The following is a 55,595-nucleotide window of genomic DNA, read 5'->3' on the forward strand; positions in this document are numbered from 1 at the left end:
TGAGCGAGCGCATCGCTCCCTCGCCGAGGAGGAAGCTCAACAGCCAGTGGACGTCGAGGAGCACCGCGGGGTCGAGGACGGCGCGCCACGCCTCTCCGACCGTCATGGAGTACGCGCCGAAGCTCACCTGCACGAGCCCGCCGGCGACGACGACCGCCACGCTCGCGAGCGCGACCGTGACCAGCTTGGGATCGAACAGCCAGCCGATCCGACCGTCCTCGCGCCGTCGCGCCGCGCCGGCGGCGATCGACCCCTCGCCGCTCATCGCGCCCCCTCGGCGTACGCGGCGATCGCCTCGTCGTCCATCGCGTCGAGCAGCGACTCGGCGCCGTGCGCGTCGACGACGGCGCCGGGGTCGAGGTGGCTGACGAGCGCGCGCCGCCCCTCGGCCGCTCGCGTCTCGGCCTCGTCGGCGTCGACGTACGCCGACAGCGCCTCGTCGATCGCCGCCTCGCGGACCCGGGCGAACCGCTCCGAGCACGGATCGACGGGGGCGTCGGCGTGGCGCTCGTCGAACCGCTCGGCCCACCGCTCGCGGTCCGCCCACTCCTCGTCGCGCTCGGCCTCGCGCCGCACCCAGTCGACGCCCTCCGCCGCCGCGGGCCACCAGCCGTCCGCGACCCGCAGGTCCGTGATGACCCGCCGAGCGACGCGGGCCCCGCGCCCGGCCGCCGTGATCGCCTGCTGGGCGGCCTCGGAGGGCGAGGCGACGTAGAGCCCGTCGACCGGCGTCGTCCCGTCGGGGTCGGCGTACTCCCGGTCGAAGTGCTCGTGCGTCTCGCCGCCGCGGTCGTGGGTCTCGAACATCGCGTCGTCGTCGTCGAGCCCGCGGAGGTACTTGCCGTCGTACCGGGTCGCCGCCACCACGCGGCGGGCGGTGACCGGCTCGCCCTCCTGCGGAGTGACGCGGAAGCGCGGCTCCGTCGCGTCGCCGTCACGTCCCCCGACCGGTTCGACCGACTCGACGAGGTCGTCGACGAGGTCGGCGCCCGCGCGCTCGACGTGGTCGTGCAGGAGGTCGTAGAACGTCTCCACGTCGATCCCGGCGGGGAAGCCGAGGTAGTTCCCGAGGTGCGCGCAGCGCGCGATCGACGACCGACCGCGGTCGAAGACGGCGACGTCGAGCCCTTCCCGGGCGAGGAAGACGGTGGCCGAGCAGCCGGCGGGACCGCCGCCGACCACGACCGCGTCGCAGTCGACCTCCTGGGCCGTCTCGGGGGTCCCGACTATCTCGGCGGTCTCGGCGCGGTCGCCCCCGCCGCTCATTCCGCATCACCGGCGACGATCTCCGCCACGCGGTCGCGGTCGAAGAGCCGCTCGGACTCGGGAATGTCAGGGTAGCCGTCGCCGAGCTCGTAGGCCGGCCACTCGCCGAACCGCTCGGGGAACAGCTGCTTGGCGGTCATCTCGATCTGGAAGAGGTTCATGATCGGCCCCTGCACCGGGTCGCCCGAGGGGTAGAACCGGTCGTCCTCGATCGCGGAGAGCTCGCCGGCGACGGGGTGGTCGGCGAGCTCCTCGCGTGTCGCGGCCACGTCGTAGTAGGACTCGACCCCGTACTGATGGAGGACGACGTCGGGGTCGATCTCCAGCAGCTGCTCGTGGTCGTAGGCGGTCTCGTAGGTCACGTCGTCGGCGCCGAACGCGTCGGGCACGCCGAAGGGGCGCACGTGGGCGTTGGCGAACCCCGGCTCGTCGAGCCGCGAGGGGTAGTAGGTCCCGTCCATGTAGAGGAGCGTGCCGACCGTCGGGCGTTCCCCCTCCGGCGGGAGGTCGGCCCGCACCGTCTCGATCAGGTCGTCGCGGACCGACGAGAGCGCCTCGTAGCGCTCCTCCTCGCGGAACACGCCGGCGACGCGCTCGGTGATCTCCCAGAGGGTGTAGTACTCGTAGTCGCCGCGGTACGGCTCCGGGGGCTCGGCGTGCCGGCGGCTGTACACGTTGCCGAACCACGGTCCGACGTTGTCTCGGACCTCCGCCACGTCGTCCCGGTCCCACCCGTCGAAGGAGACGAACAGCGCGGGGTCCGCCAGGTGGAGGTCGGAGTCGAGCTCGTAGAGCAGCTCCCGGTCGACCGAGATCCCGCCGCCGGAGCCCGAGTTGAGCTGGGTGATTCCCTCTCGATCGAACTCGACGCCGTCGAGTTCGGCGTAGTAGGCGTCGAGCGTGCGTCCGCCGGCGTCCGCATCGAAGCCGAGCGAGTTCACCGCGTCGCCGTGGCCGAACGCGACCGCCATGTCCGCGTACAGGAGGCTGTAGACCATCACGTCCTCGGGGACCGAATCGAGGGTCACTTCGCCGACCGGCGCCATCTCGACGGTGTACGAGTCCGCGGACCCGTCGTCCGCCTCTCCCTCGTCGGAACCGTCCGACCCTGCGGTATCGGTCGATCCGTCGGCACCGTCGGGGCCGTCCGAGACGGAGTCGCCCGAGCCGCCGCCGAGACATCCCGCGAGCAGTCCCGCCCCCGCGACCGCGCCGCCGTACCCGATCAGGTCTCGACGCGTCGGCGTGGTTCGGTCCGCGTGCTTTCCCATATGGTTTAGGCCTCCCTAAAGCATTAAATCGCTTTCGAATCTTAGGGGAACCTAAATCGAGGAGATCGGCGGGCGCGCGTCTCCCCTGCTCCGATCCACGACCGATCGAATGAATATAAAATTAATGATAAGAGATCGGAATATCCGTTCTCTGGGGCACCTTCCTCCGTCACGTTGGAGTTTTAGGCCGTACGAAAAAGTGTATACATATTGATAACTTATAAGTAGGTAGAGGGCGTACGGAGTAGTATGAGCACGCAGAAGGAGACCCGACAGCGCGCCGGTACCGTCGAAGAGAACGCCCTCAGGCTCGATTCGGAGAAGGCGGAGCAGATCATCGAGGCGCTGAACGTCGACCTCGCGGACGCGTACGTCCTCTACCACCAGCTCCACAAACACCACTGGAACGTCGAGGGCGCCGAGTTCCTCGACGTTCACGTGTTCCTCCAAGAGGTGTACGAGGACGTCGAGGCGGCCGCCGACGAGCTCGCCGAACGGCTGCAGGCGCTCGGCGGCGTGCCGCACGCCGGCATGACGACCCTCTCGGAGAACGCCACCGTCGAGCCGGAAGACGAGGACGTCTACGACATCCGCACGTCGCTCGAGAACGACCTGGAGATGATGGGCGACATCATCGAGAGCTACCGGCAGCACATCGAGCTCGCGGAGGGGCTCGGCGACTACGCGACCGCGGAGATGCTCCGCGAGCAGCTGGAGGGCATCGAGGAGCACGCGCACCACATCGAACATTACCTCGAGGACGACACGCTCGTCGTCGAATCCGCGACGAACTGACGGAGAAACTCCGAAACCGCTAGCGAACGTCCGGCGCGGTCTGGTCGGTCCGACCCGGCAGCGCCACTTCGATCTCTAACTCCGGTTCGCCGACGCCCTCGTAGTCAATTTCGAGTTTCACGGGTTCGCCGAACGCGAACGGGAGCGCCCACTCCTCCGTCTCGATCCGGAGGTCGTCGCCGTCGCGGAGCCCCTCGCCGAGCGCGATCAGGAACTCGCCGGCCTCGCTGGCGTCGACGCGGTACTCCCGCTCGAAGTTCCGACCGGCGATCACCGTCCGGTCGTCGTCGGTCGACGCCGACTCGTCAGAGTGAGATTCGTCCGAAGGGGATTCGTCCGTCATCTCACCGAGTCACGTCGACGACGTGGTCGCTCGCGATCCACCCGTCCGTGTTCTCGGACTCCATGAACACGGATCGGCCGGGACACCCCTCACAGACGGTGACGGAGGGAGTCTGTTCGGATTCCGATTCGCGACGAGAGTCGATACGAGACCGAGCGCCTGCGGACATTGCGAGTCTTTAGGCAAACCTAAAACAAAAAGGATGCGGTCGACGGCGACGGTTGCGGAGGTCGCGGCCGGCGGCGTCGACTCCCACCGTCGCGGTCCCGGGTCACTCCGCGTGCGTCGGCGGGACGCCGAGGTCGTCGGGCGAGGCGTCGGTGTCGACGTCGAGGTCTTCGAACAGCAGGCGGGCCAGCCGTTCGGCGACCGCGGGACTGACCAGTCCGGCCATCTCCATCGCCTCGCGCTCGTACGCGTCGAGGTCGAGCACGTCGCGGAAGAACCACGACAGCGCGACGTACGTCTCGTGGAGATCCCCCGCGCGCGCTCGGCCGGCCTCGGTGAGCGTCGCCCCCTCGTACGGCTCGCGATCGACGAGCCCGTCGGACGCGAGCCGCTGGAGCATCTCCGTCGTCGCCGCCGGGGAGCGGTCGAGCATCCCGGCGATCCGACCGGGCGAGATCGGCGGCGACGCCCGGTGCTCCGCGATGTACAGCGCGAGGAGGTACCGGGCCGTCCGCGTGGACCCCGGTTCGCCGACGTGCGCCATGGTTTTAGGCTACCCTAAAAATATAAAGTGGTTACGGATCCAGAGCGCGTGTCAGTAACGCGACCGCTGTCGATATATAAAGAAACGAGATTGTACTAGAAACAGAAAGCTAACCAAACCGAACCGGAACGGAAAGCCATCGACGACTGCGGTGGTCCGTCTCGCTTTTCAAATTCCGAGATGATATCGCGCGAATGACCACTATACCGACCGTTTCCAGGTATAGTACCCCGGAACACAACGCCACAGCTTCAGTGCTCGTCCGACCACTGCCCACGTGTCCGGCCGAATACTTATCAGCGTCTGGTTCGTAGTGTGAAACGATCCATTTTATGTCAGATAAAAGGAACGAACCTGAGAAAACGCCTTCAACCACCGAAGCGGAGCAGCGGGAGGAAGGAGAAGTGGTGGCCAAGGGGTTCATCCGGGTGGCCGCGGTTTCGATCGTCGCGACCATTTTGGTCGTCGTCGGCCTCCTTCAGGCGACCGGCCTCGTCAGCCTCTTCCCGTTCGGGGAAGAGTGGACCGTCCAGTGGCTCGTCTTCGTTCTCCTCGGTGTGATACTCGTCTCGGTCGGGCTCTGGAGCTGGAAATCGGAGCCGAACTGACTCGATCGCTCGACGTCTCCCTCTGTGAAGCCCCGTTGCGAACGTCTCGGCCGGTACTACGGTTTGTGACAGAGCTCTCCCGTAGCGCTAGGGCTTCGATGAGATGTCGATTCGATATCGCGGTATGAGATTTATTCGACGCCGAACGCCCGAATCGTCTCGAACGAGCCGTCGGCGACGACGGCCGCGATGGCCTCCGTGTCGGCGTCGCGCGGCACTTCGTGGGGGTACTTCCGCCCGAAGTACCGGAGGAGATTCTCGACGTCACGTTCGAGGAACTCGCGGGCGTTCTCGTGGTCGACGGGGACCGCCTGCGGCCAGTCGAAGATCGTGATCCCGCTTTCCGCGACCGCGACGTTGTGCTCGGACATGTCCGCGTGGACCCATCCGAGGTCGTAGGCGGTGACCAGCTCGCGGAGGACCAGATCGAGGACGCCGATCGCCTGCTCGGGTTCGAGTTTCGCGCGCGCGAGCTCGACGCCGTCGAACTTGTCCATCACGATGGCGTGGCGGTTGTGATCGACCGGCCGCGGCACCGACACGTCGGGGTACAGCGCCTCCATCGCCTCGTACTCGCGCTCGGCCGCCTTGCGCGCGGTGTACAGCCACGAGACGTGGTCCCGGTCGGCGGTGTACTCGCGTTCGCGGTTCACCTCGCGGAAGTTGGTGTACCCCTCGCGGTGGTACTTCAAGGCGAGCGGCTTGAACGACTGGGCCTCGTAGACGTCTCCCTCCTTGCCGAACCCCAGGGGCGAGCCCACGCCGTCGATGGTCTCGCGCTCGGAGAAGGTGCGGAGCGCCAGGGCGTCGTACCCCTCGAAGGTGAGCTGGTACCCCTCGTACTGGATCGTCTTCCGTTCGATCAGCTCGCGGTCGAGACACCGGTCGATCCGGTAGTCGACCTCCTCGCGCGTCAGGTCGGCGTAGTCGGGGATCTTGTCCCGGCGGACCCACTCGGAGAAGCGCATCCCCTGCTCGACGCCCGAGAGGAGATAGAAGTCCTCGGGGTCGAGCTCGGCCATGTCGCCGGCGACGTTTCGAACCATACGCGCCCCTACTCCGGCGATTCCTAAAAGGGACGCGCGTTCGGTGAGCAGTAGATAAATCTCATTATGCGATATCAAATCGATCGAGAGGCGGTATCGGGCGGTCGCGACTCCCCGAACGCAACCGCTTTCGGCCGGGGCGTCGACGTGGGAGGTATGCACGCGGACGGAGCGCAGGCGGGAGGAGAGCGGCGAGCGCGGAGTACGGGTGGTCGGCGGTGACCGCGCCGGCGGGGGACTGGCGGCTGATCCGCGAGGAGTCGCGGCCGGGACCGATGCAGATGGCGCTCGACGAGGTCGCGGCGGAGACGGCGGCCGCCGGCGGCCCGGCCACCGTGCGGACGTACCGGTGGGAGCCGAGCTGTCTCACCCTCGGGTACCGACAGGACCCGGAGACGGTCGACTGGGCGTTCTGCGAGCGCGAGGGGATCGACGTGACCCGGCGCCAGACCGGCGGCGGCGGGATCTACCACGACGCGCGCGGCGACGTCGCATACTCGATCGCGGTCCCGGCCGCCGACGTGCCGGGCGAGCTGCTCGACTGCTATCACCTGCTTTGTGAGCCCGTCCTCGACGCGTTCGACCGGCTCGGGATCGACGCCGACTACGTCGAGGAGTCGATGCCGGAGCTGTACCACCCCGCCTGCTACCTGCGGGAACTGCATCCGGCACACGACGTGGTGGCGGGCGACTCCGGGGATCGCGGCGACTCCGGCGACACCGGCAGCCGCGGCGATCGTCGGAAGATCGCCGGCAACGCCCAGTACCGAAAGCGGGACGCCGTGATCCAGCACGGTTCGCTGACGTTCTCGGTCGAAGCGGAACGCCATCTCGGAACGTTCGCGGACTCACCGGTGACGCCGACCCAGTTCCGCGATCGGGTCGTCGGGATGGACGAGCTCGGCGATATCGATCGAGAGGACGCGGTGGCGGCGGTGGAGGCGGCGCTCGTCGCGTGGGTGGTGGGGGAGGGAAGCGGTCGCGGGGGCGACGGCGACCGCGAGGGGGGCGACGGAAGCGAGACGGTCGCCCTCGACCGCGACGGCTCGTGGACCGACGCGGAGCTTCGGCGGGCGAAGGAGCTCGTCGAGACCAAGTACCGGGACGAGGACTGGGTCCGAACGCGTCCCGGGAACGAGGGCGGGGGCGGAGACTGAGACGAGCGTCGTCGCGCGGAGCGATCGCGGACCGACGAGTCGCGACCGGTTTCGAAGGGGCTTTTTCCGGTGCTCGTGTGGAGAGGGTATGAGCCTCAAGGTCGGCGCTCACGTCTCTATCGCCGGCGGCGTGGACAACGCGGTCGCGAATCAGGTCGAAGTCGGCGGCAACTGCGGACAGATATTCACCCACTCCCCGCAGGTGTGGCAGGACCCGAACATCGGCGACGAGGAGGCCGAGCGGTTCCGCGAGGGCACCGCACGCGACCTGGAGGGGCCGTGGGTGATCCACACTTCGTACCTCGTCAACCTCTGTACGCCCAAAGAGGGGCTCCGCGAGAAGTCGCTCGACTCGATGCAGAAGGAGGTCAACGCGGCCGATCAGCTCGGCATTCCGTACGTCAACGTCCACCTCGGCGCGCATACGGGGGCGGGCGTCGAGGGCGGGCTCGACAACGCGGCGTCGGTGATCGACGAGCTCGACGTGCCCGACGGGGTCACGATCCTGATCGAGAGCGACGCGGGCGCGGGCACGAAGCTCGGCGGCGAGTTCGAACACCTCGCGGGCGTCATCGACCGCACGGAGACGGACATCGACGTCTGCGTCGACACCGCCCACGCGTTCGCGGCCGGTTACGACCTCTCGACGCCCGAGGCGGTCGATCAGACGATCGCGGAGTTCGACGACGTGGTCGGGTTAGAGCACCTGAGGTACGTCCACCTCAACGACTCGAAGCACGCCTGCGGCACCCACAAGGACGAGCACGCTCACATCGGCGAGGGCCTCATCGGCGAGGACGGGATGGAGCGGTTCCTCAACCACCCGGATCTCTCGGACGTGCCGCTGGCGCTGGAGACGCCGACCGAGGACGGGAAGAGCTTCGCGTGGAACATCGACCGCGTCCGCGAGCTGCGGGCGGACTGAGGCTCGGGCGAGGCAGAGCGACGCGGGCCGTCACGGGGAGAATCGGCGCGAATCCGTCGCCTCGCTTAAAAGTGTCCGACGCGCCTTTATATACTCGGAGCTTCGATCCACGGCTATGACCACCACGAAAGCGCTGCTCATCGGGCAGCGACGCCGGTTGGCCCTCACGATGGTCGGGGGGTTCGCCGGCCTCGTGGCGCTGGCGCTGGCGGTCGCGGTCATCGCCGACCTCGCGGACATCCGGATCGCGGCGACGGTGACCGATCGACTCATTCCGCTACTGGTGTTCTACGCCCCGGCGCCGATCGCGGCGGCCGGCGCGTACGCCCGCTGCGGCGGCCCGGCGTGTCTGACGGTTGGGGTCGTTCCGGCCCTCGTGTTCGCCGGCCTCGTGGTCGTCGGCACCGTGTTCGGCGTTCCCGGCGTCGGGGGCGGCGACGCGCCGCTCGGCGGGGTGACGATGTCGTTTGCGCTCGTCGGGCTGAGCGGGGCGTTCGTCGGCTACTGCGCCGGGGTCACCGCCGCGCTCCTCGCGGACCTCGCGGGGATGGGTGGGGATGACGACGGCGACGGCGGCAAAACGGACGACGCGGAGTGAGGCGACGACCGCTCCCGGACGACTGAGTTCCGTACGTTTATTCTCCCCTGCACCGAACGCGGGGGCGTGCGACGCTTCTCCGCGGAGTACCTCGAACACACCCGCCGCGGGATGTGGACCGACGGCCGGGCAGCCCTCGCTGACCTCGACCTGTCGAACCGCCGCCGCGTCCTCGACGTCGGCTGCGGCACCGGCGAGCTGACCCGCGTCCTCGACGCGGAGACGGGCCCCGACGCGACCGTGATCGGCGTCGACGCGGACCCGGACCTCCTGCGAGTCGCCCGCGAGGAGACCGGGCTGCCGTACGTCGTCGGCGACGCGACGCGGCTCCCTCTCCCCGACGACGCCGTCGATCTGGCGGTGTGTCAGGCCCTCCTCATCAACCTCCCCGACCCGGTCGTCGCGGTCCGGGAGTTCGCGCGGGTCTCCTCGGATCTGGTCGCCGCGATCGAGCCCGACAACGCCGACGTGACGGTCTCCTCGAGCGTCGCGAGCGAGGAGCGCTTAGAGCGGGAGGCGCGGGGGGCGTATCTCGAGGGGGTCGACACCGACGTGGCGCTCGGCGACCGCGTCCGCGAGGCGTTCGCGGCGGCGGGGATGGAAGACATTCGGACCCGTCGATACGTCCACGAGAAGCGGGTCGCGGCCCCGTACGCGGAACCGGCGCTGACCGCCGCGGCGCGGAAGGCCTCGGGCGCGGGGCTGGCCGACCACCGCGAGGAGCTTATCGCGGCGACCTCCGAACGGGAGTACGACGACCTGCGGCGGCGGTGGCGCGAGATGGGGAGAGAAGTGGTCGGCGAGATCGAGGCGGGCGAGTACGAGCGCGTCGAGCGCGTCCCCTTCGACGTGACCGTGGGACGGGTAATGTGAGTGATAAGCAAACGGCGACGTTGCGGTGAAGGCCGACATAGCCCCAGTCGCTCGCTTATAAATCGGCGACTGCGGATCGACGGCGACCACCGCCAAAGCCCCAGCCGTGGAGCGGACGCACGCTCGCTGCGCTCCTCAGTCGCTCGTTTCACTCGCTCCCTGCGGTGCTTACGTCACCTGCGTCCGCTCCACGGCTGCCCCTTTGAGTCCCGCCCCGACCGCAACCGTCCCGCGCCTCACGCCTCCCCAGCCTCGTCAGTCACCTCCGCTGCGCTCCGGCGACTGACTCCCTCGCGCGGTGCTCCTCGGCCGCGAAGCGGCCTCGGAGGCACGCGCCACTGCACCGCTCTTTATAAGCAATCATTGCTGTCGCCCGCGATCGGTTAAATACCGTATCTCCGCCACCGATCTGCGTTACGTACTCCCGCACCGACTCACACCATATCGCCGCGCACCGACGCCCCCTCCTGCTCGGCTCGCTGCCGCTTGAGCACGTCCGCGGCCTCGCGGGCCACGTCCTCGTCGGCGCCGAGCATGCCGAGCGCGGCGGGGAGCGTCGGCATCGCGAGCGAGGCCTCGCGCAGCCGGTCGAACGCCTCCTCGTCGCGGGTGCCGTCGACCCACAGACAGACCCCGCGGGGGTCGAGTACCTCCTCGTAGGCGTCGCGGGCGAGCGCGCCCTTCAGGCGCTGGCGCACGTTGTCCTCGAAGCTCGCGTTGCACACTTCGAGGTGGATCGGCTCCTCATCAGCAACGAGCTCGGCCGCGAGACACTTCTCGGGCGCGGCGTACCCGTTGTCGCTCGCGCGCACGCGGTCCGGGTGCGCCTCGGCCCACTCGGCGCGCACGGAGGTCCCGACCCCCTTGACGCCGTACTCGGACTCGAAGTCGGCGGCCGCCTCGCTGTCACCGCCCATGATCACGTCCTTCGTGAGGTAGACGTCGAGCCGCTCGACCGGGTCGAGCCCGAGCGCCACGTCGCCGAAGGCCCACACCTCGCGGACGGGGACCGGCATGGTCTCGCGTTCGACGCGGTCGACGAGGGTCTCCAGCCGGGCGACGGCCTGCTCGCGGTCCATTGCGAGCCCGTAGGCGAGTCGCGGGCAAACCGGTTTCGCTCGGGGGCGGGCGGGGAGAGCGGGGCGACCGGAGAGGGTCAGTCGTCGAGGAACGCCCGGAGAGTCAGTCGTCGAGGAACGCCCGGATCTCCTCGGGCGATCGCGCGTTGAGCACGTCCGCCGTTTCGGCCCAGCCGCGTCGGGCGGTGTGGACCCCGTACCGGGCGTTATCGAGCTCGCGGGGCGCGTGCGCGTCGGTGTCGACGGCGATCGTCGCGCCCGCGTCGATCGCGGCCCGGACCGTGTCGCCGTCGGCGTCGAGCCGGGCCGGGTTCGCGTTCACCTCGATCGCGGTGCCCGCGGCCGCGGCCGCCTCGACCACGGCCTCCACGTCGGGCGCGATACCGGGCCGGCTGTTGATGATCCGGCCGGTCGGGTGGCCGAGCACGTCGACGTGCGGGTGTTCGACCGCCCGGATCAGCCGCTCCGTGGCGGCGTCGGCGTCCTGCCCCAGCGCCGAGTGCGGCGAGGCGACGACGATGTCGAGGTCGGCGAGCGTCTCGTCGTCGGTGGTGATCGCTCCCTCGGCGTCGATGTTGGCCTCGACGCCGTGGAGGACGTCGACGCCGGCCGACGCCTCCGCAGCCGCCTCCGCGACCGCGTCGGCCTGCGCCGCGATCTCGGCCTCGTCGAGCCCGGTGTTACCGAAGATCCCCGGCCCGTCGGCGTGGTCGGTGACCGCGTGCACGTCGTACCCGCGCTCCGCGGCCGCCTCGATCATCTCGGCGATCGAGAACCCGCCGTCCGACCAGTCGGTGTGGGTGTGGAGATCGCCGCGGAGCTCCTCGGTCTCCACGAGGTCGGGGAGGTCGCCCGCCGCGGCAGCCGCGACCTCGCCGTTGTCCTCGCGGAGTTCGGGCGGTACGGGGTCCATGTCGAGCGCCTCGTAGACGCCGTCCTCGGTCTCGCCCGCGACGCGCTCGCCGACGCGCTGGCCCGCGTCGGGGTCGTCGACGCCGCTCACGTCGAACAGCCCGTACTCGTTGAGCTTCAGGTCCCGGTCGATCGCTCGGTTGCGGACCGCCACGTTGTGCGCGCGCGAGCCGGTGAAGTACTGGAGCGCGGCGCCGAACTCCTCGCCGTCCACGATCCGGAGGTCCACCCGGGTGCCGCTCGCGCGGACGCTGGCCTTCCCGGTGCCGGCCTCGATCGTCGCGTCGGCCTCGGGCCACTCCGTGAACGCCTCCACGATCGGCTCGCGCGCCTCGCTGGCGACGAGCAGATCGATATCGCCGATGGTGTCCTTCCAGCGTCGGATCGAGCCGCAGACCTCGACCGACGCGACCGCGTCGAGGTCGTCGAGGTAGGCGAGCGCGGCGTCCGCCACCGGCCGGGCGTCGCCGAGGCGGGTGCGCTTCCGCGCCTCGCGCGCGAACGGGATGTTGTCGAGGATGTTCTCCTCGGTCTTGGCGCCGAACCCCGAGACCTCCCGGATCTCGCCGGCCTCGGCCGCCGCCTCCAGTTCGTCGAGGGTGGTGATCCCGAGCGCCTCGTAGAGGCTGCCGACCGTCTTCGGGCCGACGCCCTCGACCGCGGTGAGCGCCTCGATTTCGGCGGGCAGCTCCGAGCGGAGTTCCTCCAGCTCCTCGATCTCGCCGGTCTCGAAGTACTCGACGATCTTCGCGGCGATCGCGTCGCCGACGCGGTCGATCTCGGCGACCGCGTCCTCTCCCTCCCCCGCGAGGTTCTCGATCGGCGCGGTGTGCTCGCGGACGTTCTCCGCGGCGCGGCGGTAGGCGGTCGGCTTGTACTCGACGCCGGTCGCTTCGAGCCGGTCGGCGAACTCCTCCAAGAGACCGGCGACCTCGTCGTTGCGGCTCATTACGTGGGGGTTCGGCCGGACGGTACTAATAAGCGGTTGACGACGGATCGATGGCGAACACCGCCAAAGCCCCAGCCGCGAGGACTCGCGCGGCTCGCTGCGCGCTTCGGTCGCTCGCGTTGCTCGCTCCCTGCAGTGCTTCCGTCGCCGTGCTTCGTCCTCGCGACTGCCCCTTTGAGTCCCGCCCCGCACAGCACCGCACCTCACGCCTCCCCAGCCTCGTCGCTGGCGGCTGTCGCCGCCAGCGACTCCCTCGCGCGGTGCTCCTCGCGCCCTTATCAGGGCGCTCGGAGGCACGCGCCACCGCGGTAGTATTTATAAATAGACGCGGTCAGTCTCGGCCTCGAACCGTTCGATGGACAAGACACTTGTCGGATCTCGCGAATATCCCGCCAATGCCCTCCCTGCTCGCCCCGCTCTCCAGACTCGTCGGTGGCCTCCTCGATCGCTCGCGCGCCGGCTTCCGCCGGCTCAAGCCGGGCGGTGGAGGCCTCGCAGTGGTCGTCGTCGTGTTGGTCACCCTCGCCACGGCCCTCGGGATCGTCGCGCTCGGCGCCGCCTTCGACGCGACGATCGACCGCGAGGTGACGGTCGACAACCCCGACCGCCCGCCGGAGACGACCTGCGAGACGTTCGGCGAAGAGGACGACTCGCTGTTCGCCGAGCGGTGCGACCGACCTGAGCGGATCGACGTGGACGTGGGCGAGGAGCTCCGGGACGCGTCGGGCGAGTACGTCGGCTACGCGGTGATCGGGGTGCCGATCTGGTGGGTGATATTCGCGCTCGCGCTCCACGGCGGGGCGCGCGTCGCGGGCGGCGCCGGCTCCCTCGGCGACTCGTTCGCGATCGCGGCGTGGGCGCTCGCGGCGGAGCTGGCACGGCTGGTCGCCGGGCTCGCCGCTATCTGGTACGCGCTCGCGACGACGACGGTCGACGGGACCACGATCGAGGCGATCGCGAACCAGATCGTCGCGGCGATCGCCGCGATGGAAGGGCCGCTCCTGGGCGCCTCGGCGGTCGTGATCGCGGTCCAGTGGGTCGTGGTCGTCGGCGGGCTGGAGGCGTATCACGACCTCGACCGAGCGGTCGCCGGCGCGGTCGCGGGCGTCCTCGCGCTGCTCGGGTTCCTGCTCGCGGCGGTGTGAGGGTCGGCGAGCGAAGGACCGGATTCGCTCCGACTTCGCGGGCGTCCGTCGATTCGGGAGTTTTTAACCCGGCCGGAGCCCCTCTCCCGACATGATCCTCTCGGACGCGGACATCCTCGACCGCCTCGCGGAGGGGGACCTCGTGGTCGAGCCGCTCGACGACGTCGACCAGCAGGTCCAGCCCGCGAGCGTCGACCTCCGGCTCGGCGAGCGATTCTTAGAGTTCCAGCGCACGAACATCCCCTGTATCCACCCGACCGAGGCCGACGAGGTCGGCGAGTACGTCACGGAGACGCGGGTCCCCGAGGGCGAGGAGTTCATCCTCCATCCGGGCGACTTCGTGCTCGGAACCACCACGGAGCGCGTCGAGATCCCGCCGGACCTGCTCGCGACCGTCCAGGGCCGGTCCTCGCTCGGGCGGCTCGCGATCGTCATCCACGCCACCGCGGGGATCGTCGATCCGGGGTACAAGGGACAGATCACGCTCGAACTGTCGAACCTCGGCACCGCTCCCGTCGCGCTCACCCCCGGGATGCGGGTCTCGCAGCTCATCTTCACGGAGCTCAAGTCGCCCGCGAACCGCCCGTACGGGACGGAACGCGGCTCGAAGTACCAGGACCAAGACGGCCCGCAGGCCTCCCGGATCGGCGCCGATCCGGAGTTCAAAGGCGACGGAGGCGAAGACGGCGGGGAGGGCGCCGAGTCCGGCGCCGCGGGGGGACGGCGATGAAGTTCGTCGAGGAGGTCGTCGTCGAGGAGTTCCTCCCGACGGTGCGCTCGATGCTGGCGGAGGACCTCCGCGACCGCGGCTTCACCCAGCGCGAGGTCGCCGACGCGCTCGGCATCTCCCAGTCGGCCGTCTCGAAGTACGCCCACGGCGACGTGGCCCGCCACGACCGGATCGTCGCCGACGAGCGCGTCCGCGAGCTCGTGGAACGCGTGGGCGAGGGGCTCGCGGCGGGGGAGATGACCCCGGTCGCGGCGCTCGTCGAGATCGAGGTGCTGATCCGCCGGCTGGAGGAGGGCGACCTGCTCGCGGACCTCCACGAGGAGGCGATGCCCGCGCTCGCCGACGCCGAGGTGGAGTTCTCGGTCCACGACCCGGACAGCGGGCTCCGCGAGCGCGAGCGCGTCCTCTCCTCTGTCCGTCGCGGGCTCCGCACCCTGACGAACGCCTCCGGCTTCGCCGGCCTCATCCCGGACGTCGGCGCCAATGTCGCCGAGTGCCTCGACAACGCGCGGACGATCGACGACGTGGCGGCCGTGCCCGGTCGCCTCGTCGACGTGAAGGGGCAGGCGATGGTGCCGGGCGAGCCCGAGTTCGGCGTGAGCGAGCACGTCGCGACGGTCCTGCTCGCCGCGCGCGAGGCGGGCGCGACCGCCCGCGGCGCCGTGAACGTCCGGTACGCGCCCGAGACTGTCGAGGCGCTCGCAGAGTCGCATCCGACCGTGGAGTTCGACCCGGAGCGCCCGACCCGGGAAGCGGTCGCCGACGCGGTCGCGGGCGTCGAGCGCTCGGGCGGCGACGAGACCCTCGTGCTCTACCAGACGGGCGCGGTCGGCGTCGAGCCCATCGTCTACGTGCTCGCGCCGACCGCGGCGGACGCGGCGCGGATCGTCCGCGGACTGCTGTGATCCGATCACCCGACGCCTTTTAGTCCGAACTCCTCGAACCGGCGCGCATGCCCAGGTGCGGGCGCTTCGATATGCGGATGCGCCTCTCCTAGCGGCGGGCGGACCCGTCGCGTCGCCGAGGGCCGGTAGCGCGGCCGGCGCCGACGCCGCGGCGAACCCCGTCGCCTCTCCGTAGCGCCCGGTCCGTCTTCCCGGTAGTCGCGTGCAAGCGATCGACGCTCGCGACGGCGCCCTCCGGCGACGGCCCCGAACCAGCGGGCTTTAGGCCCGTATCCACGACACTTCGATACACACCACATGAGCCACGACGACTTCCCCACCGACGACCCGGCGGTGGTGACCTGTGGACTGCCGTACGCAAACGGCGACCTCCACATCGGCCACCTCCGCACCTACGTCGGCGGCGACGTGTACCGGCGCGCGCTCGAACGGCTCGGGCAGGAGACCGCGTTCGTCTCCGGCTCGGACATGCACGGCACCCCCGTCGCGGTCAACGCCGAGCAGGAGGGGGTCTCCCCCGAGGAGTTCGCGCTCGACTGGCACGAGCAGTACGCCGCGACGTTCCCGAAGTTCAACGTCGAGTTCGACAACTACGGCCACACCCACGACGAGACGAACACGGAGCTGACACGGGAGTTCGTCCGGTCGTGGATCGAGGAGGACCTCGTCTACGAGAAGGAGATCCCCGTCGCGTGGGACACCGCGGAGGAGATCCCGCTCCCGGACCGCTACGTCGAAGGGACCTGCCCGTACTGCGGCGAGCACGCCCGCGGCGACGAGTGCGACGAGGGGTGCGGCCGCCACCTCGAGCCCGGCGAGATCGAGTCCCCCGTCTCCGCGATCACGGGTAACCCGGCGGAGTACCGCGACCGGACGCACAAGTTCCTCAACGTCTCGGAGTTCGCCGACTACCTCTCGGGGTTCCTCGACCGGCTCGAGGGGACGGCGAACGCCCAGAACCAGCCCCGCGAGTGGATCGAGGACGGCCTCCGAGACTGGTGTATCACCCGCGACATGGACTGGGGCGTCGACTACCCGGACGACGAGCGTTCGGACCTGGTCCTCTACGTCTGGGTCGACGCGCCGGTCGAGTACGTCGCCTCGACGAAGCAGTACTCCGACCGCGTCGGCGCGGACGTCTTCGACTGGGAGGCCGCCTGGAAGGCGACCGAAACCCCCGACGACCCGTCCGAGCCCGCGGCGGGCGGCGGCGAGCTGGTTCACGTCATCGGCCGCGACATCATCCAGCACCACACGATCTTCTGGCCCGCGATGCTCCGCGGGGCGGGGTACGCCGAGCCGCGCGCCGTGATGGCGTCCGGCTTCGTCACCCTCGGCGGCAAGGGGTTCTCCACGAGCCGCGACCGCGCGGTCTGGGCCGACGAGTACCTCGACGAGGGGTTCCACCCCGACCCGCTGCGCTACTACCTCGCGACCAACGGCGGGTTCCAGCAGGACGTGGACTTCTCGTGGGAGAAGTTCCGCGATCGCGTCAACACCGAGCTCGTGGGGACCGTCGGCAACTTCCTCTACCGCTCGCTCCTCTTCGCCCACCGCAACTACGACGACGCGCCGATCGCGGACGCGACGAGCGACGAGGTCGAGGAGGCGATCGAGGAGGCGATCGAGGCGTTCGAGGCCGCCGTCAACGACTACTCCGTGCGCGCGGTCGGCGACGCGGTCACGGACCTCGCCCGGCTCGGCAACGAGTACATCCAGCGCAGCGAGCCGTGGAAGCTCGTGGACGACGAGCCCGACGAGGCCGCGCAGGTCATCCACGACTGCGTCGCGATCGCGAAGGCGATCGCGGTCCTGTTCGAGCCGATCGCACCCGAGAAGACCGAGCGCCTCTGGGAGCAGCTCGGCGAGGACGGTTCCGTCCACGAGGTCACCGTCGAGGCGGCCCGCGAGGGGCCCGCCGGCGACCTCGCGGAGCCGACGGAGCTGTTCGCACAGATCGAAGACGAGCGCGTCGAGGCGTTAAACGAGAAGCTTGAGGCGCGCGTCGCGGAGGCAGAAGCGGAAGGCGACCACGCGGAGGACGGCGACGGAGAGAGCGGAGACGGCGAGAGCGACACCACCGACGAGAGCGACACCACCGACGAGAGCGACACCACCGACGAGAGCGACACCACCGACGAGAGCGACACCACCGACGACATGACCGACATCGAACCCCTCAGCGACGACCGCATCGGCTTCGACGACTTCCAGGAACTGGACATCCGGATCGGCCGGATCGAGGAGGCCGAGGGCATCGAGGGCGCCGACGACCTCCTGCGGCTCCGCGTCGACCTCGGCGCGGAGACCCGGACGATCGTCGCGGGGCTCAAGCGGCTCCACGACGTCGACGACCTGCCCGGAACGAAGGTCGTCGTGCTCGCGAACATGGAGAAGGCGGAGCTGTTCGGCGTCGAGTCGAACGGGATGGTGCTGGCCGCCGGCGAGGAGGCCGACCTCCTCACGACCTACGAGGACGCCGGGCCGGGGACGAAGGTGAAGTGAGGGCGTCGCGGTCCGCCGACCAGTCAGTTTCTCGGAGTTTTATAGTGTCGACCGGCCGATAGGCGCTCGCAATGTCCCTGCTTCCCCGCTGGTTCGAGGCACAGCCCTTCGAGAGACAGATCTTCGTCTTCGCGCTCGTCTTCGACCCGATCGGGTTCGCGGCCGGCTACCTGCTCGGCCCCGAGTTCGGCGTCGAGCCGCTGATGGGCGGCCTGTACGGGCTCGTCGCCGCGAGCCTCCCGCTGTCGCTGCTCGTGATGCGCGAGGCGAATCGGTAGGAAGCGGACGGATCTGGCGGCGAGGTCGCGCCGTTCAGGCGTCGAGCACCTCGATCAGGTTCCCCTCCGGGTCCCTGACGAACAGGATCGTCGTCCCGCTCTCGGTCGTCCGCGGCGGGCTCAGCGTCTCCACGTCGTCGGCGAGGTCGGCGTAGAACTCGTCGACGTCGTCGACGGACAGCCCGAGGTGAGTCGCTCCCCGACGGTTCAGTTCGGGGTCGGCGGTCGACTCGGCGGCGGGGTCGTACGCGACGAGTTCGATGCGGACGCCGTCGGCGTCGAGGTGCGCGAACTCGGCCGACGCGCCCTCGACGGCGACCGCCTCTGCGAAGGCGTCGCCGCCGACCGAGAACTCCGAGAGGAGGTCGAGGCCGAACGTCTCGGTGTAGAAGTCGACGGCGCGGTCGAGGTCGTCGACGGTGATCCCGACGTGGTGCGCGGTTGGATCGGACACGATCCGTGGATCGGCGGTCGGCGAGAAAACGGTGTCGGCCCCCGAATGTGAAGTGGACCGGTGTGGTTGACTCAGGATCGACGACGAACATCTCCAAAGCCCCAGCCGCGAGGCGGGCGTACACTCGTTGCGGTCCTCGTCGCTCGCGTTGCTCGCTCCTGCGGTCCTTACGTCGTCTACGCCCGCCTCGCGGCTGCCCCTTTGAGTCCCACCCGACCGCAACTGCACCGCAGCCTCACGCCTCCCCAGCCTCGTCGCTCGCTTGGGCTCCCTTCGGTCGCCCGGTCGCTCGCGACTCCCTCGCGCGTGCACCTCGCGCCCGGTGGGCGCTCGGAGGCACGCGCCACCGCATTCGTTTACGAATCGTCGCCGTCCTCGGAACCTCACCGATCGACGACGGCAGCATCCGGCCGCTTCCGTCCGTTTATACGCGTCACCGCGGAACTCACGGGCGATGAACCTCGGCCGGGTCCGTGAGTACGACGTGCTCGTTCTCACGGCCCTGATCTGGTTCCTCGGGAAGTTCGTCCGGTACGCGTTCCCTCCGCTGTTCGAGCCCCTGCAGGCGAGCTACGGGGTGAGTAATTCGGCGGTCGGCGCGGCGTTCTCGGGTTTCATGGCCGTTTACGCCCTCCTGCAGTTCCCGAGCGGAGCGGTCGCCGACCGCGTCGGCGCGGTCCGGGTGATCGCGGCGGGCGCGGCCGTGGCGGGCGTCGGCGCCCTCTCACTTATCGTCGACACCCCCTTCGCGGTGCTCGCGGGGGTGATGCTCGTGATCGGCGCTGGGACGGGCGCGCACAAGACGGTCGCGGTGCGGCTGCTCTCGCGGGTGTACCCGGTCCGGACCGGGCGCGCGCTCGGCGCTCACGACACCTTCGGCGCGCTCGGGGGAGTGGCCGCGCCCGCGGCGGTCACGCTCTTCGTCGCCGCGCCGCCCGCGCTCGCCGCAGTCCTCTCGCGGCTCCCGGGAGCGACCTGGCGGGGCCTGTTCGTCGGCACGGGCCTCGTCGCGCTCGCGCTGGCGGCGGTCTTCTCCCTCCGCGTTCCGGGTCGGCTCCCGACCGACGCCGACCGCGGCCCGGAGCGGACCGAGCCGGATCCGGGCGCGCGGGACTACCTCGCGCTGTTCGAGGACCGGCGGCTCGCGGGGTTCGCGCTCGCGACGATCGCCTTCTCGTTCGCGTACAACGGGACCGTCGCCTTCCTCCCCCTGTACCTCTCGGAGGCGGGCGGGCTGTCGTCTACCACCGCGAACCTGCTGTACTCCGCGCTGTTCGCGGTCACCTTCGTTCAGCTCGTCTCCGGCGACCTCTCGGACCGGCTCGGCCGGTTCCCGGTGATGGTCGCGGCGCTCGGGCTCGCGGCGGCGGCCCTCGTCGGCGTCGTCGCCCTCGCGGAGGCGGGGCCGGTCGTCCTCGGCGCCCTCGTCGTCGCGTTCGGGCTCGGGACCCACGGGTTCCGTCCCGTCCGCGGGGCGTACCTGATCGAGTCCCTTCCGGACCGGCTCGCCGGCGGGGGGCTCGGCGCGGTTCGCACCCTGCTGATGGCGGCCGGCGCGCTCGCCCCCGCGACCGTGGGCGCCGTCGCCGACGCCTCGGGGTTCCGGCCCGCGTTCGGGCTGCTCGCCGGGGCGCTCGCGCTCGCGGCGGGCGTGGCGACGTGGCTGTGGGTCACCGAGTAGCGGGGCGGGCCGAGTTGCGGCGGACGGACCCGACGGCGACCGAAACGACCATTCCCCGTCCGCGCGACCCTCGCGTATGCACGTCGTCGTCAACGCGGCCCAGAGCGTCGACGGGAAGCTCGCGACGCGGCGCCGGGAACAGCTCCGGATCTCGGGGGCGGAGGACTTCGACCGCGTCGACCGCGTCAGGGCGGCCGCGGACGCGGTGTTGGTCGGGGTCGGGACCGTCCTCGCGGACGACCCGCACCTCACGCTCGACGAGGAGGACCGCCGCGTCGAGCGCCTCCGGAACGGGCGCCCCGGCAACCCCGCCCGCGTCGTCGTCGACTCGACCGGGCGGACGCCGACCGACGCCCGGATCCTCGACGACGCGGCGACGACCTACCTGCTCGTCTCCCCGGCGACGCCCGACGACCGCCGCGAGGCCCTCCAGGCCGCCGGCGCCGAGGTCGTGGTCGTCGACAGCGAGGACGGGGACGACGACGGGGGCCACGTCGACGTCGCGGCGGGGCTCGACGCGCTGGCGGAGCGCGGGATCGACCGGCTGATGGTCGAGGGGGGCGGCGAGGTCATCTACTCGTGTTTCGACGCCGGGATCGTCGACGAGCTCCACGTCTACGTGGGATCGATGGTGATCGGCGGTCGGGACGCGCCGACGCTCGCCGACGGCGATGGGCTCACCGAGTCGTTCCCGCGGCTCGATCTGGTCGGCACCGAGCGGCTCGACGACGGGATCGTGCTCTCCTACGAGGTCGAGACGGGCTGATCCGTAGCGATCAGTGTGTGATCGATAATCACGGATCCGGGAGTATACGGCCCGTGCTACCGGGTTACACCCGAATCACCGAAGTCTTTATATGTCGGCCGGTGGTAGGATCCGGTACCAGAACGCCTCCGGCGCTGGTGGGATCGCACGCTGAAATGAACGGGAGCTCTTGTGAACGGCTCGACGCACGACGGCGAGCGCTCGCCATCCCCGGAGCGGTGATGGAGAGATAAAAAAATGGTAACGAAAGAAGAAGTCATCGAACAGTACGAGATCGAGGCGATGGACGAGGCGGACAACGTGGACCTTTCTGAGGACGACCTCGACAACGGGTCGAAGGGTCAGCTCATCAAACGCGCCGGGCAGCTGCGAGACCGACGCAACGAGCTGAACCAGATGGCCTCCGAGCGCGCCTCCAAGCGCGACGACCTCAACGCGAAGACGCGCGAGAAGGTCGACGAGGCCCAGGAACACCGCGAGAAGCGCGACGAGCTCAACGAGCAGGTCCAGGAGCACAAGGACAAGCGCAACGAGCTCAACGCCGAGGCCAACGAGCTGTTCGACGAGGTCGAGGAGCTCAAATCGGACATGGAGCTCGGCTCCGGCAAGTCCATCGAGGAGCTCAAAGAGGAGATCGAGGACCTGGAGTTCCGTCAGCAGACGGAGGTCCTCGACGCCGAGGACGAGCGCGAGCTCATCGAGAAGATCGACGAGAAGCGCGAGAAGCTCGCCGAGAAGAAGGAGAAGGTCGACGACACCAGCGAGCTCGACGACCTCGTCGAGGAGGCCGAGGAGGTCCGATCCGAGGCGTCCCAGCACCACCAGAAGGTGACGGAGCTCGCCGACAAGGCCCAGGAGCACCACAACCAGATGATCGAGGCCTACCGCGAGGCCGACGACATCCGTGACGAGGCCGACGAGATGCACGAGCTGTTCGTCGAGGCCCAGGAGGCCGCCGACCAGCACCACGAGGACTTCGTGCGCGTCCAGAAGCGCCTGCGCGAGCTCGACAAGGAAGAGGAGGAGGAGCGCAAGGACGAGCGCGCCGAGAAGCGCGAGGAGGAGAAGGAGGAGGCCGAGGAGATCTACCAGAAGTTCAAGGAGGGCGAGACGCTCGACACCGAGGACCTGATGAAGCTCCAGAAGACCGGCCTGCTGTAGTTCGGTCCGATCGACGTTTCTGCGGTTCTTTCGCGAGAGATCCAGCCGTCGGCTTCGCGATCGCGCGGGGGCGGTCGAAGCGAGTCCGCGGGGTCGCCTCGGCGTCCCGGAGCCGCCGCCCGAGTTCGTCGCGACCGGCCGGCGATCCACCGAGTGGGTCCGCTTCGGCGATCTCGGCCCCTGCGGACCGGTCCCTCACCCGAAGAACCGCTCGTAAGCGGAATCGAAGTCGGCGTCCGCTTCGGTCGCGTCCTCCCACGCGGTGAGCCCGCGTTCCGTGGCCGTCCCGTCGATGGAGTTGTCGAGGAAGAACGCGACGAGCCCCCCGACGGCCATTCCCGTCGATCCGATGACGTAGACGGTGTTCGCGACGACGTCGGGACCCAGGAGGGGTCCGACGAGGAAGCTGTCGGCCAGCCCCTGTTGAAGGGCGCTCGCGCTTCCGACGCTCCGCATGTACTCCGGGACGGCCAGCCCGGAGAACAGCGAGATGCCGATGATGAAGACGTTTCGCGACGAGTCGAGGTCGACGTATTTGAGATTCGAGAGGCCGACGCCGATGATCTGGCCGAACATCGCGACGTAGAGGCCGCCGATGATCGGACCGGGGATCGTGGCGACGAGCTGGCCGAAGTAGCCGACGAAGCCGACGAGGATCATGAGCGCGGCGCCGAGCTGGACGACGTAGCGCGAGGCCACGCCGGTGAGGCCGATGGCGCCGATGTTCTCGGAGTAGGAGGTCGATCCGCCGGTACCCATCACCCCCGAGAAGACGTTCATGAGTCCCTCCATGCCGATGCCGTGGCTCATGCGCTCGCTGCTGGGCGCCCCCATCCCGGAGAGGCGGGCGACGGCGTGGTAATCGCCGATGGACTCGACGATCGAGGCGGCGACGCCGGCGAGCATCCCGATGGCGAACGCCGGCGTCACGCTCGGGACGCCCCACTGGAGCGGATAGATGGGATAGACCGGGTCGGCCGCGGCGACGCTCGCCAGGTCGACGTAGCCGGGGGCGCCCGGTCCGAAGACCCCGAGCACCGAGAGGGCCGCGGCGATCACCCACGCGACGACGATGCCGAGCAGGACCGGGAACAGTCGGAAGATCGCGTGCGCGTCTCCGAGGTACTGCGAGAACCAAACGATGGCGACCAGCGTCACACCGAGGAGCCACCAGTTCTGATCGGCCGTCGCGATGTCGGGGGAGTTGAACAGCGACAGGCCGATGAGCGCGATGACAGGTGCGATGACGACCGGTGAGAGGTATCTTCGCAGCCGACCGACGAGTCCCAGATAGCCGATCGAGACCTCGGCGAGCGCGGCGACGATGATCGCGCCTTGAAGCTGTAGGAGCGCCGCCCGCCAGGCGACGATACCCTCCGGCGGATTCGCCGTGACGACGCCGATGACCGCCAGCGCGGGCGCGAGCATCGAGAACGGCGCTCCCTGCACGATCGGATATCGGTTTCCGAACGTCGTCTGCGCGAGGGTCGCGATTCCCGACACGACGAAGAACGTGCCGACGAAGCGGGGAATGACCGCGTCGGGCATTCCCATCGCGCCGGCGAGGAGGAGGGGGACGGCGATGTTCGCGCCCACCATCGTGAGGTAGTGCTGGGCGCCGAGCAGGAGCGACTTCCCGAGCGGGGGTTTATCATTGATACCGTACTCGACGAACGCGTTTTCATCCTCGCTCTCTGCCATCCTTGTGACCCCGTCAGTACAAGGCTACAAAAATTCCGCTATGGAGCGCGGAGGGCCACCGTCCGCGACGCGCTGACGGCGTCGCGAAAGCGGGCCTGCGACGGCGCCTGCGACAGGGTGCGCGCCGCGACAGCACTTATAAACGGCCACACGCGTAATCGGAGGCATGGAAGGTAACCCTCGCTCGAACGGGAAGAATCTCCTCGCGGCCGCCGTACTCGGCGCGACGGCGACGATGGCTGGCAAGCGGCTCGCCGCCAGGCTCACCCGCGGCCGGTTCGGGGACACGGACGAGTACAACGCGGCGAAGGTGACGGTCTCGGGGCCGATTACCCGCGACACCGGCCGTCCCTCCCCGCTCAGGGGACCGGGCGGGACGACCGCCGACGACGTGGTCGAGCAGATCGAGGCGGCCGACGAGGACGAGGACGTGGAGGCGCTCGTCGTCGAGCTCAACACTCCCGGCGGCGAGGTGCTCCCGAGCGACGACATCCGGCGCGCGGCGGCGGAGTTCGACGGCCCCACGCTGGCGTACGCCACCGACACCTGCGCGTCGGGCGGCTACTGGATCGCGAGCGGCTGCGACGAGCTGTGGGCGCGCGACGCGAGCCTCGTCGGCTCGATCGGCGTCGTCGGCTCCCGGCCGAACGCGGCCGGGCTCGCCGACAAGCTCGGCATCTCCTACGAGCAGTTCACCGCCGGCGAGTACAAGGACGCGGGCGTTCCCCTCCGAGAGATCGAGGAGGACGAACGCGAGTACCTCCAGGGGATCATCGACGGCTACTACGAGCAGTTCGTCGAGACGGTCAGCGAGGGCCGGGACATGGACCCGGAGGCGATCCGGGAGACCGAGGCGCGGGTCTATCTCGGCAGCGACGCCGCGGAGATCGGGCTCGTCGACGAGCTCGGCACCGAAGACGACGTGAAGGACCGGCTCGAAGCGCTGATCGACGCCGAGCCGGAAATCCGCGATTTCAAGCCCGAGCGCGGGATCGCGGAGCGGCTCGGCATCGGCGCGGAGCGCGTCGCGTTCGCGGCCGGGAACGGCGTCGCGAGCATGTTCGCGAGCGAGGGCGGCGAGGTCGACGTCGAGCTTCGGTAGGCCGTCGCGGTCGGCGGTCCCCGTCCGGGGCGCGCCGATCCCCCGGCGACGGGGAGCTTTTTATCCGGGCGGATCGAGAGTCGGAACGTGACGACGCTGGTCATCTGCATCGACCGCTCGGGGGCGATCGGGCGGGCCACCAACGTCCCGATGCCGGTCGCCGGCTGGGAGGCGGTCCGCTCGCTCGTCACGGACGCCGGGCTGAGCGACCCGGAGGACGCCAGCGTCAACTGCCTGCTCGAGTCGCTGCGGGTCGCCCGCGACCTCCGCGACGAGCGCGAGGAGGCGGTCGTCGCGGTCGTGTCGGCCGAGAGCGACAGCGCGGTCGGCGCCGACCGCTCGATCGCCGCCCAGCTGGACGACCTCGTGGACCGGTACGACCCCCGGGCCGCGATCGTGGTCGTCGACTCCGCGGAAGACGAGCAGGTGCTCCCGATCGTCGAGTCGCGGATTCCGGTCGACTCCGTCGACCGCGTGGTGGTCCGGCAGGCCCGCGACATCGAGTCGACCTACTACCTGCTGAAGCAGTTCCTCGCCGACGAGCAGCTCCGGTCGACGATCCTCGTCCCGTTCGGCGTTTCGCTGCTTTTGTTGCCCGCGCTGTTCTACTGGTTCTCTCCCGCGGAGGCGGTCGCGGGCGTCGCCGGGCTGCTCGGCGCCGCACTCTTATACAAGGGACTCGCGATCGACCGATTCGTCGCGGGGATGCCGGAGCGGGTCCGCGAGGCGCTGTACGCCGGGCAGGTGTCGATCGTGACCTACGTCGTCGCCGGGGGGCTCGCGCTGGTCGGCGGCTTCTTCGGGGTGCTCTCCGCGTCGGAGCTGGGCGAGACCCCGGCGCTCGTGGGAGCTGTCGAGTTCGTCTACGCCGCGGTCCCGTGGTTCGCGGTCGCGGGCGTGACCGCGGCGGTCGGGCGGCTGCTCGACGAGCTGATCCGCGACGAGGGGATCCGGACGCCGTACCTCAACCTCCCCTTCGTCATCGCCGCGGTCGCCCTCGTCGTCCGCGGGTTCGCCGGCTACTTCCTCGCGCAGGAGGCGATCATCGACCCGTTCGAGCTGGGCGGCGTCGCCGTCGGCCCGGTCCAGCAGCTCGCGGCGTTCATCGTCGGCGGCATCGTGGTCTCGCTCGTCGGCGTCAAGCTCGCGAGCGACGTGGGCACGGAGACGCTGGAAGACGTGATCGACGCGGACCGGGAGACGGACGGGAAGTGAGGGCAGGACGGTCCGTTCCCGAACCGACCGCACCCCTTTTGTCGGTCGCGGTCAGGTGACTCGCCATGCAGGTTTACGGACTGATCGGGAACCCGGTCGGGCACTCGCTGTCGCCGCCGATGCACGAGGCCGGCTACGGGTCGCTCGGCATCGACGCGCGCTACGTGACGTTCGAGCCGGCCCCCGACGACGCCGCCGAAGCGATCGAAGGGGCCGGCGCGCTCGGAGTCGCCGGGCTCAACGTCACGGTCCCTTTTAAACAGGACGCGCTGGAGGCGGTCGACCCCGCGCCCCTCGCCGAGCGGATCGGCGCGGTCAACACGGTCGACTTCGCTCCCGTTCGGGAGGGCGACGCCGATCGGCCTCGGGGACACAACACCGACGCCGCGGGCGTGAAACGCGCGTTTTCCCATCACGATGTCGAGATCGACGGCCGCGACGCGGTCGTCGTCGGGGCGGGCGGCGCGGGGCGGGCGGCCGCGTTCGCGCTGGCCGACGCGGGCGCGGCGGTCCACGTCGCGAACCGCACAGCGGAGCGCGCGGTCGAACTCGCCGAGGCGGTCCCCGGCGCGACCGGCGCGGGGCTCGACGACCTCGGCGACCGCGTCGCCGCCGCGGACGTGCTGGTCAACGCGACCAGCGTGGGGATGGACGACCCCGACGCGACGCCCGTTCCGGCGGAGCACCTCCACGGCGACCTCGCCGTGCTCGACGCGGTGTACGCGCCGATCGAGACGCGGCTCCTGCGGGAGGCGGCCGACGCGGGCGCGACGACGGTCGACGGGGCGTGGATGCTGCTGTTCCAGGGCGTCGAGGCGTTCGAGATCTGGACCGGCGCCGACGCGCCGGTGGAGGCGATGAACGCGGCGCTGCGGGCGGAGCTGGAGTAGGCGGCGAAAAGGGGCGAGAACGGGCGAGAAACGTCCGGAGCCGCGAGCGCCTCAGAACAGGGTCGGACTCGCGAGCAGACCGGCCGCGACGACGAGCGCAACGGAGAGCCCGGCGGCGCCGTAGAAGAAGGGCTTCGCGTCGCGGGCCGGCTCCCGGAGCTTCCCGGCGTCGACGCCGTCGAGGATCTTCCCGCTGCCGACCTCGACGAGGCCGGTGATCAGGAACCACAGGGCGATCATCGCCAGCACGAGGTATCCCCGTGCGCTGCCGGTGAGCGACTCGAACGTGTAGAGCGTGCCCGCCATGTGGCCGCCGGTGGCGACGAACGCGAGCGCGGCGATCCGGCTGATCCACCGGAGGCGGCCGACGATCGAGCCGAGGGCGCCGCCGTCGATCTCGCCGCGGAGCGCCGGCGGAAGCACCGCCAGCGCGACGAACAGTACGCCGCCGGTCCACAGCACCGCGAAGGCGACGTGGACCGACCACATGACCGGGTTGAGAGCGTCCATACTTCCTGTACGCGCCGGTGATCCTTATAAACCGGCGGGACGCGATCGAGGGGAACCGGCGGGGCGCGGTCGGGCAAAACTGATGGGATGGATCCGAGGAGGACGGCGGGGTGCGGTCGGCGGGTGCGAGCGACTATCGGCGTCGGCGAGGGGGGCGAGACGCTCCGTCGGCGACGGCTTTTAAATATCCGACGTTCGTACCTGCCGACGATGGCCCTACTGCAGAAGCTCAAAGAGAAGCTCGGGTTCGGGAGCGGTCGCGCCGAACGCGAGGAGACGGACCCGGAAGTGACCGTCGAGCACGAACCAGAGGCGGAATCGGACGCGGAATCGACGGACGGCGCCGACGACGTGTCGCCGGACGAGGGATCGAACGACGACGAACCGGCCGCCGCGGAGACGGAGGCGGCCGCCTCGACCGAGACGCTGGTCGACGAGGAGGAGGCCGCCGACGAGCCCGCCGAGGCGGCCGAGCCGGCGGAGGCCGTGGGGAAGGCCCACGAGGCGATGGCGGACGACGGCGATGACGTCGTCGAGCCGGGCACGGGGGTCGAGTCCGCCGAAGGCGTCGAGTCCGCCGAAGGCGTCGAGTCCGCCGCGAGCGAGGAGTCGGACGACGACGAGGCGGCCGCCGCGGACACGGAGGCGGCGGCCTCGACCGAGACGCTGGTCGACGAGGAGGGCGCCGCCGAGGACCCGGCCGAGGCGGCCGAGCCGGCGGAGGCCGCGGGAGTCGCCGACGAGGAGATCGAGGTCGACGCGGACGAAGACGCCGACGAGACGGGCGGAGGCGACGAGACGGGCGGAGGCGACGAGACGGGCGCCGACGTCGAGGAGCTGAAGGGGATCGGACCGGCCTACGCGGACCGGCTCGCCGAGATCGGGATCGACACCGTCGCGGACCTCGCCGACGCCGACGCCGAAGCGGTCGCCGAGGGCGCGAGCGTCGGCGAGAAGCGGGCGACGAGGTGGATCGACCGCGCCGAGGAGTTCTGACGCCGCCGACCCCGACCGACTCCGAGATCGCCGACCGCAACTGTTTCGTCGGCCCCGCCGAACCGGGAGGCATGCAGCGATCGGTACACACCGACCGAGACCGGTTCCGCGAGGTCGCCGCCGCGGCGCCCGCCGGAGCCCGGGTCCCGGTCGAGCGCCGCGTCGCCGTCGACGACCCCTTCGCGGCCTACCGCCGCGCCCGCGACGGGCCGGGCGGGTTCTTCTACGAGACCACCGGCGGCCAGTCCGGCTGGGGCTACTTCGGCGTCGACCCGGTCGAGCGGCTCACCGTTTCCGGGGACGCGGCGATCGCGTCGTCGAAATCGGACTCGACCGGCGACTACCGACGCCCGAGCCCGACGCTCGCGGCGCTGGAGGGGCTGATCGACGGCGAGGCCCTCGCGCGCGGCGACTGCGACGTTCCCTATCCCTGCGGCGCGTTCGGCTGGCTCTCGTACGACGCCGCCCGCGAGCTGGAGTCGTTCCCGGAGCCGGCGCCGGCGGGTCCCGGCGCGGTCGACGACCGGGGGCTCCCGCGGCTCCGGGTCGGCGTCTTCGAGCGGGTGGCGGCGTGGGAGTGCCCGGTGTCCGCGGACGGTGGCGACTCGACCGACGACACCGCCCTCACCCTCCGCGTGACCGCCTGCCCGCGCGTTCCCGAGGGGCTCGACGACCCGGACGGCGACAGCGAGGCGCTCGACGCGCTGTTCGACGAGGGGGCGTCGCGTGCGGCCGACCTGATCGACCGGATCGAGTCGGGCGACCCCGCGGTCGGGCCGGCCCCCGACCCGGACGCGTCGACGGCGACCTTCGAGAGCGACGCGGGGCGCGAGGGGTACGCCGAGGCGGTCCGCCGGGTGAAGGAGTACGTCCGCGACGGCGACACCTTTCAGGCGAACGTCTCCCAGCGGCTGCGCGCCCCGGCCGCGGTCCACCCCGTCGAGGCGTACGACGCGCTCCGGCGGGTGAACCCGGCGCCGTACTCCGGGCTGATCGAGTTCTCGCGGGGAGATGGGGGAGTGGGGGACGCCGCGGGCGGAGACGACGACCGCGACGCGGCCCCCCCCGGCGTCGACCTCGTGAGCGCGAGCCCAGAGCTCCTCTTAGAGCGGATTCCGGCCGGAGACGGGGACGGGGCCGCCGACGACCGCGACGAAGACGACGCCGGCGACCGCCTCGTCACGGAGCCCATCGCCGGGACCCGGCCGCGCGGGGAGACCCCCGAGGCGGACGCGGAGATGGAGGCGGAGCTGACCGGCGACGCGAAGGAGCGCGCGGAACACGCCATGCTCGTCGACTTGGAGCGCAACGACCTCGGGAAGGTCTCCCGGTTCGGCACCGTCGACGTGGCGGAGTACCGCCGCGTCGACCGATACAGCGAGGTGATGCACCTCGTGAGCCTGATCGAGGGGGAGGCGCGGCCGGGCGTGGGGCTCGCGGACGCGATCGCGGCGTGTTTCCCCGGCGGGACCATCACGGGCGCGCCCAAGCCGCGGACGATGGAGATAATCGACGAGCTGGAGGCGACGCGGCGCGGCCCCTACACCGGCTCGATGCTCGCGGCCGGCTTCGACGGGCGGGCGACGCTCAACATCGTCATCCGAACGCTGGTGCGCCGGGCGGCCGAGTACCACCTCCGCGTCGGCGCGGGGATCGTCCACGACTCCGAGCCGGACGCGGAGTACGAGGAGACGCTCGCGAAGGCCCGCGCGCTCGTGACCGCGGTCGACGAGGCGCTCGCCGCGGGCGGGATGGCGGTCGAGGAGGGGGACGAGCGATGACGGGGGGCGAGACGGTGCGCGAGGTCGGCGAGGGGCGCGCCACCGACGGCTGGCGCCCCGGCGCGGGCGACTCGGACGCGCGAGTCCTCGTCGTCGACAACTACGACTCGTTCGCGTACAACCTCGTCCAGTACGTCGGCGAGGTCGCCGGCGCGGTCGCGGTGCGGCGCAACGACGCGGTCGATCTGGCCGGGATCCGCGCCCTCGACCCGGACGGCGTCGTCGTCTCTCCGGGGCCGGGCACCCCCGCGGAGGCGGGCGTCTCGATCGACGCGTTCGAACTGGACCGCCCCGTGTTCGGCGTCTGTCTCGGCCATCAGGCGCTGTGCGCGAGCGCCGGGAGCAGGGTCGGCCACGCGCCCGACGTCGTCCACGGGAAGCCGTCGACGATCACGCACGACGGCGCGGGCGTGTTCGCGGGACTCCCCGACCGATTGCGGGTCGGGCGGTACCACTCGCTGTGCGTCGAGCGCGCGGACCTCCCCGACGAGCTGATCGAGACCGCGCAGACGGACGAGGAGCGCGAGGTCGTGATGGGCGTGCGCCACCGGGAGAAACCGCACATCGGCGTGCAGTTCCACCCCGAGAGCATCCTGACGCCGCGGGGGAAGGCGTTGGTGACGAACTTCGTGGAGGTGTGCGAGGATGGGTGACGATTCTCGAGAGGAGCTCCGCTACCACGTCGACGGTGAGATCGTGCCCGCCTCGGCGGCGACCGTCTCCGTCGAGGACCGCGGGTTCGCCTACGGCGACGCCGCCTTCGAGACGCTGCGCGCGTACGGCGGCGAGGTGTTCCGGTGGGGCGACCACGCCGCGCGGCTCGCGGACACCTGCGAGACGCTCGGGCTCGATCACGGCCTCGCGGACGCGGACCTGAAAGCCCGGATCGACGAGACGCTCGCCGCGAACGACCTGGCTGACGCGTACGTGAAGTGCTCTATCACCCGCGGGGTCCAGCCCGGCACGCTCGACCCGCGGCCCGAGGTCGACCCCACCGTCGTCGTGATCGCGAAGCCGCTCCCCCGCGGCGGCGTCGACTCCGAGCCCGTCTACGACGGCCCCGCCGCGCTCCAGACGACGAAGACCCGAAAGCCCTCCCCGCGGGCGCTCCCGGCCGACGCGAAGACGCACAACTACCTCAACGGCATCCTCGCGCGGCTGGAGCTGCGCGTGACCGGCGCCGACGAGGCGCTGATGCTCGATCAGGAGGGCAACGTCGCCGAGGGGGCGACCTCGAACCTCTTTTTCGTCGACGGCACCGCCCTCAAGACGCCCTCGCTCGACGGGCCGATCCTCCCCGGCGTGACGCGTCGCGCCGTGATCGAGATCGCCGAGGCGGAGGAGATCCCGGTCGAGGAGGGGACGTACGCCCCGGACGCGGTGCGCGAGGCCGACGAGGTGTTTCTGACTAACTCGACGTGGGAGATCCGCCCCGTCGAGACGGTGGACGGGCTGGACGTGAGCGGGGACGGCGAGGGGGCCGAGGGGCCGCTGACCGCGTTGCTCTCGCGGGTGTTCGATCGACGCGTGGAAGAGGGGTACTACGACGGCGAGCGGTTATAAGCGGATTATGAATGTGGGTTCGGAGCGGGACATGAGCGTCCAAAGGCCTACGTATCGGTACTACGTGGGTCGGCCATGTCCCTGAAGCGCCGAGCCGTCCTCCTCGGCGGTGCGACAGCGGTCGGGGTCGGAGCGGCCGGCGAATCGGGGAGAGTTCTGGCGAGTGTTCGTTTATAAGCGGCCGTCGCTATCGACGGATCGGCGGTGAACACCGCCAAAGCCCCAGTCGGTGAGGCGGGCGCACGCTCGTTGCGCGCTTCAGTCGCTCACTTCGTTCGCTCCCTCCAGTGCTTACGTCCCCTGCGCCCGCCCCACCGACTGCCCCTTTGAGTCCCACCCACTCGCAACCGCAACCGCACCTCACACCTCCCCAGCCTCGTCGGTGGTCCTCCGCTTCGCTCCGGACCACCGACTCCCTCGCGCGGTGCCGTTCGCGGGCCGAAGGCCCGCTCACGGGCACGCGCCACCGCAGTTCGATTTATAAAGAGCGCTACCGGTCGATCCCGCCCGCGCCGTCGACGACGCTCTCGACGTCGCCGGGCGTGATCACCGCGAGGTCGCCGTCGACGGTGCGCTTCAGGGCGGCGGCCGCGGCGGCCCACTCCAGCGCGTCGCCGACCTCGCCCCCGTCGATCCGCTTCGCGAGGTAACCGGCGACGAACGCGTCGCCGGTGCCGATCGCGTCGTAGGTGTCCGCCTCGAAGACGCCCTGCTCGTACACCTCGCCGTTCCGGAGCGCGACCGCGCCCTCCGTGCCCCGCGTGACGACCACCGTCTCGACGTCGAACGCGGACGCGAGCCCGTGGGCGATCTCGACCGCGTCGCCCTCGCGGTCCAGCACCTCGCGGGCGTCTCGCCGGGGGACGAACAGGGTGTCGACGTGCTCGAAGAGCTCCTCGTAGGCGGCGCGGGCGGTCTCGGGGTCCCAGAGCTTCGCCCGGTAGTTGAGGTCGAACGAGCGCGTCGCGCCGGCCTCGCCCGCGGCGCGGAGCAGGGCCGTCGTCGTCTCCGCGGCCCGGTCGGAGAGCGCCGGCGTGATCCCGGTCGTGTGGAAGCGCTCGGCCGACTCCAGCGCCCCGGTCGGCAGCTCCGCGGGTGTGACCGTCGTGATCGCGGCCTCGGCGCGGTCGTAGATCACGTTCGTCCCGCGCGGCTCCCCGCCGTGTTCGAGGTAGTACGTACCCAGTCGGCTCGTCTCGGGGTCGGCCCACGACACGCCCGTCCGGACGCCGTGGCTCCGGAGCTCGCCGATGACCCGACGTCCGAGCGGCGACTCCGGGAGCTTCGAGAGCCAGACCGCGTCGGCCCCGAGTCGGGCGGCGCCGACGGCGACGTTGCTCTCCGCCCCGCCCGCCTGCACGTCCAGGTCCTCGGTGGTCTCCAAGCGCTCGCCGCGGGGCGGCGAGAGCCGGAGCATCGTCTCGCCGAACGTCACCAGGTCCGTCACGCCGACCACCCCGTCGGGGCGGTGGGCGCGGTCGGTCCCGCCGCCGCGGTGGCTGCGGTTCCCGCGGTCGCTGCGGTCGCTGCGGTCGCCGCGATCGCTTCGGTGTGCATACCGAAGCGTCGGCGAGGGAGTACAAAAGGACCCGCGATCGGCGGCGGGGCGGTCGGGAGTCGGTGTGGCGGTCCCGGCTGTGAACCGCCGACGCCAGCGCCCTCGCCGACGCTCACCGCACCGCCGACGCCAGCGCCACCGCCCCGAAAAGCAGCAGCGCGAGCGCGGCGACCGGCTGGTTCCCGGCGGCCGCCAGATAGGCCCCGTAGACGACCGCGACCGAGATCCCGCCAGCGAGCAGGTTCGCCCCGACGTGGACCGCGACGTTCCGACGGGTTCGGGCCTCTCGCCCGACCTGCTCGCCGAGGGAGATCCCGTGGTCAGCGGTGTCCCACGCGATCGCGAGCGCGACCCCGGCCGCGAGCAGCGGCTCGACCGCGCCGCCGAGGTACCCGGCCGCCGCGATCCCGACGACGCCGACAGCCGCCGCCCACGAGAGGACCCGGTGAGAGCGCCGGAGCGACCCGGCGAGGAAACCGACCGCCGCGAGCCCCACGAGCGCCCCGCCGGTCGGCGCGGCGAGGAACGCGGACAGCGCCGCGACCGCGCCGGCGACGAGGCCGGCGACGACCGCTGACGTCGGCGGGCGGTCGTCGCGCTCGCGCTTGTCTCGCTCGGGGGCGTCGCGCTCTCCGTCTCCCGCTCCCCCCTCACCGGCGGCCGCCCCGCGCCGGCTCACCGCGACCACCTCGCCGCGGCCCCCGCGACCGCGACGGGGAACGACCGGTCGCCCCACTCGACCGCGCGGATCCCCGCCCCCCGCAGGGCGCGGAGCCGCTCGCGGCGCTCGAACGCGACCAGTCCGGTCCCGGGGGTGTCGCCGGCGGTCACGTCGGGCGAGAGGACGGTGACGAGGTGGCCGTGCGCGTCGATCCGCCGCGCGAGCGACGCCGCGGAGTCGTCCAGTAGGGGGGTGAAAAACAGTACCTGCGCGTCCGCCGGGAGCCGCCGGCGGAACCGCCGGAGCCACAGCGACCGGTAGAAGCGGCCCTCGCTCGGCGTCGGCGCTAAGGCGGGATCGGTGGCCAGCGCCTCGCGACCGCGGGCGGCGTGGGCCGTGCCCGCGCCCGGCGGGAGCCAGCAGTCGCGCGGGCTCAGCGCCGCGATCCCGACCCGGTCCCCGCCGTCGAGCAGCGCGGTGAACGCCTGTCCGGCGGCCTCGACGCTCGCCTCCACGGCGGTGTCGGCGTCGGGCTCGGGCGCGGCGTACGCCGCCTCGCGGGCGTCGATCAGGAGGACGACGGTCGCGGCGCGCTCCTCGCGGAGTTCGAGCGTCGCCAGCTCCCCCGTCCGCGCCCGTCGATTCCAGTCGATCCGCTTGATCGGGTCGCCGCGGTGGTACTCGCGGGTGGCGTGGAACTCGACGCCCGCGCCGCCGACGTCGGTGGGGACCCGGCCGTGGTAGACCGTCGTCAGCCCCCGCAGGGGGAGGTCGCCGCCGGCCGCGAGCTCCGGGGTACAGACGATCCGGGTCGGCGTCGCGAGCTCGGTCGTGCGCTCACGGGAGCCGGCCGCGTTCCGCGTGATCGCCCGGGCGGGCTCCCACTCGTGCTCGCCGCGGCTCGCCCGGACGGCGTACTCGAAGGCCGCCGTCGCGCTCGGGCTGAGCGCGGTCGCGGTCCGCGCCGGCCCGTCGATCACCTCCAGCCCGGGCGGCACGCCGTCGACGAGCCGGAGGTCCGGCAGGGGCGCGTCGCCGACGTTGCGCGCGCGGACCGTGACGACCACCTCGTCGCCCGGATCGGGGGCGTCGCCGCTCACGGTTCGAGAGAGCTCGACCGTCGCCTCCGGCGCCTCGCCGATCCGGGCGTAGACGGCGTATCCCACGCCGACGGCGCCGACCAGCACGAGCCCGGGCTGCCGGGCGACGACGCCGACCCCGACGAGCGCGAGCGCGACCCCGGCGACCCCGTCCCACCGCGCCGTCTCGGACCGCCTGAGAGGCGTGCGCTCGGTCGTTCGGTCCGCGGCCGTCGGGTCGTCGGCCGCGCCGTCGTCGGTTCCGTCGCTCATTGCGTCGCCTCCGGCGGGTCGGCTCCCGCGTCGGCGTCGAGTCGCCCGATCGCGTCGATCGCGGCGCTGAGTCCGTACCCGTACCGCGGGCGCCCCCGGACCGCGGCTCGGAGCCGGACCCGGACCGGATACGACGCGTCGCCGTCGAGGAACGCGGCCGCGGTCGGGTCGTCAGTCCAGTCCCCCGCGTCCACCGCCCGTTCGGCCGCCGCCGTCGAGCAGTTCCGGTCGCGGGCGACCGCCGCGACCGCGACGGTCCGGACCCGCTCGCGCAGCTCGCGGCGGGTGGCGTACCCGCCCCGGGAGGCGCCGATCACCCGGGCGATCCGCTCGTCGAGGTCCTCGCCGGGCACGGTCGCGAGCTCCCGGCGCTCCGGCTCGCCGGGGACGGCCGTCCGCCGGTCCCGACCCCGGCGCTCGTTCGCGTACCGGATCCCCTGTGCGACCGCGAGCACCCCTATCAGGGTGACGACGACGGCGGAGGGGTCGAGCGCGGCCGCGACGCCGCGGTTCGCGACCGCGACGAACCCGACCGCGACCGCCGCGATCCCGACGACCGCGAGGGGGCGCACTACCGGTCACCTCCGGGGCTCGCCGGGTCGACGGGACCGTCATCGGCACCGTGACGCTCCTCGATCCGGCGCAGCGCCTCGACGGCCCTGCGCTCGCGGTCCTCGGTCGCGTCCGCGCCGCCGTACCGGACCCGCTCGAAGACCTCGGTGAGCGTCGCGACCGGCTCCTCGTCGACCCCGGCGTCGACCGCCGCGGCCGCGAACTCCGCGGGCGTCGACGAGGCTGGACGGTCCACGTCGAGCGCCGCGGTCATGTCGCGCCACGCCCGGTACACCTCGTTGTCGGCGTCCGACTCCTCGATCCGGTCTGCGGCTTCGCCGGCGGTCCGACCGACCGCGGCGAGGTCGGGCGCCGGTTCCTCGGGGTCGTCCTCGGCCGCGGCTCCGTCGCCCGGCCCCGCCTCGTCGTCGCCGCCGGCGAGGAGGAGGACCCCGACGCTGGCGACGAGCGCGACGATCACGAGGAGCGCGAACAGGAGCTCCGGGGCCGAGGCCGCTCCCTCGCTCCCGCCGACGCCCGCGCCGCCGGCCGCGCCCTCGGGGAGGACGCCGTCGTCGGGGCCGGCGATACCGAACGAGAACTCGGTCTCGGTCGACGCCGACCCGCAGGCGGTCAGGACGGCCCACACCAGCCAGATCGGGACGCCGACGGCGGCGGCGACCGCGAGGGCGGCGAGCGACGAGCGCGTGTCGCGGTAGGCGACCGCCGCGACCGCGACGACCAGCCCGGAGAGCAGCAGCACGGCCGGCGGCTCGCGGAGGGACTCGTAGCACAGCGGCTGGGTCGAGAGGGACGGTTCGCCGCCGGGCGACGGGGAGAGCCCCGGGTCGCCCGCGCCGTCGCCCGCGCTCGGCGCGTCGCCTTGGGCCCCGCCGAGCCCGCCGCCGTCGAGACTGACGGCCGAGTCGAGCGTCGCGGCGGCGACGCCGAGCGCGACGACCGCGAGGAGGGCGAGGGCGACCGCGAGGAGGGCGTCCCGCTTCACGTCCGTGGATACGCGGTCCCGGAGGAATAGCTTTCGGCGGGAGCGCGGGAGTTAGGGGCGGAGGAGCGACGAGCGCGCCGCCGCCTACCCCTCCGAGCCGTCGACCGCGTCGTCGAGAGGCGTGGTCGGGAACAGCGCGTCGACGTCGGGCTCCGGCTCGACCAGTCGGTAGGCGGTCCCGTCGGGCTCGACGACCCCGGCGTCCGCGAGGTGATCGAGGTGCGCGAACGCCTCGCCCGGCCCGTGGAGGACGTGGATCTCCGAGAGCTCGCCGAACAGCGCGGCCGCGACCTCCCACGCGGTCGCCGGTCCCTCGTCGGCGAGGACGCCGAGCACCCGCCGCGTGCGGTGCCGGTGGTGGTCGAGGATCGTCGCGGCCCGCAGCCCCGGCTCGTCGATCCGCTCGCGGTGGCCGGGGTGGGCCGCGTCGAAGTCGCGGTCGACGATCCGCGCGAGGCTCTCGGCGTAGGCGGCGAGCGCGCCGTCGACCCGCACGTCGGCGCCGCCGACGTTCGGGGTGTACCGCGGGAGGAGCGCGTCGCCGGCGAACAGCTCCTCGCCGGAGGTGTCGCGACCGCGAGCGCTCCCGACCGGCTCGTGACCGGGGACCTCGCGCGGGTCGAACGCGAACCCGGTGAGCCCGGCGGTGTGGCCCGGCAGGTGGACCGCTTCGAGGGCGACGCCGCCGGCGTCGATCGCGTCGCCCTCGCCGAACGCCGTCACGTCGGCGGGGCGACCGCTGAGGTCGGCGCTCACGGAATCGAAGAAGGCGGTCAGCCGCTCTCGGTCGGACTCGGGCATCCCCCACCGATCGAACGTCTCGTGCTGGAGGTCGCGATCGAGGAACAGCGGCGTCTCGGTGCCGTCGACGAGCGACGCGTCCGCCTCGTGAACGTACACGTCGGCGTCGCCTTCGGCCTGGATCTCGCCGGCCAGCCCCGCGTGGTCGGGGTGCCAGTGGGTGAGCGCGACGGCGTCCACGTCGGCGAAGGAGTGCCCGTGCTCGGCGAGTCCGGCCTCCAACTCCTCGCGCACGTCCGGGAGCGCGACGCCCGTGTCCACGAGCGCGGTCGTCTCTCCGTCGAGCAGGTACGCGTCGTTCTCGCCCTCGAAGACGGTGTTGCCGAGCTGGATCCGTTTCACACGGACCCGTCGGCGGGAGCCCTTTTGAGGGTTGCCACCGCGGAAGTCGAGGGGAGAGACGACGGAGAGATCGACTCGGGAACGCTCAGCCGAGCACGCCGACCCCGGTGAACTCGAAGCGGGCGCCGCCGTCTTTACTCTCCGTCAGCACTACCTCCCAGCCGTGGGCGTCCGCGACGGCCTCGACGATTTCGAGGCCGAATCCGGTCCCGTCGTCGATCGTGGTGTATCCCGGCTGAAAAACCGTCTCGCGGTCGTTCGCCGGGATTCCCGGCCCGTCGTCGGCGACGTAGAAGCCGCCGTCGCAGTCGCCGACGGTCACCGTCACGTCGTCGCCCGCGTGCTCGACCGAGTTTCGCAGGAGGTTCTCGAAGAGCTGTCTCAGCCGGCTCCGGTCCGCGCGGACCGCGCGGTCGGTCTCGATCCGGAGCGTCGCGTCGGCGGTCTCGACGCCCGCCCAGCACTCCTCGACCAGCTCCCGGAGCGGGACTCGCTCCGGCCCGTCGACGCCCTCACCGCCTCGGGCGAGCGTCAGGAGGTCGTCGATGAGGGCGCTCATACGCTCGTGGCTTCGGGCGACGTGGTCGAGGTGCTCGGAGTCGCACTTTTCGCGAGCGAGCACCAGCTGCCCCTGCGCGACGCTGAGGGGATTCCGGAGGTCGTGCGAGACGATGCTCGCGAACTCCTCTAGCCGTTCGTTCTGTTCCCTGAGCGCCTCCTCACGTCGCTTCCGATCGCTCACGTCCCGGATGACGCCGACGCGGTCGAGTTCGGACGCGTCGTCGCCCTGTTCGTCCCCGATCCGTCCCTCCACGAGACGATTGAACCGCATCTCCACCGGGAATCGGTCGCCGTCCGCGGTGAGGAACTCGTACTCGACCGCGCCGGTCTCCCGATCTCCGGCTTCGATCTCGCGGCGCACCCGCTTCGCCTTCTCCGCGGCCTCCTCGGTCACCCAGTCGTAGATGTGCGTTCCGATCAGCTCCTCCCGGCTCACGCCCTTCATCTCGGCGTAGCGGTCGTTGACGTACGCGATGGTCCCGTCTGGACGGACGGCGTAAACGGCGTCGTCGAGCGACTCGAGGATCGTCTCGTAGCGGCGTATCTCTCGTTCCCGCCGTGACTCGTCCATCGTGGTCCTCTCGTCCCTTCGTTTCAGCCGGTTAGTAATAAATAGGCCGCCACCGCCGTCCGAACGCTCGGTCCTCGTCTCGACCCTTCTCCCGGAACGGGCGCACCCCCGTGCGGATCCGGACCCTTTTCGAGCGCGGCCCCCGTTCGATCGGTATGGAGTACCAACCGGGCGTGTGCAACATCGGACCGGCTCAACAGCGGCGGCGACTCCTCCTCGGCGTCGGCTCGCTGCTGCTCGCCGCGGTCACCGTCGGCGCGATTTTCGTGATGGCGTGGCCGCGCTGGACGCTCATCCTCTCGCTGTTCCCGCTATACGGCGCCGCGATGGGGTACTTCCAGTACCGCGAGCGGTTCTGCGTCGGCTTCGCCGGGATCGGCGTCTTCGACGTCGGCGAGGGGACCCAACAGGTGCGCGACGAGGAAGCGCTCGAAGCCGACCGGCGGCGCGCGGTGCGGCTGAACACGAAGTCGCTGGCCGTCGGCGCGATCGGATCGCTCGTGATCTACGGCGTCTCGCTGGTACTGTTGTAGAGATCGGTTCGGCGGTGTCGTGACTTTCGCGATGTATCCAGTCGATTAGTTATAAACAACTGCTGGCAGATCGGCGGTGAACACCTCCAAATCCCCAGCCGCTCGCTTATAAGTGGTTGCTGACGACGGATCGACGGTGAACACCTCCAAATCCCCAGCCGCTCGCTTATAAGTGGTTGCTGACGACGGATCGACGGTGAACACCTCCAAAGCCCCAGCCGGGAGGGCGGCGCACGCTCGCTGCGCTCCTCACTCGGTCGCTCACGCTCCCTCGTTGCGGTGCTTACGTCGTCATCAGAACGCGAAGCGTTCTGATTGGCTCACGAGAGCTCCGCTCTCGTGAACGCCTGCGCCGCCCTCCCGGCTGCCCCTTTGAGTCCCACCCGCCCGCAACCGCACCGCAGCCTCACGCCTCCCCAGCCTCGTCGGTGGCCCTCCGCTTCGCTCCGGACCACCGACTCCCTCGCACGCGCTCCTCGCGCCCTCCGGGCGCTCGGAGGCACGCGCCACCGCACAGCACCGCGAGTCGTATCGTCGTCGACCGTATTTAACCACACGAACGTGCACATAGAAAAGCATTAGAACGGGCTCGATAACCACGTAAGTGAATGAGTCTGTCCGAGCCGGACCACGAGCTCGTCGTCGCGGAGCTCGGCCGGGAGCCGACGGCGGCCGAGGCCGCGCTGTTCGAGAACCTCTGGAGCGAGCACTGCGCGTACCGCTCCTCGCGGCCCCTGCTGTCGGCGTTCGAGAGCGAGGGCGATCAGGTCGTCGTCGGTCCCGGCGACGACGCGGCGGTCCTCGCGCTGCCCGATCCGGACGCCGCCGACGTGCCGGCCGCCGACCGCGACGCCGACGACTACGGCGACCAGTACGTCACTTTCGGCGTCGAGAGCCACAACCACCCCTCCTTCGTCGACCCGTTCGACGGGGCGGCGACGGGCGTCGGCGGCATCGTCCGCGACACCATGTCGATGGGCGCGTACCCCATCGCCCTGCTCGACTCGCTGTACTTCGGCGGCTTCGACCGCGAGCGCTCCCGCTACCTCTTCGAGGGCGTCGTCGAGGGGATCTCCCACTACGGCAACTGCATCGGCGTCCCCACGGTCGGCGGCAGCGTCGCCTTCCACGGCGGCTACGAGGGGAACCCCCTCGTCAACGTCGCCTGCGTCGGCCTCACGAACGAGGACCGGCTGGTCACGGCCACGGCCCAAGAGCCGGGCAACAAGCTGGTCCTCGTCGGCAACGGCACCGGCCGCGACGGGCTCGGCGGCGCCTCCTTCGCGAGCGAGGACCTCGCCGAGGACGCCGAGACCGAGGACCGCCCCGCGGTGCAGGTGGGCGACCCCTACGCCGAAAAGCGGCTGATCGAGTGCAACGAGGCCCTCGTGGACGAGGATCTCGTCCTGTCGGCCCGCGACCTGGGCGCGGCGGGCCTCGGCGGCGCCTCCTCCGAACTGGTCGCGAAGGGCGGGCTCGGCGCCCGGATCGACCTCGATTCCGTCCACCAGCGCGAGCCGAACATGAACGCGATGGAGATCCTGCTCGCGGAGAGCCAGGAGCGGATGTGCTACGAGGTCGCGCCCGAGGACGTCGAGCGCGTCGAAGCGCTCGCCGAGCGGTTCGACCTCGGCTGCTCCGTCATCGGCGAGGTGACCGACGGGAACTACGTCTGCGAGTTCGCGGGCGCCGGGGAGGGTGACGCGGACGGCTCCGGCGACGCCGAGTCCGAGGTCGTCGTCGACGTCGACGCCGAGTACCTCGCCGACGGCGCCCCGATGAACGACCTCCCGAGCGAGACCCCGGCCCAGCCGGAGCGCAATCTCCCCGACCCCGAGCCCTCGCTCGACGAGGCGGTCGAGGCGGTCGTCTCGGCCCCCTCGACCGCGAGCAAGCGCTGGGTGTACCGCCAGTACGACCACGAGGTCGGCGTCCGCACCGCGATGAAGCCCGGCGACGACGCCGCGATCATGGCGATCCGTGAGACGGAGCCGACGGGCGAGTCCGCGTCCGAATCCGACGGCGTCGGCCTCGCGCTCTCCTCCGGCGCGAACCCGAACTGGACCGAGACCGCCCCCTACGAGGGCGCCCGCGCCGTCGCCCTCGAGAACGCGACCAACCTCGCCGCGAAGGGCGCGGTCCCCCTCGCCGCGGTCGACTGCCTCAACGGCGGCAACCCGGAGAAGCCCGACGTGTACGGCGGGTTCAAGGGGATCGTCGACGGGCTCGCCGACGCCTGTGCCGACCTCGACGCCCCCGTCGTCGGCGGCAACGTCTCGCTGTACAACGACAGCGTCGAGGGCCCGATCCCGCCGACGCCGACGCTCGCGCTGATCGGCACGCGGAAGGGCTACGACGCGCCGCCCGCCGCCCTCGACGCCGACCGCGCCGACGACTCCGAGCTGCTGTTGGTCGGCTCCGGCGGCGCCGACGGCGGCGCGCTCGGCGGCTCCGAGTACCTCGCGCAGGCGGGCGGAACCGACCGGTTCCCGACGCTGCCGGGCGGAGCGTCCGCAGGGGACGGCGACCTCGCCGACTTCGTCGCGTCGCTCGCGGCGGTCGCCCGCCACGAGTCGACCCTCGCCACCCACGACGTGAGCGACGGCGGGCTCGCGGTCGCGCTCGCGGAGCTCGTGACCGACGAGGCGGGCGCCGACGTGACCCTCCCCGACCGCGTCGCGGCCTTCGAGGAGGCGCCCGGCCGCCTCGTCGTCCAGACGACCGATCCCGAGGCGGTCGCGAAGCTGGCCGGCGAGCTGCCCGTCCTCCGGCTCGGCGACGTGACGACAGACGGGACGCTCTCGCTCGCGGTCGGCGACGACGCGGTCGCGATCGACGCGGACGCGATCCGGGACCTCCGGGGCGTCATCGAGCGCGAGCTGGCCTGACGGCTCGCCGAGACGCGTTCTCCGCTCGGTTTCCGTCGCGCGAAAGCGAGCGATACGCTTTTAGGTTTTCCTAAAATACGTAGTCTCAGTTACGGGACGCCGATCGGCCCGGCGCCCGACACACCGATGTCTCACACGCAATCAGTCGAACGGACGGAGTCGGCCACGGACGCGAGCGAGTCGTCCGCGGACGCGACGGGATCGCGCGCCGACGCGACCGAGTCGCCCGCCGCGGCGTCGGCGGACCCCGTGTTGTCGCTGTCTGGCGTGACGAAGGAGTTCGGTCCGGAGACCGCCGTCGACGGCGTCTCTCTCGACGTCAAGCCGGGAGAGCTGCTCACCTTCCTCGGCCCGTCCGGCTGCGGGAAGACGACGACGCTGCGGACCATCGCGGGGTTAGAGGAGCCGACGGAGGGGCAGATCGCCCTCGGCGGCGAGACCGTCGCCGGCGACGGCGCGTTCGTGCCGCCCGAGCGGCGCGACGTCGGGATCGTCTTCCAGAACTTCGCGCTGTTCCCCCACCTCACCGTCCGAGAGAACATCGCGTTCGGGCTCGGCGACGACGCGGACGCGAGCGCGGAGCGCGTCGACGAGATGCTCGACCTCGTCGACCTGCCCGAACACGGCGAGAAGACGCCCGACCAGCTCTCGGGCGGGCAGAAGCAGCGCGTCGCGCTCGCGCGCTCGCTGGCGCCGGAACCCGAGGTGCTCCTCCTCGACGAGCCGTTCTCGAACCTCGACGTGCGGCTCCGCGTCGAGATGCGCGAGGAGGTCCGCCAGATCCTGAAGGAGGCCGGCGTCACCGCCGTCTCCGTCACCCACGACCAGGAGGAGGCGCTCTCCATCTCCGACCGCGTCGCCGTGATGAACGACGGGAAGATCGAGCAGGTCGGCCGCCCCGAGTCGGTGTTCGAGCGCCCCGAGTCGAAGTTCGTCGCCTCCTTCCTCGGGCGGGCGTCGTTCCTCGAAGGCCACCTCCGCGACGGGAAGGTCGAGACGGGAATCGGCCGGTTCGACGCCGTCACGCTGGAGGGGTACGACACCGTCTACGACGGCGCGCCCGTCGACGTGTTGGTTCGCCCCGACGACCTCCGGGCGAGCCCCGCGAGCGCCGACCTGGCCGACGGGACCATCGTCTCGCGGCAGTACGTGGGCCCCTCGTTCATCTACCGGGTCGAGCTCGACTCCGGCGAGGTCGTCCACTGCCTCCACAACCACGTCGAGGAGTTCGATCTCGACGAACCGGTGAGCCTTGAGCTCACCGCCGCGCATCCGCTGGCCTGGTACCCGCGGTAGGCGGGAGAGTTTTATCCGGGTCCGTGAAGACGATCCGCTATGGGCGGCATCGAACTCACCGATCGCGGGCTCGTCGTCGATCGCGCGCCGAATCGACTCGACGAGCTCGCGGCGGGGTTCTCTGCGGTCCTTTCCCGGCTCGATATCGATCACGTCTTCGTGGCCGGCTACGTCGCGATCCTCGCCGGCCGATCACGGTCGACGGAGGATATCGACGTGTTCATCGAGCGATGCCCGGCAGATCGGATCGACGACCTCGTCACCGAGTTGGAACGCGAGGGGTACTGGGGTCCCGCGATGCCGCTCTCCGAGATGTACGGCAACCTCGCGAACGACACGAACATCTGGGTGGCACTCGACGGCGAGATGACGCCGCACGTCGAGGTGAAGTTTCCGAACGACGAGTTCGACGAGGCGTCCCTCCGGAACGCGATCGACGCACACGTCGGCGACCGCACGGTCCCCATCGGTCCGCTCGAGCTACAGATCGCGTACAAGCTCTCGCTCGGCGGTCGAACCGACATCGAGGACGCCGCGCACCTCTACACGCTTTTCGGAGAAAGCCTTTCCACCGGTCGCCTCGAATCGTGGGTCGAACGACTCGACGTCGAAGATCGGTATGAACGACTCAGAACCCTCTGACGCGGACCCGACCGTCACAGGCGGCGACTCCGCGCGAGCGCCGCGCTACGAACAGGTCGTCCGCTGGGCCGAGTACGTCAGGGACACGCCGGTCACGGTGTGGGGGCCACAGCAGAACGCGGTCGTGAACGGACAGATCGACAGCGCGCGCGCCGTCGACGTGTCGGCCGAAGAACGGAAGCGGATCCGCGCGTTCGCGGACGCGGAGCTACGAGAGTCCGACGGGAACGACGCCTGATCGGATCGTTTCGAGCGGGACAGCGCCCGCGACGTCGAAATCCGAGCCGCAACGCCGCTTAAAAGGTAAACAGGAACGGGATGACGTACGCGACGAGCAGGCCGACGAGGGTAACGGCCGCGCCGATACCGACCTCGCGGCTGCCGAACGTCTGCATGGGGGATGTCACGCGCTTGTCCGGGTCGGGCTCGTGAGAGTGGTCGTCCATGTGCGGGAGTGAGGACGGGGGACACATAAGGGCACCTGAACGGGACGGCGGACGGCTCGCTGCGATCCCCATCCGTCCGGCAGGGTTCCAGATCGCGTACAAGCTCGCGCGACGACCGGTCGGATCTCGAAGTCATTGTGGACGTGTCGGGTAGCAAAATCACGCACCTCAGACCAACCCAACGAGACCCGATCTGCGACCGTTCGGGAAATACGCAGACGGAAAGACCGCGCGGTTTAGACCAGAGTCGATAACCGTCACGTCGGCCCCCTTCAGTCGTTTTGGCCGTTGCCGTCCCGCTTGTAGACGGTTTCACCGATCTTCACGCGGTTGATTTGTTCCCCCTTGGGAGGAATGACGCCTTTCCCGCTCTTGTTGGCTGTGATCGTTTCGGTACGGGGTCCGCCGTTCACGGTCACGACCAACTCGGTGAACTCACCGTGGACGTGAACGCTACCGTTTCCGTTGAATTCCACCTGGCTCACGGGAGCAACGGGAATTCCGTCGAATGTCCTGGTTTTCTCGACAGACGTCCCGCCGGCGTCCCCGCTGAACTGGAGGGAGAATGCGGCCTCGCCGATCTGTTCGCAGGTGACAGCGACCCATTCGTCTCCACCGGGCGCGAGCGTGAGCTCCGCCGGCGGCTCCTCACCCGCCACGGTGATATCCTCAACTACTTCGTTGGGTTCCGCAACCGATACGGTGAGCGTGAGATCGGCGGCGAAAGAGTTCCGGATCTCCACGACATCGGCCGATCGGCCGAAAGCCGTGATCTCGCGTTCCGCTTCCAGCCCCAGATACGCCTCGTCGTCCTCGACGACGTTCACTTCGACGCCGCGCTCGGCCTCGGCGCTACTGAACGCGCCGGTGCCGATGCTCATCGTACCGGAACTCGCGCCGCCGAGCAGCAGGATGACGTGTCGTCGTTTCATGTCGAAGGTGGCCTCACGCTTCGTTCATCGTTTGTGACGTGTCCCGACCGTAAGGTTATGCACTCCCGGAACCCCGGAAAGGGCCGCTTGAAACACCTCGCCTTACGTCAGTTCCGGCGGCTCGTCGGGTTCGCCGACCTTCATCTCGGCGGTGTAGTACTTGTGCGTGATCGCCGAGAACGCGAAGGCGACGACGATCGCGATCGTCCACGCCATGTCGGGCAACAGGAGGAACGGCCACGCGTCGAGTCCCACCGCGGCGGTGAGCGCGACGGCGACGCCCGAGAGGCCGAGGTAGTAGTCGCTCCACGGGATCTCCCGCCCCTCGACCACGTCCATGTACAGGTCCACGTCGGTCAGCGCGGGCGTCGGCTCGACGACGCCGCGGTCCTTGTTGAACTCCACGACGCCCGCGTCGTCCATCTTCGGCAGGTGCGACTGCTGGAGCGCGGTGTACACGCGCTTGCGCTCGTTGCCGGTGATCTCCGCCGTCTCGATCCCGTTTTCCCACGCCGCGATCTGCTCGGCCATGTCGCCGATCGCGACCTGGTCGTTCTCTTCTCCCTTCAACAGATGCACCGCGAACCGCCGACGCTGGTTCGCCAGTACGTCGAAGAGCTCGTCTTCCGAGATGTCTGTCGCCGGTTCGACCCCTCCCCCGTCAACCTGTTGCACCGACGCCATTTCTGTCAGACACATATGAGAGAGCCAACATAAATCCCGTGGTTATGATAAACGGGTAAACTTTCTCCTCGTCAAAATGGTCTCTGATAGAGACACCATATAATCTCGTATTTCGGCCTGTAACCCGAAATATCGGTATTATTCGAGCTGTCCGAAGAGATCGTATGTGGATAATTACCAGATTGTATCAATTTTGAAAATTCGTTTCGATGGCGCTGATCAACGCTTCAAGAGACACCCGAACCCGTCGCGAGTTCGTCTCAGGCTCGGCCTGAACCGATCCGATCGGGGTTCAGGCGAAGGCCGAACCCGACGGACGGATCTTCAGCCCCGCCCGGAACTGTTTCTGGAAATTCATAACGATATGGGATAGGGCCCATGGGTGTAGTAGAGCGACCCCGGGTGACGCGGGACGTCCCGTCGTCGACGGCCCGCGGGTCGTGTGCGGACACAACGAGGTCAACAACAATGACAAACCGACGCAAGTTCATCGCCGGTCTGGGCGCATTGGCTACGGGTAGTGCGGCTGCAATGGGTACGGGCGCGTTCAGTAGCGTGCAGGCTGATCGCGGAATTACGGTCGAGGTCGCCGGGGATTCCGCAGCCCTCCTCTCCCTCGAACCCACTGACAGTCCGAACGCGGACTACGTGAACAGGGACGGAGACGCTCTTTCACTCCAGTTCGACGGGTCGCACGCGGAGCAATCCGCCGACGTCTACTCCGGAGATGTTAACGGGCTTAATGCGGATTCCTTCACGACGATCAACAACCTATTCGACATTACGAACCGGGGGACTCAGGACATCTTCGTGTACATGCTCCAGGACCCGGACGGAGACGGGACCAATGAGTTGGGCACAGACACAGGGCTCTCTTTCGCGGCCGGTTCGGCAAACGATTACTACCAAGAGGAAGTCGGTGGAACTGGCCTCCTGAACACCCAAACCAAGAGTGGACTCCCGGATCACCCGATTCCGGCGGCCATCCGTGTTGACGTCGGGAACACGATGCCTGGCGTCGGTGCCATCTTTGGCGGGTACCTCGGTGACATTACGGAACTCGATCAGGATATTACGATCGTTGCAGAGGCTGTGAGCGAGTACGAGCGCGGGGATGAGGTCGCAGCCAACGACGAGGAGTTCGAGCTCCCGTACTGAACCAATGTTCCACCGCCGCAAACTGTTGGCTGGAGTCGCAGGCATTACTTCCTCGTCCCTCGCACTCGGAACGGGGGCGTTCAGCCGCGTCTCCGCGCAGCGTGCGGTACACGTTGACATCGGCGACGACGACAGTGCATTCCTGCGGTTGGAACCCCTCGTCGACGAAGGAATCGACGGAGAACCGACGAGACGGTCGTTCTCGAATGGTCAGACTGTCGGCTTCGAAATACCTGGAAACGGAAACGGTGAGAACCCAGATTCCGAAGGCCTTGGGGTTGGTTCCGTCTACGAATTCCGCCGACTCCTGGAGATCTCCAATCAGGGCACACAGCCCGTAGAGCTCTACAGCACCTACGACGGAGACAACCTCGACGATCTCGCGCTTGTCAGTGACGACCGTGTCCTCAGAGATGACCCACCGACACTCGCTGTCGGTGGAAGCATCGACGTCGGACTCTCCATCGATACAGGGGATTCCGAAATCGGAGAGTTTGACGAAACGCTCACAATTGTCGCAGAAAAGACAGGAAATTGAGCGGCTCTCGATAGAAAAGGTTCGACTCCGCGGGTGGGTTTCCGGAGAACGGAAGAAGTGAAACGATACATCACGGCGTTCGTGCTGCTCGCCCTCGTGGGAGCGTTTATGCTCCCATCAGCTGCGGCAGCGTTCACTATCTCTCAATCAGACACCCTCGCGAACGACGACCTCGCGGTCCAGCCGGCCGACGGCCCGAACGGGCAGTACGCCTACTTAAATGACGACGACGAGATCGCGATCGACGTGTCGGCGTCGAACCCGAACATCCGCGACCCCTCCTTCGAGGGCGTCAGCGTCGGGACGACCGGGACGGTCGACGACGTGTTCACGATCACGTACACGGGCGACGAGTACGCGCACGCGTGGATCGACCATTCCGGCGAGAACGTCACCTTCGTCACCGAGGGCGACTCGATCGAGGGCGAGGCCAACAACGTCACGCTCGCTCCGGACGAGACGGTCGCGGTCGGGCTCGCACTCGACGCGCGCGGCACGGCGGCAGGCACCACGCTCGGCGCCGACGAGTTCTCGATCCGCGCGGAGATCGCGGAGCCCGAGTCGGTCCCGTCGACCTCGTCCTCCTCGACGGGGGACGGCGACCCGATCACGACGGTCACGTCTCCGAGCGACGACCGGCGGGAGTTCACCGCGAGCGACATCGACCGCGGCGAGACGGTTCGGTTCGAGGCGGACGGGATGCACCTCGACGGCGGGAACGTCACCCTCGATCGGCTCGACGTGGAGGGCGTCCGAGCCGATAGCGTCGAGGTGAACGCCGACGGAAGTCGCGATCCCTTCGCGAACGAGAGCGCGCTGGACGCGCCGACGACTCCTCGGTCGATCGCGTACCTCGGCGTGGAACACGACTTCGGCGCCGACGAGGTCGACGCGATGACGGTCCGCTTCAGCGCCTCGCGCGAGCGGCTCGACGACGCCGGGATCGACCCGGAGAACGTGACGTTCTACCGTCAGACCGACGGGGGCGAGTGGACCGAGAAGGGCGCGAGCGTCGTCGGTGAGGAGACGATCGAGAGCCGCGGACTCCCCGAGGACCGCGTGCACTTCCGGGCGACGACCGACGAGTTCTCGACGTTCGCGGTCGCGGAGCGCGTCCCCCGGTTCGACGCGACCGAGGCGACTCTCGACACCCCGGCGATCGATCCCGGCGAGGAGGCGACCGTCCGGGCGACGGTGGAGAACGGCGGCGGCGTGGCCGGCGAGCGGACGGTGACGCTGACGGTCGACGATGATCCGGTCGCGAACGAGACCGTCGCGCTGGCGCCGAACGAGACGGCGACCCTCGCGCTCTCGGCCGCGTTCGAGACCGCGGGCGAGTACGACCTCGCGGTCTCCGGGACGGACGCCGGGACCCTGCTCGTGGGAGATCCGGCGGGCACCGACGGGGATTCGGTCGGTGACGGAGACGCGAGCGGCGGTGGCGACGGAGACGCGCGCTCCGCGACCGGGGGCGAGGGTACCGACGGGTCCGGCGGAGGACCGATCGAGGAGCCTGCCGGCATCGATCTCACCGATCTTGGGAGGCTGCTCGCACTCTCCGTGCTTGCCGTTGCCGGAGTCGAGCTCCTCCGCCGGATATCGCGGCCGTGAACGCGGCGCCGGCGACAGGCCTTAGCGGCTGGTCCGCGAGGCTCGGAGCGTGACGGGCCGCCCGAACGCACGGAACGACGAGAGCGACGGGAGCGCGGGGGAACGGGACGCCGGCGGTGGCGACCCCAGCGACGCCGGGTTCCGCCGCGAGCTGCTCGCGCGGGTCCGACTCGCGGACCTGCTCGCGCTCGCGGTGGTGCCCGCGACCCTCGTCGCCGTCTTCGCGCTCCCGGAGTCCACGCGTCGGTCGCTGGCGTTCGCGTACGCCGAGCCGACGGTGCGGACCGCCTTCACCGCCCACTACGTCCACCTCGACGCGAGCCACCTCGCCGGCAACGCGGCGGGGTACGCCCTCCTCGCCGGCGTCGGATACGCGCTCGCGGTGCTGGCCGGCTACCGGCGGTTCTTCCTGGTCGCGCTCGCGACGTTCCTCGCCGCCTTCCCGTTCGTCCTGTCGGCGCTGAACCTCGCGGTCCCCCGCAACGCGATCGGCTTCGGGTTCTCCGGAGTCAACATGGCGCTCGCGGGGCTGCTCCCGCTCCTGCTCGGCGTGTACGCCCGCGATCGGTTCTTTCCGGAGGCGTCGGTCCGAACGCTCCCGGCGGCCTTCTTCCCGCTCGTCGGGTGGATGACGCTTCTGGCGGTGCCGGTCTCGTCGGGAGCCCTCGACGCTCCCGAACTCGCCGGACTCGCGGGGCCCGCGGCCGCGGTCGCGGGACTCCTGCTCGGTCTGCTGTACGCGTCGAGCGCCGGGGTTCGAATCCGGCAGGCGATCCGAGAGGCGGTCCGGGCCGTGGTCTCGAACCCCGGATACGGCGACCTGTTCGCGGTCGGAGTCGCCCTGACCGTCGGGTACCAGATCGTCGGGTTTCCCGGCAATCCGACGAGCGCGGACGGCGTGGTGAACCTGTACGTCCATCTGCTCGGCTTCTGTCTCGGGTTCATCGGGCCGTTCGCCCTGCTCGCGGCCGGGGCGTTCGAGGAGTGACCGGATCTCACTGCGCTGTCACGAACCACGAGTTTATAACGTATGAATGACATTCCATGATCGACGAGAGAGCGACCGACCGCGTCGCCAGATCGCCGAGACACGATCCATGTCCCTCAAGCGCACCCTCTCGATAACGTTACAGGTCGCTGCCGCGCTCGTCGTCGTCTCGCTGATCGTGGGGCAGTTCCTCGGGCAGCCGGTGCTCCTGAGCTACGTCGAGACGGGGAGCATGCAGCCCGTGCTCGACCCGGGCGACGGCTTCGTCGCGATCCCCGCGCCGCTCGCCGGCGGGATCGGCGTCGGCGACGTGGTGACCTTCGACGCCCAGGAGATCGAGGGCGGCGGGCTGACGACCCACCGCGTCGTCGAGGAGACGGAACGCGGGTACGTCACGCGCGGGGACAACAATCCGTTCACCGACCAGGACGGCGGCGAGCCCGTCGTGCAGGAGGCCGACGTCGTCGCGAAGGCGCTCACGGTGGGAGGAAACGTGGTCGTCATCCCGCACCTCGGCACCGTCGCGATGGGGTTCCAGTCGGCGCTCGACGCCGTCCAGACCCGGCTGGCGGTCACCTTCGGAGTCCGGTCGCTACAGGGCACGCAGGGGCTCGCGTACGTCCTGTTCGGGCTCTCGGCGGTCGCGTACGCGGTCGACTGGTATCTCGACAGCGGGAGCCGCGAGACGCGGGAGCGCGACCGCTCCCGCGACGACGGCACCTCGGTGTTCGCGATCGTCGGCGTGCTCGCGCTGGTGTTGATGGCGACCGCGACCGCGGCGATGGTCGCTCCCGGCGGGACCCAGGAGTACGGCGTCGTGAGCGCCGAGTTCGAGTCCGAGAATCCGACCGTCATCGAGCGCGGTACGAGCCAGGAGTTAGAGTACGTCGTCCCCAACGCCGGGCTGGTCCCGGTGTACGCGTACGTCGCCCCGCAGAGCCCGGGCGTCGACGTCGAGCCCGAGCGCGTCGACGTCGGCGGGCGGAGCGAGGCGTCGACGACGGTGACGCTCACCGCGCCCGACGAGACCGGGTACTACCGGCTGTTCGTCGTCGAACACCGGTATCTCGCCGTCTTGCCGCCGGGCGTGATCGACGAGCTGTACGGGGTCCACCCGTGGGCCCCGCTGGTCGCGATAAACGGGCTCCTCGGCGGCGGCATCGTCGGACTCGGACTGCTGTTGCTCCGGGGGGAGCCCGCGCGGATACGCTCCCGGGAATCGCGCGCCAAGCCCCCGCTGTACCGCCGCGTCCTCCGCGAGATCTACAGGTGACCGAATGAGCCAGACTCCCCCCAGCGAAACCCGGCTCCGCCTTCGGGCGGTACTGAACGCACAGTTCACCGCGATCCTCGTCGTGTGTCTCGTCGCCGCGGCGGTCGGGGGCGCGCTCGTCTACACGACCCACGTCGACCCGGGGACCGAGACCGAGACGCGGACCGTCTCGTCGTTGACCGTCGAGACGGAGTACGTCCACTCCGCCGAGGTGACGGAGCCGAACCCCGTGTTCGACACCGGGACGGTGCTCGAGGACCGGGACACCTACTTCACGCGGGTCGCGCCCGTACTCGACGTCGACGTGCGGACGAGCTACGCGGCCGACGCCGCGAGCGACGTCGACGTCTCCTTCGAGTCGGCGCTCGTCGTCCGGAACGTCGACGACGGGAGCGGCGAGGGAGGCGAGGGCGGGACCGTCTACTGGGACGAGCGGGAGCCGCTGGCGACGGAGACGGTCTCGGGCGTCGACCCCGGCGAGACGGCGACCGCGTCGTTCGCGCTCAACAGCTCCGAGGTCGCCGCGACGGCCGACGAGATCGAGTCGGAGCTCGGCGCCTCGCCCGGCGAGACGGAGGCGTTCGTCGCGACCGACGTGACCGTGGAGGGGACGATCGACGGCGAGCCGACCTCGTACGCGCGGACGGTCGAGATGACGATCGACCCCGGCGACGACACGTACACCGTCTCGGAGCCGGGAGTCCAGTCGGACACGACGGAGCGGACCGAGCCCGTCGCCGTCGAGCGGAGCTACGGGGCCCTCCGCTCCGCGGGCGGACCGCTGCTGTTCCTCGCGGGGCTCGCCGGGGCCGGCGGGCTGGCGTACGCCCGCCGCGAGGTCGACCTCGCGCTCTCGCCGGCCGAGCGCGAGTACCTGTCGTACCGAGACGACCGCGCCGAGTTCGCGGAGTGGATCACGGCGATCCGGCTCCCCGAGTCGGTCCACGAGCGCCCCGAGGCCGAGGCGTCGACGCTCCGCGACCTGGTCGACTTCGCGATCGACAGCGACACCGGGGTCGTCGAGGACCCGGCGACCGGCGCGTACCACGCCGTGACCGACGAGTTCGTGTACACGTACGCGCCGCCGACGCTCGCGGCCGAGGGCGGTGACGGGAACGAGGCGACCGACGGAGAAGCGGCTGCCGGCGCGGTCGGCGCCAAGGGGGCGCCCGGCGGCTCCGCGGCGATCGACGACGACGTGGCACTCGCCGGGCCGTGGACGCGGGCCGGACACGACCCGGGGACCGTCCCCGACGACCGGCCGTCGGCCGCGGAGGGGGCGGCCCTCGACGAAGGGAGGTGAGTCGGTGCCGACGTGCGCTCGGCGACGACGCCCGACGGAGAGAACTGACCTCTATACCGCCTCCGGCTACAGGAACGCCGGTTCCGCGACCGCCTCGCCTTCCGCCTCGCGCCAGGAGCGCGCCGGCTCCCAGCCGAGCAGCCGCGTCGCCTTCGAGCAGTCGAAGACGGACGCGTCGCCCTCGACGTCGCAGTCGTCCGGGAGGTCGCCGTGGACCGCCTCGATCGTCGCGGCGGTGTCGCGCCCGAGGAAGTTCTCCGCCGCGGCGACGAGCACCGCCTCGTGGCCCTCGATCGGCGGCTCCGTGTCGTCCGGCGCGATCGCGGCCTCGGCCGCGGCGATCAGATCGCGGACGTCGACGTACGACCAGCAGTTCCCGCTCAGGTCGGCGGTCTCCGGGTCGAACTCCGTCCGCGCGGTTCGGGTCTCCTCGGACCCGGGGTAGGTCACCCACGACGACCGCAGCGAGACGGCGGAGACGCCGTACCGGCGGGCGACCCGCGCCGCGACCTCCTCGCCGACGACCTTCGAGAGCCCGTAGGGGTCCTCCGGCTCCGTCGGGGTCTCCTCGTCGATCGGGAGGGCGTCGGGGAGCCACTCGTCGTCCGAGAAGACCGTGCCGTAGAGGCTCTCGCTCGACGCCCACGCGATCCGCGCGCCGACCGCACCCGCGGCGTCGAGGACGTTGTAGGTGCTGACGACGTTGTTCTCGAAGACCCGCGACCCGGCGTGGCTCTCCGGGTCCGGGATCGCCGCGAGGTGGACTACCGCGTCCGGGTCGGCGGCCTCGATCAGCTGTCTCGTCTCGCCGTAGTCGGTCAGGTCCGCGGCCTTGAACCCGGCGTTCTCGCGGGTTCCCGGCGGCGTTCGCAGGTCGACGCCGACGACGTCGTGACCGGCGTCCGCGAAGTGGTCGACGGTCCGGCTGCCGACGCCGCCGCGACTGCCCGTAACGAGGATGGTCGCCATACAGAGGGGTCGCGGAGCGTCGCACCTTACTCCGGCGATCCGGCCGCGGCGCGGACCGTCGGCGAAGGCTCGGGAAAGTAACCTACTTGAGTGCGGGCGGGCAAGCGTCGAGTGCAGTCCCGTGGTGTAGTGGCCAATCATAATGGCCTTTGGAGGGAATCCGTCGATTTCCGCGGCTAAGACGCGATCACAGTCCGTCTTTGCGGGGACAGTCGTCGGGTGCCCGGAGTCAGCCATTGACGGCGGTTCGAATCCGCCCGGGACTATTCTCCGAGCGAAGTGAGGACGAATAGTCGCACTGCGGATTCGAATCTGGGAACGGAGCGAAGCGGAGTGACCGCGGTTCGAATCCGCCCGGGACTATTCGCCGGACGAAGAAGACAGTTCGATTCCGACAACGTACAAGCTCGCTTTCCAGTCGGATCAGAACGGTTTCACCCCGTTAAGGCACAGAAGTTTTAGAGGTGGCAGCAGATGGTGAGACAGTGACCGAGACGACGGACGGCGGCAGCGACGTGTCGGACGAAAGAGACGAGTAGTGATGGCCCCAGACCTGACGATCGTTACGACCGCCGTCGCGCTCCCCTTCGTCGCCGCAGCGCTCGCTCCGCTTCTGTATCGGGTCCTCGGCGAGCGGACCGGCTATGCGGGCGCCGTCGTCGCGGCGGCCAGCTTCGGACTGCTGGCGACGAGCGTCGGGGAGTACGGCACCGTCCGGGCCTCGTGGATCCCCGCGCTCGACGTTGGGGTCCAGTTCACCGTCGACGGGTGGGGGCTCCTCTTCGCGCTCCTCGCGAGCGGGATCGGCGTCCTCGTGTTCGTGTACTCGGCCGCGTACATGCACGACGAAGAGGGGTTGGCGCGCTACTACGCGGCGCTTCTGGCGTTCATGGGCTCGGTACTCGGCGTCGCGCTCGCCTCCGATCTCGTGTTGATCTTCCTGTTTTGGGAACTCACCAGCCTCTGTTCGTTCGTGCTCATCGGCCACTACACGGCCGACGAGGAGTCCCGAT

Annotated in this window: 56 protein-coding genes and 1 tRNA gene (2 of these 57 cut by a window edge); 34 read left to right on the top strand and 23 right to left on the bottom strand. The window is 70.3% G+C overall.

The features are described from left to right. The 3 genes in view from EDM04_RS01745 to EDM04_RS01755 are tightly spaced (each overlapping or abutting the next) and all read right to left on the bottom strand, a layout consistent with a single transcriptional unit that may run on beyond the window. Nucleotides 1-265: the start of an iron ABC transporter permease gene (locus EDM04_RS01745; RefSeq protein ID WP_123619450.1), read on the bottom strand. Its footprint begins 905 nt before the window's first position; only the first 265 of its 1,170 coding nucleotides appear in the window; the start codon lies at nt 263-265; the stop codon falls past the left edge of the window. Continuing rightward, entirely contained in the window at nt 262-1,266 is a 1,005-nt protein-coding gene (locus EDM04_RS01750; RefSeq protein ID WP_123619451.1) for an FAD-binding protein, read from the bottom strand. Before EDM04_RS01750 ends, EDM04_RS01745 begins: the two co-directional genes overlap by 4 nt. Continuing rightward, nucleotides 1,263-2,537 carry an ABC transporter substrate-binding protein gene (locus tag EDM04_RS01755; protein ID WP_123619452.1) on the bottom strand — a complete coding sequence of 425 codons (1,275 nt, stop codon included), beginning with the start codon at nt 2,535-2,537 and terminating at the stop codon, nt 1,263-1,265. Before EDM04_RS01755 ends, EDM04_RS01750 begins: the two co-directional genes overlap by 4 nt. A gap of 249 nt (nt 2,538-2,786) precedes the next feature. Between EDM04_RS01755 and dpsA the strand changes: the two genes are divergently transcribed. Then, entirely contained in the window at nt 2,787-3,332 is a 546-nt protein-coding gene (dpsA, locus tag EDM04_RS01760; protein WP_123619453.1) for a DNA starvation/stationary phase protection protein DpsA, read from the top strand. Between the two features lie 19 nt (nt 3,333-3,351). Here dpsA and EDM04_RS01765 read toward each other — a convergent pair whose 3' ends face one another. From EDM04_RS01765 to EDM04_RS01770, 3 genes are all read right to left on the bottom strand, one after another. Then, nucleotides 3,352-3,675: an amphi-Trp domain-containing protein gene (locus tag EDM04_RS01765; RefSeq protein ID WP_123619454.1), complete on the bottom strand. Its 324-nt coding sequence runs from the start codon at nt 3,673-3,675 to the stop codon at nt 3,352-3,354. A gap of 1 nt (nt 3,676) precedes the next feature. Continuing rightward, a complete protein-coding gene (locus EDM04_RS18360) occupies nt 3,677-3,844 on the bottom strand; it encodes a hypothetical protein (RefSeq protein WP_164471057.1) in 168 nt (55 codons plus the stop codon). Between the two features lie 102 nt (nt 3,845-3,946). Then, on the bottom strand, nt 3,947-4,387 hold the full coding sequence (locus EDM04_RS01770) for a metal-dependent transcriptional regulator (RefSeq protein ID WP_123619455.1): 441 nt from the start codon (nt 4,385-4,387) through the stop codon (nt 3,947-3,949). A 332-nt stretch (nt 4,388-4,719) separates the two neighbouring features. Here EDM04_RS01770 and EDM04_RS01775 point away from each other — a divergent pair, with 332 nt between their 5' ends. Then, nucleotides 4,720-4,995 (top strand): hypothetical protein, encoded by a 276-nt coding sequence (locus EDM04_RS01775; protein ID WP_123619456.1) that lies wholly within the window; start codon nt 4,720-4,722, stop codon nt 4,993-4,995. A 131-nt stretch (nt 4,996-5,126) separates the two neighbouring features. Here EDM04_RS01775 and EDM04_RS01780 read toward each other — a convergent pair whose 3' ends face one another. Next, nucleotides 5,127-6,041 carry a serine/threonine-protein kinase RIO2 gene (locus tag EDM04_RS01780; protein WP_123619457.1) on the bottom strand — a complete coding sequence of 305 codons (915 nt, stop codon included), beginning with the start codon at nt 6,039-6,041 and terminating at the stop codon, nt 5,127-5,129. A 218-nt stretch (nt 6,042-6,259) separates the two neighbouring features. Here EDM04_RS01780 and EDM04_RS01785 point away from each other — a divergent pair, with 218 nt between their 5' ends. From EDM04_RS01785 to EDM04_RS01800, 4 genes are all read left to right on the top strand, one after another. Continuing rightward, a complete protein-coding gene (locus EDM04_RS01785; protein WP_123619458.1) occupies nt 6,260-7,198 on the top strand; it encodes a biotin/lipoate A/B protein ligase family protein in 939 nt (312 codons plus the stop codon). Nucleotides 7,199-7,286: 88 nt separating this feature from the next. Beyond that, a complete protein-coding gene (locus tag EDM04_RS01790; protein ID WP_123619459.1) occupies nt 7,287-8,123 on the top strand; it encodes a deoxyribonuclease IV in 837 nt (278 codons plus the stop codon). A 115-nt stretch (nt 8,124-8,238) separates the two neighbouring features. After that, nucleotides 8,239-8,721 (top strand): hypothetical protein, encoded by a 483-nt coding sequence (locus EDM04_RS01795; protein WP_123619460.1) that lies wholly within the window; start codon nt 8,239-8,241, stop codon nt 8,719-8,721. 66 nt (nt 8,722-8,787) lie between these two features. Beyond that, a complete protein-coding gene (locus EDM04_RS01800; RefSeq protein WP_123619461.1) occupies nt 8,788-9,594 on the top strand; it encodes a class I SAM-dependent methyltransferase in 807 nt (268 codons plus the stop codon). Between the two features lie 434 nt (nt 9,595-10,028). Here the strand turns inward: EDM04_RS01800 and EDM04_RS01805 are convergent, their stop codons facing one another. Beyond that, nucleotides 10,029-10,673, bottom strand: coding sequence for a hypothetical protein (locus EDM04_RS01805; protein ID WP_123619462.1), 645 nt, complete (start codon nt 10,671-10,673; stop codon nt 10,029-10,031). Nucleotides 10,674-10,776: 103 nt separating this feature from the next. Then, on the bottom strand, nt 10,777-12,534 hold the full coding sequence (gene polX, locus EDM04_RS01810) for a DNA polymerase/3'-5' exonuclease PolX (protein WP_123619463.1): 1,758 nt from the start codon (nt 12,532-12,534) through the stop codon (nt 10,777-10,779). Between the two features lie 395 nt (nt 12,535-12,929). Here polX and EDM04_RS01815 point away from each other — a divergent pair, with 395 nt between their 5' ends. The 5 genes from EDM04_RS01815 (at nt 12,930) to EDM04_RS01835 (ending at nt 18,097) form a co-directional block, all read left to right on the top strand. Continuing rightward, nucleotides 12,930-13,679 carry a YIP1 family protein gene (locus EDM04_RS01815; protein ID WP_123619464.1) on the top strand — a complete coding sequence of 250 codons (750 nt, stop codon included), beginning with the start codon at nt 12,930-12,932 and terminating at the stop codon, nt 13,677-13,679. 91 nt (nt 13,680-13,770) lie between these two features. Further along, on the top strand, nt 13,771-14,409 hold the full coding sequence (gene dcd, locus EDM04_RS01820; protein ID WP_123619465.1) for a dCTP deaminase: 639 nt from the start codon (nt 13,771-13,773) through the stop codon (nt 14,407-14,409). After that, the gene (locus tag EDM04_RS01825; protein ID WP_123619466.1) at nt 14,406-15,314 is read left to right on the top strand and encodes a thiamine-phosphate synthase family protein; all 909 of its coding nucleotides are present in this window, start codon (nt 14,406-14,408) and stop codon (nt 15,312-15,314) included. The genes dcd and EDM04_RS01825 overlap by 4 nt, the downstream gene beginning before the upstream one ends. Nucleotides 15,315-15,611: 297 nt before the next feature. Then, nucleotides 15,612-17,819, top strand: a complete 2,208-nt coding sequence (gene metG, locus EDM04_RS01830; protein WP_123619467.1) for a methionine--tRNA ligase — start codon at nt 15,612-15,614, stop codon at nt 17,817-17,819. 71 nt (nt 17,820-17,890) lie between these two features. Then, nucleotides 17,891-18,097 carry a hypothetical protein gene (locus tag EDM04_RS01835; RefSeq protein ID WP_123619468.1) on the top strand — a complete coding sequence of 69 codons (207 nt, stop codon included), beginning with the start codon at nt 17,891-17,893 and terminating at the stop codon, nt 18,095-18,097. Between the two features lie 34 nt (nt 18,098-18,131). On the opposite strand, the gene EDM04_RS01840 is transcribed toward EDM04_RS01835, so the two are convergent. Then, a complete protein-coding gene (locus tag EDM04_RS01840) occupies nt 18,132-18,551 on the bottom strand; it encodes a VOC family protein (protein WP_123619469.1) in 420 nt (139 codons plus the stop codon). Nucleotides 18,552-19,005: 454 nt separating this feature from the next. Between EDM04_RS01840 and EDM04_RS01845 the strand changes: the two genes are divergently transcribed. The 3 genes from EDM04_RS01845 (at nt 19,006) to EDM04_RS01855 (ending at nt 22,159) form a co-directional block, all read left to right on the top strand. Further along, on the top strand, nt 19,006-20,232 hold the full coding sequence (locus EDM04_RS01845; protein WP_123619470.1) for an MFS transporter: 1,227 nt from the start codon (nt 19,006-19,008) through the stop codon (nt 20,230-20,232). A 76-nt stretch (nt 20,233-20,308) separates the two neighbouring features. Next, complete coding sequence (locus tag EDM04_RS01850) at nt 20,309-20,998, top strand: 2,5-diamino-6-(ribosylamino)-4(3H)-pyrimidinone 5'-phosphate reductase (protein ID WP_123619471.1); 690 nt, start codon at nt 20,309-20,311, stop codon at nt 20,996-20,998. 237 nt (nt 20,999-21,235) lie between these two features. After that, entirely contained in the window at nt 21,236-22,159 is a 924-nt protein-coding gene (locus EDM04_RS01855) for a coiled-coil protein (RefSeq protein WP_123619472.1), read from the top strand. A 195-nt stretch (nt 22,160-22,354) separates the two neighbouring features. Here EDM04_RS01855 and EDM04_RS01860 read toward each other — a convergent pair whose 3' ends face one another. Then, entirely contained in the window at nt 22,355-23,860 is a 1,506-nt protein-coding gene (locus tag EDM04_RS01860) for a uracil-xanthine permease family protein (protein WP_123619473.1), read from the bottom strand. A gap of 166 nt (nt 23,861-24,026) precedes the next feature. On the opposite strand from EDM04_RS01860, the gene sppA reads away from it, so the two are divergent. The 3 genes from sppA to EDM04_RS01875 all read left to right on the top strand — a co-directional run bounded on the left by sppA (nt 24,027) and on the right by EDM04_RS01875 (nt 27,067). Beyond that, nucleotides 24,027-24,962 carry a signal peptide peptidase SppA gene (sppA, locus tag EDM04_RS01865; protein ID WP_123619474.1) on the top strand — a complete coding sequence of 312 codons (936 nt, stop codon included), beginning with the start codon at nt 24,027-24,029 and terminating at the stop codon, nt 24,960-24,962. Between the two features lie 87 nt (nt 24,963-25,049). After that, on the top strand, nt 25,050-26,177 hold the full coding sequence (locus EDM04_RS01870) for a DUF373 family protein (protein WP_123619475.1): 1,128 nt from the start codon (nt 25,050-25,052) through the stop codon (nt 26,175-26,177). Nucleotides 26,178-26,242: 65 nt separating this feature from the next. After that, on the top strand, nt 26,243-27,067 hold the full coding sequence (locus tag EDM04_RS01875; RefSeq protein ID WP_123619476.1) for a shikimate dehydrogenase: 825 nt from the start codon (nt 26,243-26,245) through the stop codon (nt 27,065-27,067). 51 nt (nt 27,068-27,118) lie between these two features. Here EDM04_RS01875 and EDM04_RS01880 read toward each other — a convergent pair whose 3' ends face one another. Further along, entirely contained in the window at nt 27,119-27,577 is a 459-nt protein-coding gene (locus EDM04_RS01880; protein ID WP_123619477.1) for a transporter, read from the bottom strand. Nucleotides 27,578-27,787: 210 nt separating this feature from the next. Between EDM04_RS01880 and EDM04_RS01885 the strand changes: the two genes are divergently transcribed. The 4 genes from EDM04_RS01885 (at nt 27,788) to EDM04_RS01900 (ending at nt 31,917) form a co-directional block, all read left to right on the top strand. Further along, nucleotides 27,788-28,573 (top strand): helix-hairpin-helix domain-containing protein, encoded by a 786-nt coding sequence (locus tag EDM04_RS01885; protein ID WP_123619478.1) that lies wholly within the window; start codon nt 27,788-27,790, stop codon nt 28,571-28,573. A gap of 71 nt (nt 28,574-28,644) precedes the next feature. Continuing rightward, nucleotides 28,645-30,354: an anthranilate synthase component I family protein gene (locus tag EDM04_RS01890; RefSeq protein ID WP_123619479.1), complete on the top strand. Its 1,710-nt coding sequence runs from the start codon at nt 28,645-28,647 to the stop codon at nt 30,352-30,354. Beyond that, entirely contained in the window at nt 30,351-31,007 is a 657-nt protein-coding gene (locus tag EDM04_RS01895) for an aminodeoxychorismate/anthranilate synthase component II (RefSeq protein ID WP_123619480.1), read from the top strand. The genes EDM04_RS01890 and EDM04_RS01895 overlap by 4 nt, the downstream gene beginning before the upstream one ends. Further along, nucleotides 31,000-31,917 carry an aminotransferase class IV gene (locus EDM04_RS01900; protein WP_123619481.1) on the top strand — a complete coding sequence of 306 codons (918 nt, stop codon included), beginning with the start codon at nt 31,000-31,002 and terminating at the stop codon, nt 31,915-31,917. The genes EDM04_RS01895 and EDM04_RS01900 overlap by 8 nt, the downstream gene beginning before the upstream one ends. A 490-nt stretch (nt 31,918-32,407) precedes the next feature. Here EDM04_RS01900 and kdgK1 read toward each other — a convergent pair whose 3' ends face one another. The 7 genes from kdgK1 to EDM04_RS01935 form a co-directional block, all read right to left on the bottom strand. Next, on the bottom strand, nt 32,408-33,373 hold the full coding sequence (kdgK1, locus tag EDM04_RS01905) for a bifunctional 2-dehydro-3-deoxygluconokinase/2-dehydro-3-deoxygalactonokinase (RefSeq protein WP_206424404.1): 966 nt from the start codon (nt 33,371-33,373) through the stop codon (nt 32,408-32,410). 214 nt (nt 33,374-33,587) lie between these two features. Beyond that, nucleotides 33,588-34,211 (bottom strand): hypothetical protein, encoded by a 624-nt coding sequence (locus EDM04_RS01910; RefSeq protein WP_123619483.1) that lies wholly within the window; start codon nt 34,209-34,211, stop codon nt 33,588-33,590. Then, nucleotides 34,151-35,488 carry a DUF58 domain-containing protein gene (locus EDM04_RS01915; protein WP_123619484.1) on the bottom strand — a complete coding sequence of 446 codons (1,338 nt, stop codon included), beginning with the start codon at nt 35,486-35,488 and terminating at the stop codon, nt 34,151-34,153. The genes EDM04_RS01910 and EDM04_RS01915 overlap by 61 nt, the downstream gene beginning before the upstream one ends. Further along, complete coding sequence (locus tag EDM04_RS01920; RefSeq protein ID WP_123619485.1) at nt 35,485-36,060, bottom strand: hypothetical protein; 576 nt, start codon at nt 36,058-36,060, stop codon at nt 35,485-35,487. Before EDM04_RS01920 ends, EDM04_RS01915 begins: the two co-directional genes overlap by 4 nt. Continuing rightward, the gene (locus EDM04_RS01925; RefSeq protein WP_123619486.1) at nt 36,060-37,046 is read right to left on the bottom strand and encodes a DUF4129 domain-containing protein; all 987 of its coding nucleotides are present in this window, start codon (nt 37,044-37,046) and stop codon (nt 36,060-36,062) included. The genes EDM04_RS01920 and EDM04_RS01925 overlap by 1 nt, the downstream gene beginning before the upstream one ends. Before the next feature lie 84 nt (nt 37,047-37,130). Beyond that, nucleotides 37,131-38,189 (bottom strand): MBL fold metallo-hydrolase, encoded by a 1,059-nt coding sequence (locus tag EDM04_RS01930; RefSeq protein WP_123619487.1) that lies wholly within the window; start codon nt 38,187-38,189, stop codon nt 37,131-37,133. Between the two features lie 85 nt (nt 38,190-38,274). Continuing rightward, nucleotides 38,275-39,321 carry a PAS domain-containing sensor histidine kinase gene (locus EDM04_RS01935; protein WP_123619488.1) on the bottom strand — a complete coding sequence of 349 codons (1,047 nt, stop codon included), beginning with the start codon at nt 39,319-39,321 and terminating at the stop codon, nt 38,275-38,277. Nucleotides 39,322-39,476: 155 nt separating this feature from the next. Here EDM04_RS01935 and EDM04_RS01940 point away from each other — a divergent pair, with 155 nt between their 5' ends. The 5 genes from EDM04_RS01940 to EDM04_RS01960 all read left to right on the top strand — a co-directional run bounded on the left by EDM04_RS01940 (nt 39,477) and on the right by EDM04_RS01960 (nt 44,918). Further along, entirely contained in the window at nt 39,477-39,854 is a 378-nt protein-coding gene (locus EDM04_RS01940; protein ID WP_123619489.1) for a hypothetical protein, read from the top strand. Nucleotides 39,855-40,462: 608 nt separating this feature from the next. Beyond that, nucleotides 40,463-42,742 (top strand): phosphoribosylformylglycinamidine synthase subunit PurL, encoded by a 2,280-nt coding sequence (purL, locus tag EDM04_RS01945; protein ID WP_123619490.1) that lies wholly within the window; start codon nt 40,463-40,465, stop codon nt 42,740-42,742. A 126-nt stretch (nt 42,743-42,868) separates the two neighbouring features. Then, entirely contained in the window at nt 42,869-44,038 is a 1,170-nt protein-coding gene (locus EDM04_RS01950) for an ABC transporter ATP-binding protein (RefSeq protein WP_123619491.1), read from the top strand. A gap of 39 nt (nt 44,039-44,077) precedes the next feature. Then, a complete protein-coding gene (locus EDM04_RS01955) occupies nt 44,078-44,680 on the top strand; it encodes a hypothetical protein (RefSeq protein ID WP_123619492.1) in 603 nt (200 codons plus the stop codon). Further along, nucleotides 44,658-44,918, top strand: coding sequence for a hypothetical protein (locus tag EDM04_RS01960; protein WP_123619493.1), 261 nt, complete (start codon nt 44,658-44,660; stop codon nt 44,916-44,918). The genes EDM04_RS01955 and EDM04_RS01960 overlap by 23 nt, the downstream gene beginning before the upstream one ends. Nucleotides 44,919-44,976: 58 nt before the next feature. Here EDM04_RS01960 and EDM04_RS18365 read toward each other — a convergent pair whose 3' ends face one another. From EDM04_RS18365 to EDM04_RS01970, 3 genes are all read right to left on the bottom strand, one after another. Continuing rightward, a complete protein-coding gene (locus EDM04_RS18365) occupies nt 44,977-45,126 on the bottom strand; it encodes a hypothetical protein (RefSeq protein ID WP_164471058.1) in 150 nt (49 codons plus the stop codon). 272 nt (nt 45,127-45,398) lie between these two features. Beyond that, nucleotides 45,399-46,007, bottom strand: coding sequence for a hypothetical protein (locus EDM04_RS01965; protein ID WP_164471052.1), 609 nt, complete (start codon nt 46,005-46,007; stop codon nt 45,399-45,401). A 153-nt stretch (nt 46,008-46,160) separates the two neighbouring features. Next, a complete protein-coding gene (locus EDM04_RS01970; RefSeq protein WP_123619707.1) occupies nt 46,161-46,742 on the bottom strand; it encodes a hypothetical protein in 582 nt (193 codons plus the stop codon). A gap of 468 nt (nt 46,743-47,210) precedes the next feature. Here EDM04_RS01970 and EDM04_RS01975 point away from each other — a divergent pair, with 468 nt between their 5' ends. The 6 genes from EDM04_RS01975 (at nt 47,211) to EDM04_RS02000 (ending at nt 53,613) form a co-directional block, all read left to right on the top strand. Next, the gene (locus tag EDM04_RS01975) at nt 47,211-47,900 is read left to right on the top strand and encodes a hypothetical protein (RefSeq protein ID WP_123619495.1); all 690 of its coding nucleotides are present in this window, start codon (nt 47,211-47,213) and stop codon (nt 47,898-47,900) included. A gap of 4 nt (nt 47,901-47,904) precedes the next feature. Further along, nucleotides 47,905-48,438, top strand: a complete 534-nt coding sequence (locus EDM04_RS01980; protein ID WP_123619496.1) for a hypothetical protein — start codon at nt 47,905-47,907, stop codon at nt 48,436-48,438. A 108-nt stretch (nt 48,439-48,546) separates the two neighbouring features. Further along, entirely contained in the window at nt 48,547-50,049 is a 1,503-nt protein-coding gene (locus EDM04_RS01985; RefSeq protein WP_123619497.1) for a PGF-pre-PGF domain-containing protein, read from the top strand. A gap of 49 nt (nt 50,050-50,098) precedes the next feature. Then, a complete protein-coding gene (locus EDM04_RS01990; protein WP_123619498.1) occupies nt 50,099-51,037 on the top strand; it encodes a hypothetical protein in 939 nt (312 codons plus the stop codon). Nucleotides 51,038-51,146: 109 nt separating this feature from the next. Then, on the top strand, nt 51,147-52,310 hold the full coding sequence (locus tag EDM04_RS01995; RefSeq protein WP_123619499.1) for a signal peptidase I: 1,164 nt from the start codon (nt 51,147-51,149) through the stop codon (nt 52,308-52,310). Between the two features lie 4 nt (nt 52,311-52,314). Beyond that, complete coding sequence (locus EDM04_RS02000; RefSeq protein WP_123619500.1) at nt 52,315-53,613, top strand: DUF5305 domain-containing protein; 1,299 nt, start codon at nt 52,315-52,317, stop codon at nt 53,611-53,613. A gap of 66 nt (nt 53,614-53,679) precedes the next feature. Here EDM04_RS02000 and EDM04_RS02005 read toward each other — a convergent pair whose 3' ends face one another. Beyond that, entirely contained in the window at nt 53,680-54,582 is a 903-nt protein-coding gene (locus EDM04_RS02005; RefSeq protein WP_123619501.1) for an NAD(P)-dependent oxidoreductase, read from the bottom strand. Nucleotides 54,583-54,697: 115 nt separating this feature from the next. Between EDM04_RS02005 and EDM04_RS02010 the strand changes: the two genes are divergently transcribed. After that, nucleotides 54,698-54,848 (top strand) — tRNA-Gln (locus tag EDM04_RS02010). A 275-nt stretch (nt 54,849-55,123) separates the two neighbouring features. Beyond that, a protein-coding gene (mbhE, locus tag EDM04_RS02015) for a hydrogen gas-evolving membrane-bound hydrogenase subunit E (RefSeq protein ID WP_123619502.1) crosses the window boundary here: on the top strand, nt 55,124-55,595 show its beginning. 1,934 nt of this gene lie beyond the right edge of the window; the window shows 472 of its 2,406 coding nt (coding positions 1-472); the start codon lies at nt 55,124-55,126; its stop codon lies off the right edge, out of view.

It is taken from the genome of Halorubrum sp. CSM-61 (assembly GCF_003781945.1).
GTDB lineage: Archaea > Halobacteriota > Halobacteria > Halobacteriales > Haloferacaceae > Halorubrum.

Bases quoted from the DNA above. Each gene is read 5' to 3' on its own strand.
- EDM04_RS01750 (WP_123619451.1), bottom strand. From the start codon at position 1,266: ATGAGCGGCGGGGGCGACCGCGCCGAGACCGCCGAGATAGTCGGGACC.
- EDM04_RS01755 (WP_123619452.1), bottom strand. From the start codon at position 2,537: ATGGGAAAGCACGCGGACCGAACCACGCCGACGCGTCGAGACCTGATC.
- dpsA (WP_123619453.1), top strand. From the start codon at position 2,787: ATGAGCACGCAGAAGGAGACCCGACAGCGCGCCGGTACCGTCGAAGAG.
- EDM04_RS01765 (WP_123619454.1), bottom strand. From the start codon at position 3,675: ATGACGGACGAATCCCCTTCGGACGAATCTCACTCTGACGAGTCGGCG.
- EDM04_RS18360 (WP_164471057.1), bottom strand. From the start codon at position 3,844: ATGTCCGCAGGCGCTCGGTCTCGTATCGACTCTCGTCGCGAATCGGAA.
- EDM04_RS01770 (WP_123619455.1), bottom strand. From the start codon at position 4,387: ATGGCGCACGTCGGCGAACCGGGGTCCACGCGGACGGCCCGGTACCTC.
- EDM04_RS01775 (WP_123619456.1), top strand. From the start codon at position 4,720: ATGTCAGATAAAAGGAACGAACCTGAGAAAACGCCTTCAACCACCGAA.
- EDM04_RS01780 (WP_123619457.1), bottom strand. From the start codon at position 6,041: ATGGTTCGAAACGTCGCCGGCGACATGGCCGAGCTCGACCCCGAGGAC.
- EDM04_RS01790 (WP_123619459.1), top strand. From the start codon at position 7,287: ATGAGCCTCAAGGTCGGCGCTCACGTCTCTATCGCCGGCGGCGTGGAC.
- EDM04_RS01795 (WP_123619460.1), top strand. From the start codon at position 8,239: ATGACCACCACGAAAGCGCTGCTCATCGGGCAGCGACGCCGGTTGGCC.
- EDM04_RS01805 (WP_123619462.1), bottom strand. From the start codon at position 10,673: ATGGACCGCGAGCAGGCCGTCGCCCGGCTGGAGACCCTCGTCGACCGC.
- polX (WP_123619463.1), bottom strand. From the start codon at position 12,534: ATGAGCCGCAACGACGAGGTCGCCGGTCTCTTGGAGGAGTTCGCCGAC.
- EDM04_RS01815 (WP_123619464.1), top strand. From the start codon at position 12,930: ATGCCCTCCCTGCTCGCCCCGCTCTCCAGACTCGTCGGTGGCCTCCTC.
- dcd (WP_123619465.1), top strand. From the start codon at position 13,771: ATGATCCTCTCGGACGCGGACATCCTCGACCGCCTCGCGGAGGGGGAC.
- EDM04_RS01825 (WP_123619466.1), top strand. From the start codon at position 14,406: ATGAAGTTCGTCGAGGAGGTCGTCGTCGAGGAGTTCCTCCCGACGGTG.
- metG (WP_123619467.1), top strand. From the start codon at position 15,612: ATGAGCCACGACGACTTCCCCACCGACGACCCGGCGGTGGTGACCTGT.
- EDM04_RS01835 (WP_123619468.1), top strand. From the start codon at position 17,891: ATGTCCCTGCTTCCCCGCTGGTTCGAGGCACAGCCCTTCGAGAGACAG.
- EDM04_RS01845 (WP_123619470.1), top strand. From the start codon at position 19,006: ATGAACCTCGGCCGGGTCCGTGAGTACGACGTGCTCGTTCTCACGGCC.
- EDM04_RS01850 (WP_123619471.1), top strand. From the start codon at position 20,309: ATGCACGTCGTCGTCAACGCGGCCCAGAGCGTCGACGGGAAGCTCGCG.
- EDM04_RS01855 (WP_123619472.1), top strand. From the start codon at position 21,236: ATGGTAACGAAAGAAGAAGTCATCGAACAGTACGAGATCGAGGCGATG.
- EDM04_RS01860 (WP_123619473.1), bottom strand. From the start codon at position 23,860: ATGGCAGAGAGCGAGGATGAAAACGCGTTCGTCGAGTACGGTATCAAT.
- sppA (WP_123619474.1), top strand. From the start codon at position 24,027: ATGGAAGGTAACCCTCGCTCGAACGGGAAGAATCTCCTCGCGGCCGCC.
- EDM04_RS01875 (WP_123619476.1), top strand. From the start codon at position 26,243: ATGCAGGTTTACGGACTGATCGGGAACCCGGTCGGGCACTCGCTGTCG.
- EDM04_RS01880 (WP_123619477.1), bottom strand. From the start codon at position 27,577: ATGGACGCTCTCAACCCGGTCATGTGGTCGGTCCACGTCGCCTTCGCG.
- EDM04_RS01885 (WP_123619478.1), top strand. From the start codon at position 27,788: ATGGCCCTACTGCAGAAGCTCAAAGAGAAGCTCGGGTTCGGGAGCGGT.
- EDM04_RS01890 (WP_123619479.1), top strand. From the start codon at position 28,645: ATGCAGCGATCGGTACACACCGACCGAGACCGGTTCCGCGAGGTCGCC.
- EDM04_RS01895 (WP_123619480.1), top strand. From the start codon at position 30,351: ATGACGGGGGGCGAGACGGTGCGCGAGGTCGGCGAGGGGCGCGCCACC.
- EDM04_RS01900 (WP_123619481.1), top strand. From the start codon at position 31,000: ATGGGTGACGATTCTCGAGAGGAGCTCCGCTACCACGTCGACGGTGAG.
- EDM04_RS01915 (WP_123619484.1), bottom strand. From the start codon at position 35,488: ATGAGCGACGGAACCGACGACGGCGCGGCCGACGACCCGACGGCCGCG.
- EDM04_RS01935 (WP_123619488.1), bottom strand. From the start codon at position 39,321: ATGGACGAGTCACGGCGGGAACGAGAGATACGCCGCTACGAGACGATC.
- EDM04_RS01940 (WP_123619489.1), top strand. From the start codon at position 39,477: ATGGAGTACCAACCGGGCGTGTGCAACATCGGACCGGCTCAACAGCGG.
- purL (WP_123619490.1), top strand. From the start codon at position 40,463: ATGAGTCTGTCCGAGCCGGACCACGAGCTCGTCGTCGCGGAGCTCGGC.
- EDM04_RS01950 (WP_123619491.1), top strand. From the start codon at position 42,869: ATGTCTCACACGCAATCAGTCGAACGGACGGAGTCGGCCACGGACGCG.
- EDM04_RS01955 (WP_123619492.1), top strand. From the start codon at position 44,078: ATGGGCGGCATCGAACTCACCGATCGCGGGCTCGTCGTCGATCGCGCG.
- EDM04_RS01960 (WP_123619493.1), top strand. From the start codon at position 44,658: ATGAACGACTCAGAACCCTCTGACGCGGACCCGACCGTCACAGGCGGC.
- EDM04_RS18365 (WP_164471058.1), bottom strand. From the start codon at position 45,126: ATGGACGACCACTCTCACGAGCCCGACCCGGACAAGCGCGTGACATCC.
- EDM04_RS01965 (WP_164471052.1), bottom strand. From the start codon at position 46,007: ATGAGCATCGGCACCGGCGCGTTCAGTAGCGCCGAGGCCGAGCGCGGC.
- EDM04_RS01970 (WP_123619707.1), bottom strand. From the start codon at position 46,742: ATGGCGTCGGTGCAACAGGTTGACGGGGGAGGGGTCGAACCGGCGACA.
- EDM04_RS01975 (WP_123619495.1), top strand. From the start codon at position 47,211: ATGACAAACCGACGCAAGTTCATCGCCGGTCTGGGCGCATTGGCTACG.
- EDM04_RS01980 (WP_123619496.1), top strand. From the start codon at position 47,905: ATGTTCCACCGCCGCAAACTGTTGGCTGGAGTCGCAGGCATTACTTCC.
- EDM04_RS01985 (WP_123619497.1), top strand. From the start codon at position 48,547: ATGCTCCCATCAGCTGCGGCAGCGTTCACTATCTCTCAATCAGACACC.
- EDM04_RS01995 (WP_123619499.1), top strand. From the start codon at position 51,147: ATGTCCCTCAAGCGCACCCTCTCGATAACGTTACAGGTCGCTGCCGCG.
- EDM04_RS02000 (WP_123619500.1), top strand. From the start codon at position 52,315: ATGAGCCAGACTCCCCCCAGCGAAACCCGGCTCCGCCTTCGGGCGGTA.
- EDM04_RS02005 (WP_123619501.1), bottom strand. From the start codon at position 54,582: ATGGCGACCATCCTCGTTACGGGCAGTCGCGGCGGCGTCGGCAGCCGG.